General features: G+C 47.8%; 40 protein-coding genes. 38 read left to right on the top strand and 2 right to left on the bottom strand.

All coding sequences use genetic code 11. From position 1 onward, the window contains the following. Nucleotides 1-510: 510 nt before the first annotated feature. The 19 genes from uvrB (at nt 511) to ACTRDR_RS09450 (ending at nt 22213) form a co-directional block, all read left to right on the top strand. On the top strand, nt 511-2505 hold the full coding sequence (gene uvrB, locus ACTRDR_RS09540) for an excinuclease ABC subunit UvrB (protein WP_440527180.1): 1995 nt from the start codon (nt 511-513) through the stop codon (nt 2503-2505). Beyond that, nucleotides 2502-4022: a hypothetical protein gene (locus tag ACTRDR_RS09535; protein WP_440527179.1), complete on the top strand. Its 1521-nt coding sequence runs from the start codon at nt 2502-2504 to the stop codon at nt 4020-4022. Before uvrB ends, ACTRDR_RS09535 begins: the two co-directional genes overlap by 4 nt. Nucleotides 4023-4034: 12 nt before the next feature. Then, nucleotides 4035-6893: an excinuclease ABC subunit UvrA gene (gene uvrA, locus ACTRDR_RS09530; RefSeq protein ID WP_440527177.1), complete on the top strand. Its 2859-nt coding sequence runs from the start codon at nt 4035-4037 to the stop codon at nt 6891-6893. A 191-nt stretch (nt 6894-7084) separates the two neighbouring features. Then, nucleotides 7085-8077 carry a rod shape-determining protein MreB gene (locus ACTRDR_RS09525; RefSeq protein ID WP_176865993.1) on the top strand — a complete coding sequence of 331 codons (993 nt, stop codon included), beginning with the start codon at nt 7085-7087 and terminating at the stop codon, nt 8075-8077. A gap of 63 nt (nt 8078-8140) precedes the next feature. Beyond that, complete coding sequence (locus ACTRDR_RS09520; protein ID WP_176865995.1) at nt 8141-8920, top strand: flagellar hook-basal body complex protein; 780 nt, start codon at nt 8141-8143, stop codon at nt 8918-8920. A gap of 99 nt (nt 8921-9019) precedes the next feature. Next, nucleotides 9020-9838: a flagellar hook-basal body complex protein gene (locus tag ACTRDR_RS09515; RefSeq protein WP_176865997.1), complete on the top strand. Its 819-nt coding sequence runs from the start codon at nt 9020-9022 to the stop codon at nt 9836-9838. A 122-nt stretch (nt 9839-9960) separates the two neighbouring features. Then, complete coding sequence (locus ACTRDR_RS09510; RefSeq protein ID WP_176866000.1) at nt 9961-10323, top strand: rod-binding protein; 363 nt, start codon at nt 9961-9963, stop codon at nt 10321-10323. Between the two features lie 125 nt (nt 10324-10448). Next, entirely contained in the window at nt 10449-12689 is a 2241-nt protein-coding gene (gene recD2 / locus ACTRDR_RS09505; RefSeq protein WP_440527175.1) for an SF1B family DNA helicase RecD2, read from the top strand. A gap of 2 nt (nt 12690-12691) precedes the next feature. Further along, complete coding sequence (locus ACTRDR_RS09500; protein WP_176866004.1) at nt 12692-13387, top strand: double zinc ribbon domain-containing protein; 696 nt, start codon at nt 12692-12694, stop codon at nt 13385-13387. A 21-nt stretch (nt 13388-13408) separates the two neighbouring features. Continuing rightward, the gene (locus tag ACTRDR_RS09495; RefSeq protein WP_176866006.1) at nt 13409-13813 is read left to right on the top strand and encodes a flagellar protein; all 405 of its coding nucleotides are present in this window, start codon (nt 13409-13411) and stop codon (nt 13811-13813) included. Between the two features lie 21 nt (nt 13814-13834). After that, nucleotides 13835-14221, top strand: coding sequence for a hypothetical protein (locus ACTRDR_RS09490; protein ID WP_176866008.1), 387 nt, complete (start codon nt 13835-13837; stop codon nt 14219-14221). A gap of 26 nt (nt 14222-14247) precedes the next feature. Further along, nucleotides 14248-15435 carry a hypothetical protein gene (locus tag ACTRDR_RS09485; RefSeq protein WP_176866010.1) on the top strand — a complete coding sequence of 396 codons (1188 nt, stop codon included), beginning with the start codon at nt 14248-14250 and terminating at the stop codon, nt 15433-15435. Between the two features lie 15 nt (nt 15436-15450). Further along, nucleotides 15451-16326 carry a diadenylate cyclase CdaA gene (gene cdaA, locus ACTRDR_RS09480; protein ID WP_440527173.1) on the top strand — a complete coding sequence of 292 codons (876 nt, stop codon included), beginning with the start codon at nt 15451-15453 and terminating at the stop codon, nt 16324-16326. Beyond that, nucleotides 16323-17609: a CdaR family protein gene (locus ACTRDR_RS09475; protein ID WP_440527171.1), complete on the top strand. Its 1287-nt coding sequence runs from the start codon at nt 16323-16325 to the stop codon at nt 17607-17609. Before cdaA ends, ACTRDR_RS09475 begins: the two co-directional genes overlap by 4 nt. Nucleotides 17610-17679: 70 nt before the next feature. Then, nucleotides 17680-19029, top strand: a complete 1350-nt coding sequence (gene glmM, locus ACTRDR_RS09470; protein ID WP_176866016.1) for a phosphoglucosamine mutase — start codon at nt 17680-17682, stop codon at nt 19027-19029. 144 nt (nt 19030-19173) lie between these two features. Further along, nucleotides 19174-19437 carry an HPr family phosphocarrier protein gene (locus ACTRDR_RS09465; protein ID WP_022311851.1) on the top strand — a complete coding sequence of 88 codons (264 nt, stop codon included), beginning with the start codon at nt 19174-19176 and terminating at the stop codon, nt 19435-19437. A 75-nt stretch (nt 19438-19512) separates the two neighbouring features. Beyond that, nucleotides 19513-20538 carry a lysostaphin resistance A-like protein gene (locus ACTRDR_RS09460; protein ID WP_440527169.1) on the top strand — a complete coding sequence of 342 codons (1026 nt, stop codon included), beginning with the start codon at nt 19513-19515 and terminating at the stop codon, nt 20536-20538. 51 nt (nt 20539-20589) lie between these two features. Then, a complete protein-coding gene (locus ACTRDR_RS09455) occupies nt 20590-21297 on the top strand; it encodes an acyl-[acyl-carrier-protein] thioesterase (RefSeq protein ID WP_440527168.1) in 708 nt (235 codons plus the stop codon). Nucleotides 21298-21367: 70 nt separating this feature from the next. Then, complete coding sequence (locus ACTRDR_RS09450) at nt 21368-22213, top strand: CvfB family protein (protein ID WP_440527166.1); 846 nt, start codon at nt 21368-21370, stop codon at nt 22211-22213. Nucleotides 22214-22313: 100 nt separating this feature from the next. Here ACTRDR_RS09450 and ACTRDR_RS09445 read toward each other — a convergent pair whose 3' ends face one another. Beyond that, on the bottom strand, nt 22314-23543 hold the full coding sequence (locus ACTRDR_RS09445; protein WP_440527164.1) for an ROK family protein: 1230 nt from the start codon (nt 23541-23543) through the stop codon (nt 22314-22316). A gap of 243 nt (nt 23544-23786) precedes the next feature. On the opposite strand from ACTRDR_RS09445, the gene ACTRDR_RS09440 reads away from it, so the two are divergent. The 18 genes from ACTRDR_RS09440 (at nt 23787) to ACTRDR_RS09355 (ending at nt 42710) form a co-directional block, all read left to right on the top strand. Continuing rightward, nucleotides 23787-25484, top strand: coding sequence for a glycoside hydrolase family 3 protein (locus ACTRDR_RS09440; protein WP_440527162.1), 1698 nt, complete (start codon nt 23787-23789; stop codon nt 25482-25484). Nucleotides 25485-25526: 42 nt separating this feature from the next. Beyond that, entirely contained in the window at nt 25527-27038 is a 1512-nt protein-coding gene (locus tag ACTRDR_RS09435) for a sugar ABC transporter ATP-binding protein (protein ID WP_440527160.1), read from the top strand. 10 nt (nt 27039-27048) lie between these two features. Beyond that, on the top strand, nt 27049-28011 hold the full coding sequence (locus ACTRDR_RS09430; RefSeq protein ID WP_440527158.1) for an ABC transporter permease: 963 nt from the start codon (nt 27049-27051) through the stop codon (nt 28009-28011). Between the two features lie 43 nt (nt 28012-28054). Continuing rightward, complete coding sequence (locus tag ACTRDR_RS09425; RefSeq protein ID WP_440527156.1) at nt 28055-29272, top strand: sugar ABC transporter substrate-binding protein; 1218 nt, start codon at nt 28055-28057, stop codon at nt 29270-29272. Nucleotides 29273-29361: 89 nt separating this feature from the next. Further along, nucleotides 29362-30369: an ABC transporter permease gene (locus ACTRDR_RS09420; protein ID WP_440527154.1), complete on the top strand. Its 1008-nt coding sequence runs from the start codon at nt 29362-29364 to the stop codon at nt 30367-30369. Between the two features lie 69 nt (nt 30370-30438). Next, entirely contained in the window at nt 30439-31227 is a 789-nt protein-coding gene (locus ACTRDR_RS09415; protein WP_440527153.1) for an alpha/beta hydrolase, read from the top strand. 42 nt (nt 31228-31269) lie between these two features. Next, the gene (pgmB, locus tag ACTRDR_RS09410; RefSeq protein WP_440527151.1) at nt 31270-31905 is read left to right on the top strand and encodes a beta-phosphoglucomutase; all 636 of its coding nucleotides are present in this window, start codon (nt 31270-31272) and stop codon (nt 31903-31905) included. A gap of 62 nt (nt 31906-31967) precedes the next feature. Beyond that, a complete protein-coding gene (locus tag ACTRDR_RS09405; protein WP_440527150.1) occupies nt 31968-32159 on the top strand; it encodes a YjfB family protein in 192 nt (63 codons plus the stop codon). Nucleotides 32160-32405: 246 nt separating this feature from the next. Next, the gene (locus tag ACTRDR_RS09400) at nt 32406-33491 is read left to right on the top strand and encodes a PucR family transcriptional regulator (RefSeq protein WP_440527149.1); all 1086 of its coding nucleotides are present in this window, start codon (nt 32406-32408) and stop codon (nt 33489-33491) included. Between the two features lie 147 nt (nt 33492-33638). Beyond that, nucleotides 33639-34325, top strand: a complete 687-nt coding sequence (gene ftsE / locus ACTRDR_RS09395) for a cell division ATP-binding protein FtsE (protein ID WP_176866040.1) — start codon at nt 33639-33641, stop codon at nt 34323-34325. Continuing rightward, the gene (ftsX, locus tag ACTRDR_RS09390) at nt 34315-35250 is read left to right on the top strand and encodes a permease-like cell division protein FtsX (RefSeq protein WP_440527148.1); all 936 of its coding nucleotides are present in this window, start codon (nt 34315-34317) and stop codon (nt 35248-35250) included. The genes ftsE and ftsX overlap by 11 nt, the downstream gene beginning before the upstream one ends. 98 nt (nt 35251-35348) lie before the next feature. After that, the gene (locus tag ACTRDR_RS09385; protein ID WP_440527147.1) at nt 35349-36584 is read left to right on the top strand and encodes a murein hydrolase activator EnvC family protein; all 1236 of its coding nucleotides are present in this window, start codon (nt 35349-35351) and stop codon (nt 36582-36584) included. A 201-nt stretch (nt 36585-36785) separates the two neighbouring features. Then, the gene (locus ACTRDR_RS09380) at nt 36786-38030 is read left to right on the top strand and encodes a S41 family peptidase (protein WP_440527146.1); all 1245 of its coding nucleotides are present in this window, start codon (nt 36786-36788) and stop codon (nt 38028-38030) included. Between the two features lie 129 nt (nt 38031-38159). Further along, the gene (locus ACTRDR_RS09375; protein ID WP_176866029.1) at nt 38160-38882 is read left to right on the top strand and encodes an ATP-binding cassette domain-containing protein; all 723 of its coding nucleotides are present in this window, start codon (nt 38160-38162) and stop codon (nt 38880-38882) included. Nucleotides 38883-39026: 144 nt separating this feature from the next. Next, on the top strand, nt 39027-39956 hold the full coding sequence (locus tag ACTRDR_RS09370) for a transporter substrate-binding domain-containing protein (protein ID WP_440527145.1): 930 nt from the start codon (nt 39027-39029) through the stop codon (nt 39954-39956). Nucleotides 39957-40043: 87 nt separating this feature from the next. Then, nucleotides 40044-40772: an amino acid ABC transporter permease gene (locus ACTRDR_RS09365; protein ID WP_440527143.1), complete on the top strand. Its 729-nt coding sequence runs from the start codon at nt 40044-40046 to the stop codon at nt 40770-40772. Then, nucleotides 40765-41529: an ABC transporter permease subunit gene (locus tag ACTRDR_RS09360; protein WP_176866033.1), complete on the top strand. Its 765-nt coding sequence runs from the start codon at nt 40765-40767 to the stop codon at nt 41527-41529. Before ACTRDR_RS09365 ends, ACTRDR_RS09360 begins: the two co-directional genes overlap by 8 nt. Before the next feature lie 587 nt (nt 41530-42116). Further along, nucleotides 42117-42710, top strand: a complete 594-nt coding sequence (locus ACTRDR_RS09355) for an AAA family ATPase (RefSeq protein WP_118547396.1) — start codon at nt 42117-42119, stop codon at nt 42708-42710. On the opposite strand, the gene ACTRDR_RS09350 is transcribed toward ACTRDR_RS09355, so the two are convergent. Beyond that, nucleotides 42691-43638, bottom strand: a complete 948-nt coding sequence (locus ACTRDR_RS09350) for a C39 family peptidase (protein WP_440527141.1) — start codon at nt 43636-43638, stop codon at nt 42691-42693. The genes ACTRDR_RS09355 and ACTRDR_RS09350 overlap by 20 nt on opposite strands. A 187-nt stretch (nt 43639-43825) precedes the next feature. Here ACTRDR_RS09350 and ACTRDR_RS09345 point away from each other — a divergent pair, with 187 nt between their 5' ends. Beyond that, nucleotides 43826-44935, top strand: a complete 1110-nt coding sequence (locus tag ACTRDR_RS09345) for an HD-GYP domain-containing protein (protein ID WP_440527139.1) — start codon at nt 43826-43828, stop codon at nt 44933-44935. Nucleotides 44936-45436: the final 501 nt, after the last annotated feature.

Genomic DNA, 45436 nt, shown 5'->3' with positions numbered 1-45436 from the left:
CAAGAAAATTCCCACCGGGAGACCTCACATCGAGGAAGGACATTCCGTTCGCCGTAGGCGTTCGTGGGGTTTGCGGCAACCCTACGTTACGAGACATGCATCAATTCATAAATGTGTCGCAAAAGGCGCTCCACATTTATTGGCAGTTCTCCGCAATGAGCCACGCTATTCATAAGATTGTCAGCAAAAGGCGCTGCCAATCTTATTTCATATCGCGGCATTCGCCGCATCACGGCATAAGTAAAGACAGCGATTTGTGCGCAAGCGCCCATCGCTGTCTTTACTTATGCCTATGCGCGGCTCATTGCTCGCGTAACTTTCAAGTTACTGAAATAAATATGAGAACATCTGGAAAGCGGCAGTTGACGAGCACAGAACAAACATTCGATTTGCTCTGTACTTTTTTTAATGGGAATGATATACTGAACGGGTAACAATACTAAAAAACTGGGAAGGCGTAGCAATTACACAGTTGACTGGTATATTTATAGATAAAAGCAGGAGTTAGAGATGGATCATTTTAAATTACATTCCGAATATCAACCCACCGGAGACCAGCCGCAGGCAATCGCGGAACTGGTAGAAGGTTTCCGGCAGGGCAATCAGTTCGAGACCCTGCTGGGTGTCACCGGTTCGGGTAAGACCTTTACCATGGCGAATGTGATCCAGGCCCTGAACAAGCCGACGTTGATCATAGCGCACAACAAAACACTGGCGGGGCAGCTTTACGGGGAGATGAAGGAATTTTTCCCGGAGAATGCGGTGGAATATTTCGTTTCCTATTACGACTATTACCAGCCGGAGGCTTATGTGCCGTCTTCGGATACTTATATTGCCAAGGATTCTTCCATCAATGATGAGATCGATAAGCTACGTCTGTCGGCGACCGCATCCCTGGCGGAACGCAGAGATGTCGTGGTGGTGGCCAGCGTGTCCTGTATCTATGGCCTGGGAAGCCCGGACGAATATCAGGATCTGATCGTATCTCTGCGCCCCGGAATGGTGAAGGACCGGGATGAAGTGCTCCGGGAGCTGATCGACATTCAATACAACCGCAATGATATGGATATCCAGCGTGCAACTTTCCGTGTCAGGGGAGATGTAGTGGAAGTGTACCCGGCACAGGGCGGAGACTATCTGATCCGTATCGAATTCTTCGGAGATGAGATTGATCGTATTGCAGAGGTGGAGCCTCTCACAGGGAAAATCCACGCAGAGTTGAACCATGTGGCAATCTTCCCGGCATCTCATTATGTGGTATCACAGGAGAAGATCAAGGCAGCCTGCGACAATATTGAAGAAGAGATGAAGGAGCGGGTGCAGTTTTTCAAGGGAGAAGACAAGCTGATCGAGGCACAGCGTATTGCTGAACGTACCAATTTCGACATCGAGATGCTCCGGGAGACCGGATTCTGTTCCGGCATCGAGAACTATTCCCGACACCTGAACGGACTGCCTGCAGGAGCACCGCCCATGACGTTATTGGATTTCTTCCCGGATGATTTTTTGATCATCGTGGACGAGTCCCATATGACGATCCCACAGATCCGCGGCATGTATGCCGGAGACCGCTCGAGAAAACAGACCCTGGTGGATTACGGTTTCCGTCTGCCCTCCGCACTGGACAACAGACCCCTGAATTTTGAGGAATTTGAATCCCATATTGACCAGATGATGTTCGTATCCGCGACACCTTCCGATTATGAGAAGGAGCACGAACTGCTTAGGACAGAGCAGATCATCCGGCCTACGGGACTGCTGGATCCCGAGGTACAGGTACGCCCTGTGGAAGGACAGATCGATGACCTCATCGGCGAAGTAAATAAAGAGGTCGAAAATCACCACAAGGTATTGATTACCACGCTGACCAAGCGCATGGCGGAAGACCTTACGGATTACATGAAGGAAGTCGGCATCCGGGTAAAATATCTGCATTCCGATATCGATACGCTGGAGCGTGCACAGATCATCCGTGACATGCGGCTGGATGTATTTGATGTGCTGGTAGGTATCAACCTGCTCAGAGAAGGACTGGACATTCCGGAGATCACACTGGTAGCAATCCTGGATGCAGATAAGGAAGGATTTTTACGTAGTGCTACCTCCCTGATCCAGACCATCGGACGTGCTGCACGTAATGCGGAGGGACATGTCATCATGTACGCGGATACCATTACGGATTCCATGCGGGAAGCGCTGGATGAGACCAACAGACGTCGTGAAATCCAAATGAAGTATAATGAAGATCACGGCATCACACCACAGACGATCAAGAAGGCAGTCCGTGATCTGATCAGCATTTCCAAGGTGATTGCCAAGGAAGAAGTCCGTTTCGAGAAGGATCCGGAATCCATGACAAAGAAGGAACTGGAGAAGCTGATCGGCGAGATCCAGAAGAAGATGCAGAAGGCAGCCGCAGATCTGAACTTTGAGGCGGCCGCAGAGCTGCGGGATAAGATGATAGAACTGAAGAAACAGCTGAATGATATGGGGGGGAATCGATGAGAGAACAGAAGAAAACGGTGGCTGGTGCAGTAGAGCGGATTTTCCTAATATTATTCGGGAGCCTGTTGATCATTGTTACGGGAATATGCGTGCAAAAACCACAGCATAATTTAATACCGACAAGAATGATAGCATTTACGCTGGTCTGGCTGATCATTTTATACTTGGGCAGATGTATTCTTGGATTTGTTGCAGGCTGGATAAAACATCGGAAAAAAGAAAAATTGCTGGATGTATTGCTGGTTGTTTTCTTTTTGATGTGGGCGCTGCTTTTATTTTTGACAGGATGTACGGCAAGATGTTATCCGCATACGGATTTTGAAAATGTTTATAGAGCGGCGGATGCTTTGGCGAGAAAACAGGAAGTTGATAACTGGGTGTATTTTTCCAGATGGACCAACAACCGTTTTCCGATGTTATTTCTTTCGGGTCTGTTATGTGCAGGATATCACATGGGATTTGAAGATGCATATTATTTTGTATTGGCTTATCAGGTGATTCACATTGTAATAACCGCAGCATGTTTATATCACCTTGCCGGAAGCAATAAGACCGAAATGAGTCTGACGAATTCTTTAACGGTGCTTATGCTACTGTTTTTGTTCACTCCAGTATGGGGAAATGTTGCCTTCTTTTATACGGATCAGCTGAGCTTCGGCTATAGTATTATAGCTTATACGTTTGTATCCGAAGCAATAAAAGGTAGATATACACCCTATGCAAAATATGCACTCCTGATAGCCGGCGGCGTCCTCTGGGCAATTGCTTTTCAAATAAAAGTAACAACAGCGATTCCGCTGATGGCAATAGCTGTTGCTGTGATAATCAGAAAAAAATATGTTAAGCAGCTGAAAGCTTTATTAGTTTTTGTATTAGCTTTTTTGTTGACGTTTGCCATAGGCACCATGAGAGTGAAGGTGTTACCCTGTGAAGCGAATGTAGAACGGGATTCTGATCCGATTTTATATTGGGTTGCGTTAGGGTTACATGGTGATGGCAGTCATGCGGCAAATGAGGATTTTGCGATACTGTGTGAAGCGGCAGGAAGTAAAACAGAGAGAGAGTATATTGTAAAGGAAAAGCTAAGACGGGAATGGAGACAGTTCTTTGACAGTGATCATATTATTGCAAAGATAAGATGTAATTTTGCCTGCGGTGATGTCGGGGCAAGCGGTTATATGAGGTTCCCATATAAAGAAGGAAATATTGTGTATGAATTGATATCATGGGACGGTAAATTTTTTTGGAAATATGCCTGCTTGTCTACAAGTTATTTATTCGCCTTATTCCTGTTAACAGCTATCGGCGCGTTTAGAGGAGCATTCGGCAACAAAATGAATTTTACAACAATGACAGCCTATGTGACAGTAATTGGAATTATGCTGTTTTTGATGTTGTGGGAGGCACAGAACAAGCAATTGTTTAATCAAACCGGATGGATCCTGCTGGCTGCCTGCCACGGGCTCCTGACGATGGGAACTCCAAAGAAATGTTTCGTGGGACGAAACAAAAAATAGAAGGAGAATGTAATGGAAGAAGCAAAGAAGATGCGCCCGAGAGAGTACATTAAGATCCGCGGCGCCAATGAACATAATCTGAAAAATATTAACGTAGATATCCCCAGAAACGAACTGGTGGTATTGACCGGTATGTCCGGTTCCGGTAAGTCGTCCCTGGCATTCGATACAATCTATGCGGAAGGACAGAGACGCTATATGGAATCCCTGTCCTCCTATGCGAGACAGTTCTTGGGACAGATGGAGAAGCCTAACGTGGAGAGCATCGAGGGGCTGTCTCCTGCCATCTCCATCGACCAGAAATCCACCAACCGTAACCCTCGTTCCACGGTGGGTACCGTAACAGAGATCTACGATTATTTCCGTCTGCTGTATGCGAGGATCGGTATTCCCCACTGCCCGAAGTGCGGAAGAGAGATCTCCAAGCAGACTGTGGACCAGATGGTGGATCAGATCATGAACATGGGAGAAGGTACGAAGATCCAGCTGCTGGCACCGGTGGTCAGAGGCCGTAAGGGTGAACATGCCAAGGTGCTGGAGCGTGCCAAGAGAAGCGGCTATGTCCGGGTCCGGATCGACGGCAGTATGTATGAACTGACGGAAGAGATCAAGCTGGACAAAAATATCAAGCATAACATCGACATCGTAGTAGACAGACTGGTAGTAAAGGACGGTATCCAGCGCCGACTGACCGACTCTATTGAGAACGTGCTGGAGCTGGCGGAAGGACTGCTGGTAGTGGATGTGATCGGAGGAGAACCGGTGACTTTCAGCCAAAGTTTTTCCTGCCCTGACTGCGGTATCAGTGTCAGCGAAGTGGAGCCCAGAAGCTTTTCCTTTAACAATCCTTTTGGTGCCTGCCCTGCCTGCTTCGGACTGGGATATAAGATGGAATTCGACGAGAATCTGATGATTCCGGATAAGAGGCTCAGCATCAATGAGGGGGCCATCACCGTCATGGGCTGGCAGTCCTGCGCGGACAAGTCCAGCTTTACCAACGCTATTTTACAGGCACTGGCAAAGGAATATCATTTTGACCTGGATACGCCTTTTGAAGATTATCCGCAGAAAGTTCATGACATTTTGATCCACGGAACGAACGGCAAAGAGGTGCTGGTGCATTATACCGGTCAGCGTGGCAGTGGTATATATCCCGTCGCCTTTGAAGGTCTGATCAAAAATGTGGAGCGCCGTTACCGTGAGACCGCTTCTGAGAGCTCCAAGCAGGAATACGAGACATTTATGCGTATTACTCCCTGTAAGGAATGTAAGGGCATGCGTCTGAAAAAGGAATCCCTGGCAGTTACAGTATGCGATAAAAATATTTTCGAGATCACTTCCATGTCCATCCGGGATCTGCAGAAGTTCCTGGACACCATGACCCTGACGAAACAGCAGCAGTTCATCGGCGAGCGTGTGTTGAAAGAGATCCGCGCCAGAGTAGGCTTCCTGGTGGATGTGGGGCTGGAGTATCTGTCTCTGGCGAGGGCTACCGCTACTTTGTCCGGTGGTGAGGCACAGCGCATCCGTCTGGCAACCCAGATCGGTTCCGGCCTGGTAGGTGTATGCTATATCCTGGATGAGCCCAGCATCGGTCTGCACCAGAGAGACAATGACAAATTGCTGAATACCCTGAAGAACCTGCGGGATCTGGGCAATACTCTGGTAGTGGTAGAACATGATGAAGATACCATGCTGGCAGCGGATTATATCGTAGATATCGGTCCCGGTGCCGGCTCCCACGGAGGTGAAGTCATCGCTTGTGGTACCGCAGAGGAGATCATGCAGATCCCGGAATCCATTACGGGACAGTACCTCAGCGGCAAAAAGCGGATTCCTGTACCGGAGACCAGACGTACACCTGCCGGCTGGATCAAAGTATTGGGAGCACAGGAAAATAATCTGAAAAATGTAGATGTGGAGATCCCTCTGGGCGTGATGACCTGCGTTACCGGTGTGTCCGGATCCGGCAAAAGCTCGCTGGTGAATGAGATCCTCTACAAGCACCTGGCAAGAGAACTGAACCGTGCCCGCTGCATCCCCGGTAAACATAAGGGAATCGAAGGCGTGGAGCAACTGGACAAGGTCATTAATATCGACCAGTCTCCCATCGGACGTACCCCCAGATCCAACCCGGCTACCTACACCGGAGTGTTTGATCTGATCCGTGACCTGTTCGCTTCCACCGCAGATGCCAAGGCGAAAGGCTACAGCAAGGGGCGTTTCAGCTTTAATGTCAGGGGCGGACGATGTGAAGCCTGCGGTGGTGACGGTATCATTAAGATCGAGATGCATTTCCTGCCGGATGTCTATGTCCCCTGCGAGGTCTGTGGCGGCAAACGCTACAACCGTGAGACACTGGATGTGAAATACAAGGGCAAGAGCATTTTTGATGTGCTGGACATGACGGTGGAAGAAGCACTGCCTTTCTTCGAAAATGTGCCTTTTATCCGCAGGAAGATTGAGACCCTGTATGACGTGGGACTTTCCTATGTAAAGCTGGGACAGCCCTCCACCACCCTGTCCGGCGGTGAGGCACAGCGTATCAAACTGGCAACCGAACTCTCCAGGAGAAGTACCGGTAAGACGATATATATTCTGGATGAGCCTACCACAGGACTGCATTTTGAGGATGTGCACAAGCTGGTGGAGATCCTGCACAGACTGGCAGACGGCGGCAATACGGTAGTTGTCATCGAGCATAATCTGGATGTGATCAAGACCGCGGATTATATCATTGATATGGGACCGGAAGGCGGAGACCGTGGCGGCACAGTGATCGCCCAGGGTACCCCGGAAGAGATCGTAAAGGTGAAAAAATCCTACACCGGATACTATGTGAAAAAGATGCTGGAGAAGGAGCTACGATAACTATTCAGCCTCCATTTGCAAAAATTCGACAAATAGTCGATGATATTTGCATGGTTCTGAATAGTTATAAAAATTAATATTTACCCTCTATGAAAATGGGAAAAATTCAGTTATAATATGATATATATGACTAAAAGAGCGTGTAGAGTCAAGACTTATAGATAGATACCATCGGAAAGGGGTAATAAAAAATGCAGTGCACAGATATCGGAATTGATTTAGGTACCGCCAGCATTCTGGTATACATCAGAGGAAAGGGTGTCGTATTGAAGGAGCCCTCTGTTGTAGCTTTTGATAGAGATACGAATAAGATTAAAGCCATCGGTGAGGACGCGAGACTGATGCTGGGAAGAACTCCCGGCAATATCGTAGCGGTTAGACCGTTACGTCAGGGCGTTATCTCCGACTATACCGTAACAGAGAAAATGATGAAGTATTTTATCCAGAAGGCGCTGGGTAAGAGAACCTTCCGTAAGCCCCGTATTGCTGTCTGCGTACCCAGCGGTGTTACGGAAGTAGAGAAAAAGGCAGTAGAAGACGCTACTTATCAGGCAGGTGCCAGAGAGGTATCCATCATTGAGGAGCCCATTGCAGCCGCTATCGGTGCCGGAATCGATATTTCCAAGCCCTGCGGTAATATGATCGTAGATATCGGTGGTGGTACTTCCGATATCGCGGTAATCTCCCTGGGAGGTACCGTAGTCAGCGCTTCCATCAAGATCGCAGGTGATGATTTTGATGAAGCCATCGTTCGTTACATGCGTAAAAAACATAATCTGCTCATCGGTGAGAGAACCGCAGAAGATCTGAAGATCAAGATCGGTTCCTGCTATAAGAGAGCAGAAGTAGACTATATGGATGTCAGAGGACGTAACCTCGTTACCGGTCTGCCGAAGACCGTCAAGGTATCTTCCGAGGAGACCGAGGAAGCATTGCGGGAGACTACTGCACAGATCGTGGAGACGATTCACAGCGTACTGGAGAAGACTCCCCCTGAGCTGGCAGCCGATATTGCGGACAGAGGAATCGTTCTGACTGGCGGTGGAAGCTTACTTCGTGGTCTGGAGGATCTGATCTCTGCCAAGACAGGTATCAACACCATGACAGCAGAGGATCCTATGACAGCCGTAGCTATCGGAACCGGTAAATACGTAGAGTTTCTTGCAGGATACAGAGAGAATTAATAAAGCAAATGGCAGGATGCCGAACATTTGTCGAAGGATCGATATCGCAAATGGAGGATACGAATGGTTAAAGGTCTATATACCGCATATACCGGTATGTTAAACGAACAGAACAGAATGGATATCATGACCAATAATCTGGCGAATGCGTCTACTGTCGGCTATAAAAAGGAAGGCTCTACCAGCCAGTCTTTTGATGATGTATTGACAGTTAAGATCAAGGACCAGTCAGTGGGCATGAGAAATGCCCAGAAAATCGGTATCAAGAATCCCGGTGTGAAGATCGGTGAGAACTATACCGACTATTCACAGGGATCCTTCCGTATTACCGGCAATACCTATGACCTGGCATTGTCCGGAGAAGGATTTTTTGCCATCGAATTTACCAATAAGGCAGGGGAGACCGATACCAAGTATACCCGTGCCGGACAGTTTACGCTGAATAAGGACGGCTACCTGGTAACCGAAGAGGGTGATTATGTCTTAGATACCCAGAACAGGCGGATCCGGTTAAATACTCTGATCGATTCTTCTATTACCGATGACGGTACCATTTATCAGAATGGTCAGGCAATGGCGAAGATCCAGGTGACGGATTTCGCAGACTATGACTATCTGGAAAAATATGGTGAGACATACTATCAGCCAATTCAGGGAGCACAGACCATTGCTTCCAATGCCCAGGTGAAATCCGGTTATCTGGAGATGGCGAATGTACAGATCGTATCCGAAATGGTAAATCTGATCTCCATTACCCGTGCCTATGAGTCAAATCAGAAGGTAGTGCAGACCATTGACGACACTCTGGATGTGGCAGTGAACCAGATTGGCAGAGTCCAGTAATCTAAAATAAAAAATAGCCGATATATAGATATAGTATGATTTCAGGATGAAAAACCGGGTCATGGAGGACATAAGGGACAGCTTGAGAGGAGACTACATATGGTCAGAAGCTTATGGACAGCAGCGACCGGCATGATCGCACAACAGACAAATGTGGATACCATTGCCAACAATCTGGCAAATGTCAATACCACAGGTTACAAGACACAGGCCAATGAATTCAAGAGCCTGTTATATCAGAACATTCAGACGAAGACCACCTCAGCGAATGGAGATACCAAGCCCAGCAGCGCACAGGTGGGACTCGGTGTAAGAAACGCATCCATCAGTTCCGTATTTAAGGAGGGAAACCTGACTGCATCCGACAGTGATACAGCATTTGCTATTGACGGAAAGGGATTTTTCGCAGTGCGCGGTGCAGACGGCAACACTTACTATACGAGGAACGGTAATCTGAAGTTTACACTGGCGTCCAACGGCGGTAATATGCTGGCAACCTCCGAAGGACTTCCGGTACTGGATACCCAGGGAAGACCTATTGTGCTTGGCAACAATTATGTAATGAGTAAGATCACGGTCAGCAAGGACGGAAGCCTGTGTTATCCCGATGCACAGAACAATCCTCAGCCCATTGGTATCACTATCGGTGTATTCCAGTTCAACAATCCCAACGGACTGGAGAGACTGGCAGACAGCCTGTATCAGCAGACCGCAGCCAGCGGACAGGCGATTAACGAAGCTACCAACAATAACGTGGAACGAAGCAGCATCATTCAGGGATATCTGGAAAGCTCCAACGTACAGGTCGTGGATGAAATGGTCAACATGATCGTGGCACAGAGAGCTTACGAACTGAATTCCAAAGCAATCACAGCGTCCGATGAGATGTTACAGCAGGCGAATAACCTGCGTAGGTAATGAGCAATGCCAAACCGGAAGATGACGATCTGGCTGCTTGCAGACAAGAGCGTCAGATTGCGGTTTGATAGGGCGAATGCCCGACATCGAAGGAAACGCGAAGCGTATAGAAAGGCTAAATTATGGATATTAGCAGTTTATACGGGAGCTCTGCTTTAGACAGCACCGCTTATACCAACGCGGCGAACCAGACGGCTTCCAAATTACAGGATAAATTAAACAGTGCAGATTATTCCAAAGCGACCGATGATGAACTCATGGATGCCTGCAAACAGTTCGAGGCCTATTTCGTAGAGCAGATGTTCAAAGAGATGATGAAGACGATCCCGGAGAGTGACAGCACCTCTTCTTCCAACTCTCAGCTGATGGATTATTACAAGGATGAGATGGTACAGCAGATCGCTTCGGATTCCACAGAGCAGAACAGCCTGGGACTGGCACAGATGCTGTATGAACAGATGAAGCGCAATTATAATCTTGAGTAACTATTTCGGGCTGCCGTTCCCGGCAGCCCCTTTCTTAAATCTATCACCGCAGCAGCGGTTTTCTCTTACGTTTTCGTAGAGATCAGCCACATGTAACAGAACATACACCGGAATGAGGAATGGAAATGGATAACATTACAGGATATGTAGATCATATTGTCTATCAAAACAGTGATAATGGATATACAGTCATGGCACTGGTGGCAGAGGGAGAAGAAGTGACCTGTGTCGGTATGTGTAAAGGCTTAGGACAGGGAGAAAATATTTCTGCGGAGGGTGAATACATAGAGCATCCGGTCTACGGCAGACAGTTCAAGATACAGACCTATGAGACTGTGGCACCCACCGATCGCGCCGGCATGGAACGCTATCTCGGATCCGGAGCGATCCGGGGTGTGGGCGAAGCACTGGCTGCCAGAATCGTGAAAAAATTCGGAGATGATACTTTCCGGATTATAGAGGAGGAACCGGAACGGCTGGTGGAAGTAAAAGGAATCAGCGAACGGAAAGCCCAGGAGATTGCTGTTCAGATGGAAGAAAAAAAAGACCTCAGAGAGGCCCTGGTCTATCTGCAGCAGTATGGTATCAGCAATACCCTGGCTGTGAAAATATATAACACCTATGGAATGGAAATGTACAGCGTGATGCGTGAGAATCCTTACAGACTGGCGGAGGATGTCAGTGGAGTGGGATTCCGCATTGCTGATGAGATCGCCGGGAGGATCGGTATCCACACCGATTCCGATTACCGCATCCGGAGTGGAATCTTGTATACACTACTGCAGGCGGTGGGAGAAGGACATTGCTTTCTGCCGTTGGAACTTCTGCTTCGCAGAGCATCGGAACTGTTGGGAGTATCAGAGGAAAATATCCGCCCGCAGGTGGATAATCTGATCATGGACAGGAAGCTGGTGGCAAAAGGAGATGCGGTTTTCGCGGCGGCATATTATTATGCGGAACTGAATTGTGCCAATATGCTTCGGAACCTGAATATTCCCATGCTGGAGGCAGAAAATCTTCCCGCACAGGATATGGCAATCCGTAAGAGACTGGAGCGTATGGCGGAAAACCTATCCATGGAACTGGATGAACTGCAGCTGAAAGCAGTGGAGGAAAGCATAAAGAATGGTCTCTTTATTTTATCCGGAGGACCCGGCACCGGAAAAACGACAACCATCAATATGATCATCCGTTATTTTGAGTCGGAGGGAATGGACATATTCCTGGCGGCGCCCACGGGGCGTGCAGCCAAGAGAATGACAGAAGCGACCGGTTTTGAAGCGAAGACGATCCATCGTCTATTGGAACTAAACAGTGCCTTGTCAGATGATGATACCAGAAGAGCCAACTTTGAACGGAATCAGGAGAATCCCTTAGAGGCAGATGTAGTGATCATTGATGAGATGTCCATGGTGGATATTCAACTGTTCCAGGCACTCTTAAAAGCCATTTTGCCGGGAACGAGACTCATTCTTGTTGGGGATGTGGACCAGCTGCCCAGCGTGGGACCTGGTCAGGTGCTGCGGGATCTGATGAACAGCGAAGCCTTCCCCATGGTAACTTTAGAGAAAATCTTCCGTCAGGCGGGCGAAAGTGACATTGTAGTCAATGCACACCGTATCAACAAGGGAGAACAGATCGCTCTGGACAATAAATCTCGGGACTTTTTTCTGTTGGAGCGAAACGATGTGAATGTTATTTATAAACATATGATCCAACTGATCCGGGAGATGCTGCCCAAATATGTAAATGCCACACCCTTCGATATTCAGGTACTGACGCCCATGCGGAAAGGAAGCCTGGGTTGTGAGACATTGAACGGTATCTTACAGAGGTACCTGAATCCGGCGGATCCTCATAAAAAAGAACATTCTTATGGGAATACCGTCTTCCGCGAAGGTGATAAGGTCATGCAGATCAAAAATAACTACCAACTGGAGTGGGAGATCGTGGGCAGATATAACATTCCCATTGATAAGGGCATGGGTGTCTTTAACGGAGACATGGGAAGAGTCCTGGAGATCAATGAGACAATGTCTACACTTCTCGTGGAGTTTGATGATGGCAGGAGGGTCAATTATCCATTTTCCGGGCTGGAGGAACTGGAGCTGTCCTATGCCATTACGATCCACAAGTCTCAGGGTAGTGAATATCCCGCAGTGATCCTGCCGCTACTCGGAGGTCCCAGAATGCTGTTTAACCGTAATCTTCTGTATACGGGAATCACAAGAGCCAGGAACTGTGTTACGATCTTAGGCAGCAGCGAGACGGTGAGGAATATGATCGACAATGTCAGTGAGAACCGCAGATACACGGCATTGGAAAGTCGAATCAGGGAGATCTGCGGCCTGCCGGAGGGGATATAATTATGATATGGAAGCTATTGTTTCCCACCAGATGCCCGGTGTGTGACAGAATCGTGAAACCTTTCGGGGAGAAAATCTGCCTGGAATGTCTTCCGAAGCTCCGCACAGTGACTCCTCCCTGGTGCATGAAATGCGGAAAAAAGATACAGGGAGATGAAGAACTCTGCATGGACTGCAGAGGCAGAAAGCATATGTTTGACCGTGCCAGAACACTGTATGAATACGGCACGGCGGCTCCGTCTCTCTATCGCTTTAAATACAAAGGGAGACAGGAATACGCGGATTTCTACGGAGAGGAAATGGGAAAATACTTAGGAGAGTTTATTCGCAGAGTTTCGCCGGACGTGCTGGTACCGGTGCCACTGCACCGGAAGAAATTAAAGTCGCGCGGGTATAATCAGGCAGCGTGCCTTGCCAGAGCATTGGGGAAGAGTCTAAATCTTCCAGTGGATGAAAAGCTGGTAAAAAGAATACGGAATACGGCACCGATGAAACGACTGAATCCCACGGAAAGGCAAAATAATTTGAAAAAGGCTTTTAATATAGGCAGAAATGATGTAAAATTATATGACCGGATTATTCTGGTGGATGATATTTATACAACCGGTACCACGCTGGATGAGATCTCAGCACTATTAAAATCCTACGGCGTATCTGAAGTGTATTGTGTTACGTTGGCATGCGGCGCCGGATTATGATGAGGAAGGTGTGAGGATACTATGAATATAAGAAACTGCAGAATGTGTGGACATATATTTAATTATGTGGCAGGACCTATCCTGTGCCCCCACTGCCGGGAGAAAATGGAAGCTAAATTCCAGGAAGTTAAGGAATATATCCGTTCCAACCCCGGAGTAGGCATTCAGGATGTAGCGGAGAACTGCGATGTGGAACCTTCCCAGATCCAGCAGTGGCTTCGGGAGGAGAGACTGGAGCTGACGGAAGGATCGGCAATTTATCTGCAGTGTGAGAAATGTGGTGCTCCTATCCGGAGCGGAAGATTCTGCGAGAAATGTAAGTATGAAATGTCAATGGACCTGCAGAGTGTGCTGCCCAAAAAACAGCAGATGCTGAAGCAGCATCCTACTTCATCCAGAGACGGAGACCGGATGCGCTATCTGTAAGCATCTGCGGGCGGAGGAATTATGCTGAACGAAGAAAAGATCATATTGATGACCCAAATGGCATCCTATGAAGAGAATGAAGGCAAAAAGAATATGGCGATCGGCCGTTATTTTCGCAGCGATTATATAGCAATACAGGTTTTGAAGTCTATTCTGTGTGCTACGATTGCTTATGCGGTATGCCTTGCCTTATTTGTTTTCTATGATTTTGAGACCTTTATGCAGGATATTTACAAAATGGACTTGATCAGTTTTGCAAAAAATGTTCTGCTGTATTACGGAATTACGGTAGTGGTATACGGAGCAGCTTCTTACCTGATCTGTTCTCTGCGCTATGCCAGGGCGAAGAAGAGCCTGAAATGCTATTATAACAATCTGAAAAAGCTGAATTCCATTTATAATGAATAACAGATGCAGATTGATATGGAGGAAATATGACTGCTTTACTGGAATTAAGAGAAAATCTGAAAAAGATCTACAGCAGAAACGAAGCTTTTATTCTGCCGGTGATCAAATTCCTGCTTAGTTTTATCGTGCTGAGCATCATAAACGGCAAAATGGGATATATGACAAAGATAGACAATATGGCGATCGTACTGATCGTATCTCTGTTATGTTCGTTCCTGCCTACCGGATTTATGGTGGTATTTGCCATGCTGTTTACACTGCTTCATATGTATGCTTTATCCATTGAGACGGCGGCAGTGGGATTGGTGGTATTTTTACTGCTGTATCTGCTTTTCCTTAGGTTCACGGCCAAAGAAGCCTTGGTAGTGGTACTGACCCCCGTTCTGTGCATGCTGAAGCTTCCTTATGTTGTGCCGGTTGCCATGGGACTGATCGGAACCCCTGCTTCCTGTGTATCCGTAGGATGCGGTGTTGTAGTGTATTATCTGATCCAGACGGTGATCAGCAATGCGCCTACCATCAATTCCATGGGCGCGGAGGAGGCTACGGCGAAGCTGCGCCTTCTGATCGACGGCATGCTGGGGAATAAGGCAATGTTAGTCATGATCGTGGCATTTACCGTGACCGTGATTGTAGTATACCTGATCCGCAGAATGAGCGTGGATCACTCCTGGACCATTGCAATGGCGGCCGGAATCATAATCGAGGTGCTTATCCTGCTGGTGGGAGATCTTATGTATGATACGAATCTCTCCATCCTCAGTGCACTGTTGGGTGCGATTGTTACCGTGATCGTATGTAAGATAATAGAGTTCTTCCGCTTCTGTCTGGACTACAGCAGGACAGAAAAGGTCCAGTTTGAAGACGATGAATATTATTACTATGTAAAAGCGGTACCGAAGATGACTGTGTCGGCACCTACCAATACTGTGAAGAAGATCAACACCCAGCGCAGACCGGCGTCACAGAGCGCGAGACCTGCGGGACAGGGCAGATCTTCCGGCCAGAGCCGGAGTGGCGGACAGAATGTCAGAAGTGCGGAAGGATCCGCAAGAAGTGTAGTAACAGAGCGTACAGCGCCTGCCGGAAGCAGAGCTCCTTATGGACAGCAAAATCCCTACCGCGGACGGGAAATGACCGGCGGCAGAAGCGTTACCATAAGCAGTGATCATATGGCGCAGGGCGACTCGGACGATTACGAAGAATTGTTCTGAAGGGATTAATGAAAAATGCAGTTATGGGATAAGCTGGCAGAATATGCGAAAAACTTCAGCAGTTACCGTACGACTATGGATTTCGGCGATGTGGCAGAGATTCTGATCATTGCGGTATTACTGTATTATACATTGGTATGGATGAAGACGACCCGGGCGTGGATATTGCTTAAGGGTCTGGTTGTCATCCTTGTTTTTTTGCTGTTGGCTTACTTTTTCCGAATGACAACGATACTGTGGATGGCACAGAATGTGTTGGGATTTGCGGTGACGGCATTGATCGTGGTGCTGCAGCCGGAGTTGCGAAAAGCTTTGGAAGAACTGGGCAAGAAAAATATTATCAGTTCTGTACTCCCGTTTGATAATAATCATCGGGTGAATGAAGGATTTTCCGAGAAGACCATCAATGAGATTACCAAGGCCTGTGTAGAGATGGGAAAGGTGAAGACCGGTGCACTGATCGTGATCGAACAGAAAGTATCCCTGAGGGATTATGAGAGAACCGGTATCGATGTGGACGCTATTGTTACCAGCCAGCTGCTGATCAATATATTTGAACATAATACACCGCTGCATGACGGAGCGGTAATTGTCAGAGGAAACAGAGTAGCATCCGCTACCTGTTATCTGCCTCTGTCCGACAATCTGGGACTGAGCAAGGAACTGGGAACCAGACACCGGGCCGGCGTGGGTATCTCAGAGATCACGGATTCCCTGACGATCATTGTGTCCGAGGAGACCGGCAAGATCAGCGTTGCTTATGAAGGTGAGCTGGAGCGCAATCTCGATGCGGATTCCCTGCGAGACAGAATGTATAAGATCCTGAACAACCCCGTAGAGGAACATAAGAATCTGCGAATCTGGAAGGGAAGGAGCCGAGACAAGAAATGAAAAAAGCATTGACACGTAATCTGGGCCTGAAGCTTGCTTCTCTGGTACTTGCTTTTGTACTGTGGTTCCTGGTGGCACAGATCTATGACCCGAAGGATACCGTGACTTTTAATAATATCCAGGTCCGGCTGATCAATACGGAACTTCTGGATGAAGAAGGAAAAGTCTACGAGGTGTTGGATAACAGTAACCTGGTAAGGGTCACCGTTACGGGACCGCAGAGTATTGTAAAATCCGAACTGCGCCGGAGCGATATCGTGGCGGAAGCAGATATGAGCAAGCTGACCGATATCAATACGATAGCAATCACTTATTATTGTGAGAATGTCAGCAATGATTCTGTAGAGATCAAGGGCAACCACGACTCGGTGCGGTTGAACGTGGAAGACAAGACAAGCAAGTGGATCAAGCTGGAGAGCAATACCATTGGTGAAGTGGCTTCCGGCTACCTGATCGGAAACGTAACACTGGACCAGACCAATATCGAGGTTACCGGACCGAAATCCGCAATCTCGCAGGTGGATCATGCCGGAGTGGATATCAATGTGACAGACTCCACCAGCAGCCTGTCTGCAAACGTAGACATCAAGCTGTATGATGCGGACGACAATGAACTGACCCTGGAAAGTGTCAAGAAAAATGTAAATTCCGCACATATGACGGTGGAAGTACTGGCAACCAAGGAAGTGCCGGTTGAAATTGAATATATGGGTGTACCCGAGGACGGCTATATGGCTACCGGTGAGGTGGAGAGCAGTGTGCCTACGGTAAGAATCGCCGGAACAGCATCTGCACTGGTGGGAATCTCTGCGATCACTGTACCGGAAGACCGGATGAACATTACCGGACAGTCCGGTGACCTGGTAGATATCATCAACCTGAAGGAATATCTGCCGTCCAATGTACGACTGGCGAACAAGAACTTTGATGGCAAGATTACCGCCACAGTCTACATTGAACCGATTGATACCAAGGATCTTACGATTCCGGCAGATAATATTTCCATTACCGGAGTACCGGATGGCATGGAAGCAGAGGTTACTTCCACGGCAGAGGAATACAATATTACCGTATCCGGTCTGACCAGAGATGTCAGCATACTGCGCGACAGCAGTGTGACAGGAGTCCTGGATCTGAATCAGTGGATGGAAGACAACGGTCTGGAAGAGTTGACACCCGGGAACTATACGATTCCCGTAACATTTAATCTGTCAGAGAACATCACGGTAGATACAGATGTGAATATTCATATCCGACTGAAAAATGCGGACAGTAGTACCTGATCAACGGGTAGACCCGCAGGTTCAAAAGGCATGAAATAGAGAATAGAGATAGAATGAGAGGGTTTTTACAATGGCTAGAATGTTTGGAACAGATGGCGTACGCGGTATTGCCAATGAGGAACTGACCCCGCTGCTTGCAATGCAGCTTGGGCAGGCGGGAGCGTATGTTCTCACCAAGGAAAATGAACACAAGCCGACGATCATGGTAGGATGCGATACCCGAATCTCCGGGGATATGCTTGCGAATGCGTTGATGGCCGGTGCCTGCTCCGTAGGCGCTAACTGTGTATATGTGGGAGTAATCCCGACTCCGGCAGTGGCTTACCTGACCAAGAAATACAAAGTAGATGCGGGAGTTGTGATCTCCGCCTCTCACAATCCGGTAGAGTTCAACGGGATCAAGTTCTTTGACGGCAACGGTTATAAGCTTCCGGATGCTATGGAAGACGAGATCGAAGCGCTGATCCGGAACAATATGCCCGGCATCAAGTTCCCTATCGGTCCCGGCGTAGGTAAGATCAAATACCGTACCGATGCCAGAGAAGAGTATATTAACCACGCTATGAGAGCCGTAAATGTAGATCTGTCCGGCCTGAAGATCGTAGTAGACTGTGCGGAGGGAGCTTCCTTCTACACATCTGTGGAATGCCTGAAGGAACTGGGGGGCAGCGTGGTAGCCATCCATAACAACCCGGACGGAACTAACATCAATGCCAACTGTGGATCCACCCATATGGAAGAACTGCAGGCGAGAGTCGTTTATGAGAAAGCAAACGTAGGTCTTGCATTTGACGGAGATGCTGACAGACTTTTAGCAGTAGACGAAAATGGTAAGATTGTAGACGGTGACCAGATCATGGCAATCGTCGGCAACTTTATGAAGAGCAAGGGAACCCTGAAAAAGGACACTATCGTAGCAACCGTAATGAGTAATCTGGGATTCTTCCTGATGGCTGAGAAGAACGGCATTACCATGGAGAAAACCAAGGTAGGCGACCGTTATGTATTGGAACGCATGAAGGAAATCGGTGCAAGTCTCGGCGGAGAACAGTCCGGACACATCATTTTCCTGGATGAGAATACCACCGGTGACGGTTTGCTCAGCGCGTTGCATCTGTTACAGGTAATGGTAGAGACCGGTAAACCTCTGTCCGAACTGGCCCAGATCATGGAAGTACTGCCTCAGGCGCTGGTAAATGCCAAAGTCGCTAACCATAAAAAAGAAAAATACATGGAATATCCCGAGATTGCAGATGCTATTCAGAATCTGGAGGAGAAGTTCGCGGGAGAAGGCCGTGTCCTGATCCGTCCCTCCGGAACAGAGCCTCTGGTAAGAGTTATGATCGAAGGAAAAGATCAGCAGGTGATCCAGGAGGAAGCACAGAGACTTGCCAACCTGATCCAGGATATCATGTTCTAAACAGACAGATTGCGAAAGTTGTCTTGGAAAAGTTCTTGTGAATGAATTACATTCATGCTATGATAGGAATGTGATGGGTGTATAAATTCATAAGAATGATTGAAAATTATGCAGAATAAATATCGATAGTGGAGGGTTTGTCATATGGTAAGTCAGAAAGTTGTAATCAAGAATCCTACGGGCTTGCACCTGCGTCCCGCCGGAATCCTGTGCAAGGAGGCAATGCAGTTCAAGTCTCTGATCACTTTCAAATTCCGTGAGAACACAGCTAACGCCAAGAGCGTGTTGAGCGTATTGGGAGCGTGTGTAAAGTGCGGAGATGAGATCGAATTCGTATGCGAAGGCGAGGATGAGGCAGAGGCACTGAAGACTCTGGTAGAAGCTGTAGAGAATGGTCTTGGGGAATAGACCACAGCAGAAAAATAAGGGGCTGTGTATCCTTGCGGTGCACAGCTTTTTCTATGACATGAGGGGAGAGATAACATGGAAGAAAAAAGTATGAAGAAGAGTTTTTCCAGTCTGGGCTGGAGGTTCCTGATCGGAACATTGATCATCTATGCAGTGCAGATAGCAGTCGTGGCTGTTGTGGGACAGGTAAAGCCGGAGTGGCTGGAGAATACGACTATCAACCTGATCCTTGCTGTCCTGCCGTTGTATCTGATCGGTATGCCGATATTGATTGCACTGGTGAAGCGGATACCCGGGGAAGCACCTGCAAAAAAAAGTATGAAACCCGGACAGTTCATTGTGGCACTGATCATGTGTTATGCATTGATGTATTGCGGTAATCTGGTGGGAACGCTGATCACTACGGTAGTCGGTGCACTGAAGGGCTCGGAAGTAGATAATGCCCTTATGGCCTATGCAACAGAGTCCAACATGATGGTTACCTTTCTCTATATGGTGATCTGTGCACCAATCCTGGAAGAATATATTTTCCGCAAGCTGATCGTGGATCGCACCGTAAAATACGGTCAGGGAGTGGCTATTATCCTGTCCGGCCTGATGTTCGGACTGTTCCATGGCAACCTGAACCAGTTTGCGTATGCAATGCTGCTTGGAATGTTCCTGGCATTTCTGTATGTGAAAACGGGCAATCTGAAGATTACGATCGGCTTACATATGTGTATCAACTTTATGGGAGCTGTGATAAGCGTTCTGCTGTTGAAGGCAATTCATCTGGACGAATACCAGGAGATCGTCATGAACGGCGGGGATGCGCAGGCTATCATGGACTTCATGATGCAATATCTGCCGGGCTGGATTGGTTATATGATCTATGTATTATTTATTCTGGCAGCAGTGGTCACCGGAATTGTTCTGTTTATTGTCTTCCGTAAAAGATTTGCCGTGGAGCCGGGACAGATCCCTAAGGGACAGAGATTCAAAACAGTCATCTGCAATCCCGGAATGCTCTGCTACTGCATTTTCTGGATCGTGATGATCCTTCTGCAGATGTTCCCGGAGATCGTACAGATGCTGTTGGGAATCTCTCCGCTGTCCCTGTAAATACGTTTCACAGGGGCTGACAGCTGGGAGCAGACAAAGGAGATATGATACATGTACGCATTTGACAGCAGAATACGTTACAGTGAGACGGACAGCGAAGGGGAACTTACGCTGAATGCACTGCTGAATTATTTTCAGGACTGCTCCACCTTCCATTCGGAAGATGTGGGGCTCGGAATCGGCTATATGAAGGAGATCGGACAGGCATGGGTATTATCCTCCTGGCAGATCGTGGTAGACCGGTATCCGAGGCTGGGTGAGAGAGTAAAAATTGTGACATTGCCCTATGAATTAAAGGGCTTTCTGGGATACCGTAATTTCGCAATGCTGGATGAAGAGGGAAATTACCTGGCGAAGGCTAACTCTCTCTGGAGTCTGTTAGATATGACCACGGGCAAACCGGTGGCGGTGAACGAAGCCATGCATAAGGGCTACGGAATCGATGAAAAGCTGGACATGGATTATGCCCCCCGCAAGATCACCGTACCGGAAGGTGGACAGCTGCTGGAACCCATCGTGGTGAAAAAGCATCATCTGGACACCAACCATCACGTGAACAACGGCCAATATGTGAACATTGCCATGGAGTATCTGCCGGATGATTTCCTGATTCACCAGATGCGTGCGGAATATAAAAAGCAGGCATTTCTGGATGATGTGTTGTATCCTTACATAGTCTCTGTGGAGAGTGGCTATGTTGTCAGCCTGCGGGATGAGGAAGGCAGACCCTATGTATCCGTAGAATTTCTACGACAGTAGTGATAATAGCAAAATTAATTGAACCGATAACTGAAACAAAAGCTGTGAAACAGACAGAACAGGAGAAAACGTGGAACTGAAATTAGGCGAAAAACAGACGCTTGTAATTGTGAAAAAAGTAGAATTCGGAGTCTATCTGGCAACGAAGGAAGCACCGGATGACAAAGTGCTCCTGCCGGCTAAACAGGTTCCTGCCGGAGCAAAGGTGGGGGATGAGGTGGAGGTATTCCTGTATCGGGATTCCAGCGATCGCCTGATCGCCACGACCAGAACTCCCAAATTAATAATGGGACAGGTGGCGCTTTTGACGGTGGTACAGATCGGAAAAGTGGGTGCATTCCTGGACTGGGGACTGGAGAAGGATCTCTTCCTGCCCTTCAAGCAGCAGACCCGCAAAGTAAAAGCGGGAGATCAGGTGTTATCTTCCCTCTATATCGACAAAAGCGGCAGACTCTGCGCTACCATGAATGTCTACGAACATCTGCGCACGGACAGCCCTTATAAAAAAGATGACAAGGTCACCGGCAGGATCTATGAGATCAGCAAAAATTTCGGAGCATTTGTAGCCGTGGATGACTGTTTCTCCGCACTGATCCCGAAAAAAGAACTCTTTGGCGCCACAGAGCAGCCAGGGGTCGGAGAACAGGTGACCGCCCGCGTCGTAAAAGTGCTGGAGGACGGCAAACTTACACTGAGCATCCGCGAAAAAGCATACCTGCAGATCCAGAAGGATGCAGAGAAAATTGAGAAGCTGTTAGACAGCTATGAGGGAGCTCTGCCTTTTAATGATAAGGCAGCCCCCGAGGTCATTACCCACGAGACCGGCATGAGCAAAAATGAATTCAAGCGTGCAGTGGGACATCTGTTAAAAGAAGGCAAGATCCAGATCACGGAGAAAAGCATCCGCAGGATCTGAGAACAGTAAAAATGAAAAATACCGATATTCGGAAAGACAACATATTTCCGGAATCGGTATTTTTGTTGTATGTTAAGATGATATTTTGGTTCCATCGACATTATATCGCAATGTACTTATCGAAATCACTACGTATCGCAACCGCTGCAGCACTTTTTGCACCCGGCAGTTCATCCCGGTTCAGAAAAATGATATGAAAGCGGAAGGAACTGGGACGGAAGGAGTATTTATAAAGGGTATCCATAAAGAGCTCCCGGTATTTCTGATGGACAAAATAGGGAGCGTCCACAAGGATACTCTCAGGACGAACCAAGTTGTCCTCGTTGGCAATAGCCACACCGAGATACAGGATTACATCACAGATCAGCTCATCGATCACTTCATCATGGGTAGCACTATCCATCAGCTGGGCCTCTGTAGGCAGAGCATCACCGCATAGGGAATACAGATAAGGAGCGCGTCCGGAGGTTGCGGCTGCCTGCGCCTGTTCTTTCAGGGCACGGATGCCGGCGAGATTGTTCAGACTGCCGGTGCTGCCCCAGGTGCCGAAGGGCATCTTCGGATCCATGATCATATAACCTAACTCACCGGCACCTACCGGGGAACTGGACAGTGAGAAATCATTTTTTACAAACGGTGAAGCAATACCGATAGATACATATAAATAGAAAAACGACGGAACCTCTTTTAACTGTTCCCTGAGGAACAGCTGCGCAGCAAGCGCTCTGGAAGAGGCATCATTTTCAACCGTAATGGGTCCGGTATAACCGGTAAACTCCCGCAGATCCTTCACCACATCCTTGTCATACCAGCCAAACTGGCGGTGTGCCAAAAGTTTTCCTGCCTCGGAATCGATCAGACCGGGGAGACAGACACCTATGCCGCAGATCCGATTCGTGGGAACCACGGTGGACTGGAGTGCAGCCTGTACCAGACGGGCTGCGGATTGCAGTACTTCGCTATATTCTTTATATATGGTATTATCAATACTGGTAAAGACGATTGCCCCACGGTAGTTACAGATGCAGACACTTCTGGAGATCTGTGTGATCTCTACACCGATAAAATACCGGGAATCCGGAACGATATCCACCGGCAGTGCAGAACGCCCGGGCGTCATGACTACATTGTTCCGATCTTCAAATAAAATACCGCTCTGAAGCATAGCATTCACATTTGTTGTAATAGTAGGAAGTGTCAGATGCAGGTCTTCTGCAATAGAAGAGCGCAGTACCGGTCCCCGCAGATAAATGATCTTGCGGATAGAGGACTGGTTCTCCTGCTTCAGACGCATCATATTATTTCCTTTGGATGAGATCGAAGATGTCATTTCTAAAAATCCCCCCTGACACAAAATGCATATTTAAAAGAATTAACTATATTATAGATATGAAAAATCTGCCCGTCAATAATATCCAATAAAATTTGTGATTTTCTACCAAAAATGGCTTAATTAAATTGTCTAAATAAGCAATTGCAAATGCCATAGGCAGGTACTATAATGATGGCATAATTAAAAGAATTAATTAAGCAGCAAAAATCAACTGCGTGAAATGGAGCATAAGAATAAAAAATGATCGATTTAAAAGCAAAACCATTTTACTTAAGCGATGACGACATTACATGGGTGCATGAGACACTGGCGGGCATGAGCACGGAAGAAAAAGCAGGACAGCTTTTCTGCGTATTATTGAAAAATAACAGCAAAGAGACAATGGATTATGTATTCAATCTGATGAATCCCGGCGGATTTATGTACCGGATCATGCCGACGAAGAATGCTGTGGATGCCACCAGAGAAGTGATCCGCCGTAGCAAAGTATATCCCCTGATCGCAGCCAACCTGGAAAAGGGCGGTAATGGTATTGTGGAAGAAGGAACGCTGGTAGGATCTCCCATGGAGATCGCGGCTACCGATGATGAGATAATGGCGGCGAAGATGGCGGAGGCATGCGGCAGAGAAGCCGGAGCTGTGGGAGCCAACTGGTCCTTTGCTCCCATTATTGATATCGATTCGAATTTCCGTAATCCCATTACGAATACCCGTACCTTTGGCTCTGATCCGGAGAGAGTTGCCCGTATGGGTCTGTCCTATGTAAATACGATCCAAAAGCTGGGAATGGCAGCATGCATCAAGCACTTCCCCGGTGATGGACAGGATGAGAGAGACCAGCATCTGGTGACATCCATCAACGATCTCGACTGTGAGACCTGGATGAATACTTACGGCATGGTATATAAAAAGTGCATTGATGCCGGAGCGTTGACTGTTATGACCGGTCATATCATGCAGCCGGCATGGGAGAGAGCTATCAATCCCGATATCAAAGATGAAGAACTGATGCCGGGAAGCCTGTCCCGTGAACTTCTGCAGGGACTCTTAAGAGAACGGCTCGGATTCAACGGTGTCATCAGTACCGATGCCACCACCATGGCAGGATTCATGCTGGCGATGGGCAGAGAGAGAGCGGTTCCGGAGACGATCGCAAGAGGATGCGACATGTTCCTGTTTGCAAGAAATCTCGAAGAAGATTATCATTTCATGCTGAAGGGCATTGAAGAGGGTATTATCACTCCCGAGAGACTGGATGAAGCCGTGATCAGAGTACTGGCACTGAAAGCAGCCCTGGGACTGCATCATAAAAATACACTGCCGGAGACAGAAAAGGCCGAAGCGATCGTTGGATGTGCCGAGCACAAAAAATGGGCGGCCGAAGTAGCGGATAAGGGGATTACCCTGGTAAAAGAGGAAAAAGACGTATTGCCTATTACACCGGAGAAATATCACCGGATCCTTCTGTACCGTATCGAACCCACCGGTGAAGGCTATTCCATCTATAAAGTAAGCCCCGTAATCGAGAGTATCAAACAAAAACTGATCGATGAAGGCTTCGAAGTGGACGAATTTGTCCCCCAGCCTTACGGAGAAGGCTTCACCACCAAATACGAAGACATGGTGTCCAAATATGATCTGATGCTGTATGTGGCAAACCTGGCAACCAAGAGTAATCAGACAGTAGTCCGGATTGAATGGAAACAGCCCATGGGGGCGGACTGTGGACTGTATATCAACGATGTCCCCACCGTATTTGTATCATTGGAAAATCCGTATCACCTGTTGGATTTCCCGAGAGTACGGACTTACATCAATTGTTATTCCGGAAATGCACAGACCGTGGATGCTTTGATGGAGAAATTGCTAGGGCGCAGCGAGTTCAAGGGAAAAAGCCCGGTAGATCCATTCTGCGGAAAATGGGATGCACATTTATAAACGTTACAAGTCTGGTAAGAACATAGGAGGCGAAACTTCCGTATGGAAAAGCAACAGAATGAAATATTTTTTGAAACAAAAGATCTGACCAAGAAATTCGGAGATGTCACAGCAGTCAATCACGTAAGCATGACGATCCGGACCGGAGAAATCCGTGGACTGATCGGAGAGAACGGTTCCGGTAAATCCACCATATCCTCCATGATCAGTGCAATTCACACTGTGACGGGCGGCGAAATGTTCCTGTATGGGAAGCCATACAGTCCGAAGAATCCCGGGGATGCCAGAAAATGTGGAATCACCATGATCGTGCAGGAAGCCGGCACCATTGATGGACTGAGCATCGCGGAGAACATCTTCGTAGGCGATGAGAAGCGTTTTGCCCATCATGGAATCATTGACAGAGCAGAAATGAACAGAGAAGCAGTCAAGGCGCTGGAAAATATCGGTGTGACAGATGTGGATGTTACCAGACCGGCAGCTGCTTACAGCTTAGAGACCAGAAAGCTGGTTGAGGTTGCAAAAGCACTGTATTACGACCCTATCCTGTTTATCGTGGATGAGACAACCACAGCATTGTCCCAGAGCGGAAGAAAAACCATCTACCGCATCATTCATGAACTGCGGGACAAGGGAAAAGCGGTGTTGTTCATATCCCATGACCTGGAAGAACTGATGGAGAACTGCGATGTGCTGACGGTGCTTAGGGATGGCAAACTGGTAGACACCATAGAGAGAGCGGAGTTTGATGAGAACCGTATCAAACATTCGATGGTAGGCCGCGAGATCAAGGGTGATTATTACCGCAGCGATTACGACAGCTCTCATGGAGAAAAGGTAACCCTGCAGGCAGAACATATTTCCAACAGAGATCTGAAGGATGTCAGCGTGACACTGCACGAGGGAGAGATCCTGGGTGTGGCCGGACTGTCCGGATGCGGAATGCATCAACTGGGCAGAGTACTGTTCGGTCTGGATAAGCTGACAGAGGGTAAGGTACAGGCATTCCGACCGGATGGCACTGAAGTTACGGTGCGTAGTGTGCAGGATGCATTAGACAGTAGTATCGGTTACATCTCCAAGGACCGTGATAAGGAAGCGCTGGTGCTCCCGGCATCCATTAAGGACAACCTGGTACTGGCGAACCTGAACCGTATGGGAACCTTCATTCTGCCGAAGAAGGAACGGGAACATGCGAAGGAACAGATCGAATCCCTGGCAATCAAGTGCTCCTCCATGAATCAGGCAGTTGGAGAACTATCCGGTGGTAATAAACAGAAGGTATCCTTCGGTAAATGGATCGGCAATAAGTCCCGGATCATTATCATGGACAGCCCTACCCGAGGCGTAGACATCGGTGTCAAAACCACCATGTACCAGCTGATCGCCCGGATGAAAAAGGAAGGCTATTCAATCCTGATCATTTCTGAAGAGATGCCGGAGCTGATCGGTATGTGTGATGAAGTCATGGTGATGAAAGATGGAAAAGTAACGCAGATTTTCAAACGTTCAGAGAACCTTTCAGAACAGCAGATTATTGAATATATGATTTGAGGTGTGAAGAATGAATGCAATAAAATTTATAAAACAACATCGAAACAATATCGTCTGCTATGGCAGCCTGACACTGGTATTTATTCTATTTGCCATCCTGACCAAGGGTAAGATCTATTCTGCATACAATCTGAAGAGTCTGGTGGGACAGATGGTAGTACTCATGATCATTTCCGTTGGCATGATCTTCATGTTCGCTCACGGAACCGTGGATATTGCTTCCGGAGCGGTGGCAGGTCTGTGTACCATGGTAATTACTCTGGTATTGAATGCCACCGGCAACGTACCGGTGTCGGTGCTGGCTTCCATAGCCACGGCGGTGGCGTTGTATCTGTTCATGTGGTTCGTCACAGCCTACCTGGGACTGATGAGTATTATTGCTTCCCTGGCGGTCATGTTCATCGCCAGGGGTATGGTGACCTACATTCTGTCTCTGCATGACGGACGTATGAACATCACCCGTTATGATCTGATTCAGCCGTTAAAAAGCAATGTGGCATATGCCCTGGCGGCAATGATCATCATCGCGCTGATCGGTATCGTGCTGTTCAACTACACAAAGCTTGGAAAATACTGCAAGGCAATCGGTGACAATCCGGTGAGTGCAGAGCAGAGCGGTGCAAAATTAAAAATCGTAAAGTTATGGTGTTACATTATCGCAGGCACGTGCGTGGGACTGGCAAGCTTATTCCTGCTGGCGCGCAGCGGCAATGTAGGTAAAAATATCGGATCCGGTACCGAAATGGATGTCATGGTGGCAGTCATTCTCGGAGGCATGAACTTAAACGGAGGCTGCAAGAGCCGGATCGGAGCAGCGATTGCCGGTGTGATCACCTACACTTTACTGGCTAACGGACTTACCATCTCCGGTGTGAACCAGACCTATATCACACTGGTCAAAGGTATCATTTTCATTGTTATCATTGGCATGACATTGCGACAGAATAAATCCATCGCAGAGATGCCCAGATAAATAGAGTAATCATAAAGGACCAAAAAGAGGAAGGAGTTTTACTATGAAAAAGAAAATAATCAGCCTGATGATGGCAGCAGTACTGCCGGTTATGATGATGGCAGGATGTGGTTCCGCTGACAATACACAGAGCGGCAGCTCTGAGGCAGCAGGTACCACCGCAGCACAGGAGAGCGTAGCGGGAACCGCGGAAGCAGCAAACACCGAGAAAACCGGGGACCCTTACAAGATCGGTGTGGTAATGTACCAGTGGACCGATGCCCAGGGTACCAACATTCAGAATTTCTGTAAGTATCTGCAGGAGAATATGAACGTAGAGTTCGAATACGAATCTACTTTTTATGATGATGATGCCCAGGTATCCTGTGTGGAGAATCTGATCAGTTCCGGCTGTCAGGCAATTATCAGCGGATATGATACCAACATTGTGGCAGCTATGAGCACTTGCGCGGATGCCGGTGTATACTATGTGGTAGCACTGGACCATATCACAGAGGATGATTTCGCAGGCACAGATCCCGGACAGTATTTCCTGGGTGGTACCAAGCAGTTCGGCGGAGATCTGGCAGCTTTGGGTAAAGAGTATGCAGACGCTGTTGCAGATTCCGGTATTACCAACGTAGGCGGTATTTCTTTCCCCGCATGGGCATTTTCCGATGCGCCTGAAATCTACGCAAGCTTCCAAAGTGAACTGCAGTCCAAGAACATTGCAGTACAGGATCTTACCTTTACCTCCGGTATGACTTCTGACGATGTACAGCAGAATACCAAGGATCTGATCAACCAGAATTCCGATATGGACGCTGTCTTCGGTATGGCTTCCGGTCTGGACTATGTATATCCCGCACTGCAGGGCAGCAATGTTAAGCTGATCGCCATGGGCTATGATACTTCCGTAGAATCTCTGATGAACAGCGGTGCCCTGCTGGCAGCCGGCAACAATAACCATACCCAGGCAATCGCAAGCTGTGTAGCCAGAATCATTAATGCTCTGGAAGGCAACAGCTATCCCGATGCAGCAGACGGTCAGTATAACGAAGGCAGCATTGTCAACGGTGTAGCCGGTTATCCTGTCATCGGAACTACCGAAGATCTGCAGAACTATCAGAACTATGTAGTACCTGAGAACGGTGCAGATGGCTGTGTTACCGCAGAGGAACTGGAGAACTGCATCATTTCCTACAATGCAGATGCAACTCTTGCTGATCTGAACACCCTGACCAACAGAAGTCTGTCCGATATTGTGGCAGCACGTCAGTAATTTAAGCAATATACTTCGCGGCACCCTCAAAAGTGCCGCGGGGATTCAGATGGGCAGACTTACTGCTCTAAGATGGAGGAACGTAAACTATGAGCAAGAAAACAGGATACTTCAAAAGGTATGCAATGACTTTACTGTTTCCGTTAGGAATGTATGCGGTCTTTGCGCTGATTACACTGATTATCGGAAATACATCCTTTTTCACAGGATACACAACAGAAGGCATTATTCATGATACTGTGGAAAATACGATCATAGCCCTGGCAATTGCAATCCCGTTGTCCGGTGGCAGATGGGATTTCGGTCCCGGAGCCATTATCATGCTGGGAGCTATCATCGGCGGTAACCTGGGAATGCAGCTGCATATGGGAACCTTCGGAGTATTGCTGTGCTGCGTGGCAGCCTGCATGCTGCTGGCACTGATCGAAGCTGTTTTCTATGTGACATTACGTGTCCCCAACATGATCATCTCCATGGGTATTGTTATGGTATATGAGGCGGTCAGCGGACTGTTGAACAACGGTCTCGGCGTCAACTTTTTCGCCAATGATACCGAATACACGCAGGAACTGCTTCGAATGAACCAGTTCCCTCTGATCTATATTCTCCTCATTGTGGTGATGGCGGTGACCTGGTTCCTGCTATACAAGACCAAATTCGGCTATGACACCAGAAGTCTCGGAGCCAATGCCAAACTGGCAGTGAACGCCGGTGTCAATGAGAAGAAAAATATTATTCTGACCTACGCACTGGTAGGTGCACTGCTGGGCTGTGCAGCCATGCTGAGTGCCTGCAGCAGTAAAGTGGAGCCTGCCAATAACTTAAGCTCTACTGCTCTGATGTTCGGTTCCATGGCGCCTGTGCTGATCGGACTGTTCCTGGGCGGCTTTACCAATATGCCCTGGGGTATCTTCGTGGGAGCCCTGGGAATGGAAGTGTTCACTTACGGATTAAATGCCTTTGGCATCGACAGTTCCATTCAGACGATCGTTACCGGTGTTGTACTGGCACTGATCATGGCTTATATTAACGATGGCGCGAGAGTCGTGCAGATGGTAAAACAGTTATTCGGGCATAAGAGCAAGGTGGTTTCATAGAAAACAGGCAGTGTACAGATTACCCAGTGGAAAATGCCACTGTGGGTGAAGAATAGGAGCAAGACAGCTATGGCAAGATTTGAGACAAAATTTATATCACAGATATTATTGCGTTCCGTGGAAATGACGGTGATTATTCCAAGCCCCACCATTCCGGAATCTTTGGGTGTGGCAGACAGACCGGCTTCCTACGAAGTGAAGGATCCTTATCCGGTATTGTATCTGCTCCACGGACTGGGCAATGACCACAGCGACTGGACCAGCTACACCAATGTAGAGCTTTTTGCAGAAGAACAGTCCATGGCGGTGGTCATGATCTCTGCGGAGAATAAATTCTACCGTAAAAACGGTGACGGTGACGATTTCTTCCGTTTTCTGTCCGAGGAAGTACCGGCATTCATCAAAGGTATGTTCCCGGTATCGAATAGACCTGAAGATACCTACATTGCAGGATTGTCTATGGGCGGCTACGGTGCAATGATCCATGGCCTGAACCATCCGGAGCGCTTCGCAGCCATTGGAGCCTTTTCCTCAGCCATCGGTACCGAGGATGAGCAGGAGAAAAATAAGCTTCAGGACGGACCCTTTGACCCGTACGGACTCATTCGTAAGAATGTGGCAGAAGGAAAGAAGATTCCGCCTGTATATTTTGCATGTGGTATGCAGGATATGCTTTGGGAAAAGGTGTGTCATTATGAGAAATTCATGGAAGAGAATGGTGTGGATGTGACCTGGGTTCCCGTAGACGGCTTCCGCCATGAGTGGAGATTCTGGAATATCCAGATCGAGAAATTTTTAGAGTGGATCCCCCGGACGGACGCATATGCTGCGGACCAGAAGAAGCACAGAAGCGTGTAAGAAATACGAAAATATGGGCAATATGGGAAAGGAAGAGACAACGTGGTAAAGACGATTATTTTTGACCTGGACGGCGTCCTGGTATACACGGATAAGTTCCATTACCTGGCATGGAAAAAGATGGCGGATCGCATCGGAGTTCCTTTTGACGAGACGATCAACAACCGTCTGCGGGGAGTCAGCCGTATGGATTCTCTGGAGATCATTTTGGAGAAGAGTACCAGAAAATATACACAGGAAGAAAAAGAAGATCTGGCAGAAGAAAAAAATGGCTATTATAAAGAGTTTTTGAAAAAAATGTCTCCTGCGGATGTGAGACCAGAGATCCGCGGAATGCTGAAAGAACTTCACGAAAGAGGCTATCAGCTGGCTATTGGCTCTTCCAGCAAAAATACGAAATTTATTCTGGCACAGACACAACTTACGGATGATTTTGACGCTATCTCCGATGGCACAAATATTACAAAATCCAAGCCGGATCCGGAAGTATTTTTAAAGGCTGCTGAATATACGCAGACCTCACCCGAAAATTGCCTTGTGGTGGAGGATGCCATAGCGGGAATCGATGCGGCGAAAGCCGGAGGGATGCTTGCTGCCGGAGTCGGTGAAGCGAAAACATACGAGAAAACAGACTATCCCATGGAAAAAGTGGAAGATTTGTTGACACTGCCGTTGTAATTGCCAGAGCATCGTGGTAAAATATCAGTATCTGAGAGATACCGATAGAAGGAGGTGTTCCTATGGATATCGCAGGATTATCAATGGCAATGGCTTCGAACAATCTGCAGACGCAAGTCGGAACAGCTGTACTTAGTAAGGCGATGGATACGAACGAAGCACTGGGACAGGGAATCGTACAGATGATGGATTCCGCAGCTATGGAACGCAGCGTAACACCGGAGCTTGGTACTAATATCGATCTGCGGATTTAGCGCAGAAATAATACATAATAAACGCTAAGACAAAAAGAGTTCGGAATATTAGTTCCCGAACTCTTTTTTTACGCGTATTTCAAAATAAAATGGCATTTTTACTAAAAAGTGCATAAAAAACTATTGCAATTTTACCAGTTTTTTTGTAAATTTGTATTATGTATGATATGAGGGATTCACTCTCGTATTATTTTTTCCGGGGTAACAGCGAAAGAGAATTATGGTTGGGGACTGAAGGAGCAGAAGATGATATCGAATCAGATTTTACAGAACACCATTGAAGGATTGAAAGGAATCGCCAGAGTAGAGCTGTGCGTTATGGATGTGGACGGCAAGGAAGTGGCAGCGACCATGGATATGGGTAATTGCTCCAAGCCTGCGGTAGAGTTCGCATCATCTCCGGCAGATTCACAGGAGATCCAGGGATATCAGTATTTCAAGATCTATGACGAGCAGCAGCTGGAGTATATTCTCGTAGCCGGTGGTACCGGTGAAGATGTCTATATGATCGGGAAAATGGTTGCTTTTCAGATCCAGAATCTGTTAGTGGCCTATAAGGAGAGATTCGATAAGGATAACTTTATCAAGAATCTGCTGTTAGACAATTTGCTGCTGGTGGATATTTACAGTCGTTCCAAGAAGCTTCATATCCAGACAGATGTTCCCAGGGTGGTTATGATCGTGGAATCCGCAGGCGGTAAGGACAACAATGTCCTGGAACTGGCGCGGAACCATTTCGGAACCAACAGCAAGGACTTCATTACCGCAGTGGATGAGAGCAATGTGATCGTGGTGAAGGAATTCGCCGAGACCGATACCGGCAAAGAGATCGAGAAGGCTGCCAGAACCCTGGAAGCTGCACTGCTCAAGGAAGGCATCCGTGAGGTCCGCATCGCATACGGTACCATTGTGCACGAGATCAAGGAAGTCAGCCGTTCTTATAAGGAAGCTAAGATGGCACTGGATGTAGGCAAGATCTTCTTCGATGAGAGAGACATTATTGCGTACAGTGAGCTGGGAATCGGTCGTCTGATCTATCAGCTGCCCATTCCGCTGTGCAAGATGTTCATCCGTGAGATCTTCGGCGGCAAGAGCCCGGACGACTTCGACGAAGAGACACTGACCACAATCTACAAATTCTTCGAGAACAGCCTGAATGTGTCCGAGACCTCCAGACAGCTGTTCATCCACAGAAATACACTGGTATATCGTCTGGATAAGCTGCAGAAGAGCACCGGACTGGATCTGCGCGTATTCGAAGATGCCATCACCTTCAAGATCGCACTGATGGTCGTAAAATATATGAAATACATGGAAACATATGAGTATTGATTTCTTGCAGAGCGATTTTGCGAATGAGGCTATGCAAGAAATCAATATGGTGAAATATGATGACAAGGCAGTAGAAAGGCAAGATATAAAATGGCAAATAAAGAAGCACAAAGGCTGAAGAGAGAACGGATCATAGAGGAAAATGGCATCATTTTCCTGGACAATGTAAGCAAGTCCTATTCCTCCGGCTCTCCGGCACTCAATGGCGTAACGTTGAGCATCGGAAGAGGGGAATTTGTATTTATCGTAGGTGACAGCGGATCCGGTAAATCGACATTGATCAAATTACTGCTGCGGGAGCTTACGGCGACCAGCGGCAGTGTTTATGTTATGGGAAATGATCTGGCGAAATTAAAGCACAGACAGATTCCCAGATTCCGTCGTAACCTGGGCGTGGTGTTCCAGGATTTCCGACTGCTGAATGACCGTAATGTTTATGAAAATGTAGCATTTGCACAGCGTATTGTGGAGACTCCCGTCAGCGAGATCCGCAGAAATGTTCCTGCAATTCTGGCAACCGTAGGGCTTGCCGGAAAATACAAGGCGAAGACCAAACAGCTCTCCGGCGGTGAGCAGCAGCGTGTGGCACTGGCAAGAGCACTGGTGAACAATCCTTCCATACTTTTGGCGGATGAGCCCACCGGTAATCTGGATCCCAATAATTCCTGGGAGATCATGAAGCTGTTAGAGGAGATCAATGAAAGCGGCACCACGGTAGTCGTGGTAACCCATAACCGTGAAATCGTCAATGCAATGCAGAAACGAGTGATCACCATGAAAAAAGGAGTGATCATCAGCGACGAAGAGAAGGGTGGGTATATTGATGAAGATTAGTACACTTTTATATACGATTAAGCAGGGATTTGCCAATATTTTCCGTAATAAATGGTATTCCCTGGCTTCCATTGCGACGATTTCGGCATGTCTGTTTTTATTCGGACTGTTCTATTCCATCGTTGCGAACTTCCAGAACATTCTGAAGACGGCAGAGGAAGGCGTGTCCGTTACCGTATTTTTCCATAGCGAATGGGATGGCTGTGAGAGTCATATAGATGGACAGATTCCTTCAGAGCAGAGGATAGAGGAGATCGGTCAGGAGATTGCCAAACGTGCAGAAGTATCCGACGTACAGTTTAAATCCGCGGATGAGGCATGGGCTACTTTCGGACCGGACTATTTCGGGGAGGATTATGCGGAGGGATTTCCTGAGAATCCGTTGGCCGGTGAGGATAGTTATGAGATTTTTTTGAGTGACGTATCCATGCAGGACGCACTGGTGACCTGGCTGCAGTCCATACCGGAGGTGCGCAAGGTCAATTACTCTGAGATGACCGCCAATACTTTAAGTGGTTTGAATCTGCTGATCGCTTACGTATCTATGGGTATTATCGTGATCCTGCTGGCTGTCAGCATTTTCCTGATCAGCAATACAGTAGCCATCGGCATCTCTGTGAGATCGGAAGAGATCAATATTATGAAATATATCGGTGCAACGGACTTTTTCGTGCGTGCGCCTTTTGTGCTGGAAGGTATGCTGATCGGACTGATCGGAGCAGCACTACCTTTGGGATTGATCTATTCCCTTTATAATTATGCACTGAATTACATGGTGAACCGTTTTATGGTACTCAGCGGTTTCCTGAATTTCCTGTCGGTAGATGAGGTGTTCCATTTCCTGGTTCCGGTATCTCTGGGCGTAGGCGTGGGTATCGGTTTCCTGGGAAGTATTTCCACAGTCCGGAAGCACCTGCACGTATAGTAATGTAAGAACATGTAACCCGGAGCTTTTTGTCATGATGTATGCGAATATTACGATTCACATACATCATGATTATTTTATAGTGAATGGAGATAGAATTGAATAAGAAGAAAAAAGGTTTCCTGTGCCTGGCACTGTGTCTGATATTGACCGCTTCGTCTGCAACGTACGGTCTGCGGGTAAATGCCACAAGCATGTCTTCCATTACATCGGACAGCATCCGGGAGAAACAGGATCAGATCAGCCAGGCGCAAAAAGAACGGGAAACGATGAAGAGCAATCTGAGTAACCTGGAGAAGATCAAAAAGGATCTGGAGACACAGAAGAGCAATCTGAAGAACTATGTGGCACAGCTGGATCGGAACCTGAGCGAAATCGAACAGAATATTGCGGAATTGAAGAGCAAGATCACCGCCAAAGAGGAGGAGATCACTCAGACACAGGCGGAACTGGATGTGGCACTGGAACGGGAAGAAAATCAGAAAAATGCCATGATCCGGCGCATAAGAATTATGTATGAGAGAGGGGACTCCTATTTCGTGGATATGATGCTGAAGGCAGAAAGCTTCAGCGACTTCCTGAACCGGGCGGATTTCATGGACCTGGTGATGGCATATGACCGCCAGCAGTGGAAAGACTTCATGGAGAACCGTAAGTATATTGAACTCTGCAAGCAGGAGCTGGAGGAGCAGAAAGCAATCCTGGACGAGGCAAAAGCCGGTGTGGAGCAGGAGCAGGCGAACATGGAGGCTCTGATCGATCAGAAGAACCGGGACATTGTCGCTTATGAATCCGATATCAGCAATAAGGAACAGGCAATTAAGGAATATAAGCAGTCCATCGCGGATCAGGATGCGGAGATCGCAGCCCTGGAGGCAGCAATCGCTGCGGAGAAAAAGAGAATTCTGGAAGCCAGCGGTACGGTGCTGACCTATGATGGCGGTGTATTCAAATTCCCTCTGGCATCCTATACCAGAATATCCGACGATTACGGCAACCGTATCCACCCGACCTTAGGAATCGAGCAGTTCCATAACGGTGTGGATTTCGCGGCACCGAAGGGAACGGCAATCTATGCAGCCTATGACGGGCAGGTGGTGGCAGCCACATACAGTAACACCATGGGAAATTACGTAATGATCGATCATGGCGGCGGACTGTATACCATATACATGCATGCATCGGCATTGTATGTCTCTAAGGATGATATTGTGGTCCGCGGGGAGACCATAGCAGCGGTAGGCTCCACAGGACGATCCACCGGCAACCATCTGCATTTCAGCGTCAGAAAAGACGGTGCATATACATCGCCCTGGAACTACATTTCGCAATAGATTGTCAATAGACAGAATCACGTGACTGCTTGCAGGCTAAGTGATCTGTCTATTAGACAATCAAACATACATGAGCAAGTAGGGCGATAGTCCGGAATGCGAATGTATGCAGCATTTCGGGAGTGCGAAGCACGGAGAAATGCGTGTTGCGATAAAGACACGTGGTGTTGCAACAACATTTTAGAAGTAAAGGAGAGCTTTATGGAGGAAAATAAGGAAAGAAAAGGGCTATTTCTCAGCGGCATTATCGTAGGCTTTGCAGCTACCCTGCTGATCGTGGGCGGCATCTTTATTGCCTTTCAGATTCACAATATCGTGTCCCTGAAGGACGATGTGTCGGCACAGGTATCCTATGACGAGGAGTCTGCCGTCAATGCCCAGACGATCAAAAAACTGCAGCTGCTGGAGGACACGGTAAAAGAGAACTTTTACTTAAGCGAGGTCACCAACGAGCAGCTGGAGGACGGTATGTTCCGTGGCTTGATGGATTCCTTGGACGATCCGTATTCCGAGTATTATACAGCAGAGGAACTGAATGCACTGACCGAACAGACCCAGGGAATCTACTATGGTATCGGTGCGTATGTCAGCATGGATTCCGAGACGAACCTGCCGAAGATCAGCGGTGTTATCGAGGGTGCTCCGGCAGCGGATGTGGATCTTAGAGCCAATGATATCATCTACGAAGTGGACGGCGAATCCACCGCAGGTAAGACACTGACGGAAGCTGTGAGCCTGATCCGCGGCGAAGAGGGTACCACAGTGGACCTGACCATTGTCAGACAGGGCGCGGGTGACTATCTGCATGTCACCGTAGAGAGAGCCAAAGTAGAGAGCCCTACCGTAAAATACGAGATGCTGGATGACGACATGGCATATATTCAGATCGCAGAATTTGACGATGTGACCATCGACCAGTTTACCGATGCCTTAGCTACCGTGAAAGGTTCGGGTATGAAGGGACTGATCCTGGATCTGCGGGGCAACCCCGGCGGAAGCCTGGATGCGGTGGTACGTATCGCGAGAAAGCTCCTCCCGGAAGGCCTGATCGTATATACCGAGGATAAGGCCGGTAAACGTACCGAGTATACCTGTGATGGCAAGAACCCGTTAGAAGTGCCGCTGGTAGTATTGGTAGACATGAACAGTGCCAGCGCTTCCGAGATCCTGGCAGGTGCGATCCAGGATTACGGCATCGGAACACTGGTAGGTACCACGACTTTCGGCAAGGGTATCGTACAGCAGATCATGCCGTTTACCGATGGCTCTGCGATCAAGATCACCATCAGTGCTTACTATACGCCGAACGGACGCAACATTCACGGAACCGGTATTGAACCGGACGTAGAGTGTGAGTTTGACGGGGAAGCTTACTACAATAGTGAGGACCCGGTAGACAATCAGCTGGAGAAGGCAAAAGAAGTATTAAAAAATTTAATGAAATAAAAAGCTTGACAAAGCGCACAAAACTGTATAAGATGTAACCCATAAAACAAAGGCGTTTTTACCGAACCGGTAAAAGCGCCTTTTTCTGTTACATAAGTTCCTGCCCGGAACACAGAATGGAGGAGCAAAATGATCAGACTGGAAAATGTATGTAAGAATTTCGGAGATCTCCAGGTACTGAAAAATGTCAATCTGGAAGTAAAAGAAGGCGAGAAGCTGGTTATCATCGGACCCTCCGGTTCCGGTAAATCCACCACCGTGCGATGTATGAATTTCCTGGAGGAGCCTACCAGCGGTCATGTATATATTGACGGACAGAAGCTGACCCATGCGAATAAGACGAAGATCATACGTGAGTCCATCTCCATGGTGTTCCAGCAATTTAATCTGTATCCGCACATGACAGTACTTAAGAACCTGACCATAGCACCCATGAAGCTGCATCATAAGAGCAAAAAGGAAGCAGAAGACCTTGCTTATCACTATCTGGACGTAGTAGGGTTACGGGATAAGGCACATGTATATCCCACAACGCTTTCCGGTGGGCAGCAGCAGAGAATCGCCATAGCGAGAGCCTTGTGTGCGCAGACGAAGATCATCCTCTTCGATGAGCCGACTTCTGCACTGGATCCCGAGACGATTCAGGAAGTACTGGATGTCATGATCAGGCTGGCAAAGGAAAATATCACCATGGTGGTCGTTACCCACGAGATGGGATTTGCCAGACAGGTAGCGGACCGCGTGGTATTTATGGCGGACGGACAGATCATTGAGGAAGGCACACCGGATCATTTCTTTGAGAATCCTTCCAACGAACGTGTAAAACAGTTCCTTGGCAAGATCATCCGCTGATATCCTGTGAACCATACTCTGGTCAGCACAGCGGCAGATGTATTATTCTGTTGGTCTATCCATGAAGCCGCATTTTGCAGCGTGTCAGTCAGAAAGGCTTCATGTTTAGATATATTTTGAGGAAATAAAAGGAGGAAGAGTATTATGAAAAATCTGAAAAAATGGACTGCGCTGGTAGCAGTCATGGCAATGACGGCAACCCTGTTCACCGGATGCGGAAGCACCGACACACCCGCTACCGAGGCAGCAACAACTGCTGCGGAAAGTACTGCGGCAGCCACTACCGAGGCAGCGACAGAAGCATCAGCCACTGACGGAGAACTGGCAGCAGATGTACAGGCGATCGTAGACAGAGGCGTATTAAGAGTCGGTGTTAAGAATGCAGTAGTCGGATTTGGCTTCCAGGATACACTGACCGGTGAATATTCCGGACTGGAGATCAGCCTGGCGGAGAAGATCGCAGAAAGCCTGGGTGTGGATGTAGAATTCACCGCAGTAACCGCAGCTACCAGAACCGAGCTTCTGGACTCCGGCGATATCGACTGTGTACTGGCTACCTTCACCATCACCGATGAGAGAAAACAGAGCTGGGATTTCTCTACTCCTTATTTTACCGATTATGTAACTGTACTGGTAGAGGATAAGAGCGGCATTACTTCTCTGGCAGACCTGGTAGATAAAAAGGTCGGCGTATCTTCCGGTTCTACCTCTGCAAAAGCACTGGTAAATGCTATGATCGAGGCTGGACTGATCGATGGTAGCGGCTTTGATGCAGATACCTTCGATCCTGCACTGTGGACCACCGGGATCTCCTTCCAGCAGTATGACGACTATCCTGCCATCTCCACTGCACTGAGTGCCGGTGAGGTAGATGCCTTCTGTGTAGATAAGTCCATCCTGGCAATTTATAAGACCGACGGACGTTCCTACATTGATGACAAATTCTCTCCTCAGGAGTATGGCGTAGCTACCACCAAGGGCTCCGGACTCTCCGCATATGTGGATGAGCTGGTGCAGGGATGGCTGGCAGACGGTACAATTGACAGCCTGATCACGGAGAACGGATTAGAGTAAAGACGAAATAAGAAGCAGTCTACGGCGCCCGAAGCCTACGGAGTATCCGGACGCTGTAGAGATTAAGAGTAACCGGGAGGAAACACTATGTCTGGTATCATTTCAGCAAGAGCCTGGGGCAAGGTCTGGGCGTACAGGAGCACATTCCTGTTAGGACTTCTGAATACTGTGGAGACCGCAACTTTCGCCATTCTGTTGGCGTTGGTACTGGGTGTGATCTTCGGCCTGATGGCGACCAGTGGGAAAAAGATACTGCAGGTCATCAGCAGAGTCTATGTGGAGATCATGCAGAATACGCCGATCCTGCTCCAACTGTGTTTCTTCTACTATGCACTGGCATTTTCCGGTCACAGCATCGGAATCCTGCCGACAGGTATCGTTGCACTGGGCGTATACACCGGAGCTTATATGGCTGAGGTGGTACGTGCAGGCATCGAAGCCGTTCCTAAGGGACAGTTTGAGGCAGCAATGTCCCAGGGATTTACCTATGTAGAGCGGATGTATTACATCATTCTGCCGCAGAGTATCAAAATTATCCTGCCTCCCATGGTGAACCAGATCGTTAATCTGATCAAAAATACTTCTTGCCTGTATATTATCGGCGGAGCGGATCTGATCTCACTGACATATAGCTTTGTCACCGGTGAAAATACCGGAGGCGCCTATGCTCCGGCATATCTGGTCAGCGGACTGTTATTTTTCATTATATGTTATCCTCTCTCTAAGACCGCCAGTGTCTGGGAGATTCATCTGAAGAAGAGAGATCAGCGGGTGCTGTTTCAAAGAACAGAAGGGACGGTGACGGATAATGAGTAATCTGGAAGCGAGTTTCTCCATTTTAGGGCAGAAAGGTGTCGTGGCATACATCTTAAAAGGCACGGTGTTCACCCTGATCATTGCCCTGATCGCCGTAGTGCTGGGAATCGTCATCGGTTCCATACTGGCATTGTGCAGAAATTACTGTACAAGTAAAAAGACGAAAATATTTGGCATTCTTGCCACGGTATACATAGAAGTATTTCGAAATACCCCATTATTGTTATGGATCTTTATCTGCCTGGTGTTCTGTCCCTGTCCGGAATTGTTCAACCGGAAGCTGTTCGGACTGACCACGGTAGAGACGAAGCTGCTGTTCAAGGCAGCAGTAGCCTTGATCCTGTTTACTTCTTCCGTTATTGCGGAGATCATCCGTGGAGGACTGAATTCCATCGCTCACGGACAGTTTGAAGCCGGTCATGCGCAGGGCTTCAATGTAGTGCAGGTCATGATCTATATTATATTGCCTCAGGCATACCGGAATGTGATTCCCACCCTGTTAAGCCAGGTAATCACTACCATTAAGGATTCATCGTATCTGGCAAACGTGGCGACCATCGAGCTGATGGCGCGCACGAAGCAGCTGTTGTCCGCAGCCAGCCGTTACAATGGTACCGGTAATGTGAATGTATCGGATGTATTTGTACTGTTTGGTACGGCGGCGTTGATTTATTTTATTATTAACTATACATTGTCCTGCGTGGTGCGTTCCATGCAGAAGCGCCGGAAGAGACCGGTACGCGTCATGGCAGATTAGGAGCGAAGCATTTTATTCCGCATCCGCCCTTGACGGCTAGATGCCGGGAAACAGTTACCTATACCCAGAAAAACAGGAAAAAGTAGGCGAATCTGGGTATGTAAGAGGAAAACCGTCGCCCATACCCGGGAAAATAGAAAAAAGTAAGCGAATCAGGGTATGTAAGAGGGAAACCGTCACCTATACCCGGAAAAACAGGAAAAAGTAAGCGAATCAGGGTATGTAAGAGGGAAACCGTCGCTTATACCCGGAAACACAGGAAAAAGTAGGCAAATCAGGGTATGTAAGAGGGAAACCGTCGCCCATACCCGGGAAAATAGAAAAAAGTAAGCAAATCAGGGTATGTAAGAGGAAAACCGTCACCTATACCCGGGAAAATAGAAAAAAGTAGGCGAATCTGGGTATGTAAGAAGAAAACTGTCGCCTATACCCGGAAAAATAGAAAAAAGTAAGCGAATCTGGGTATGTAAGAGGGAAACCGTCGCTTATACCCGGAAACACAGGAAAAAGTAAGCAAATCAGGGTATGTAAAAGGCAGAACAGTCATTTATACCCGTCAAAGAGAGATGTAGGAAAAGAGGATTTCTATGGAACAGTATGTGATCACAATCTCAAGACAATTTGGAAGTATGGGACGATCCATCGCCAAAGAATTATCAGAAAATCTGGGAATCGAATTCCTGGACAGAGATATCGTGGAAGCCACAGCGAAGCGCATGGGACTTCCGGTATCCGTCATCAGCGACGAGGAAGAGAGTATGAAGTCCACATTTTTCCGCAGGCAGTATCCGCTCGGGATGGGAATGTCCAGCCTGAAAGATGAGATCTTCTATACTCAGAAAAATATCATCCGTGATTTTGCGGCAAAAGGCTCCTGCATTATTGTAGGCCGCTGTGCAGATTATATTTTGGAAGACATTCCGAATCATTTGAATGTGTTCGTCTATGCACCGGAGGAAGCGCGACTGAAAAACTGCGTGGAGAATTTGCAAATGGATCCCCAGACAGCGAAAAAGATGATGCGTGATGTTGACGCAGCACGTAACCGCTACCACAAGGCATACATTCCCGGCTGGCAGAGTGTCTTCGACCACAAAGATCTCATGATCGACAGCAGCCGGTTCGGCATCGACGGCACGGCAAAGATCTTAGCGGATATTGTCAGAAACCAGTGGGGCTGATGGCCCACAGATTCTTGATCTGCGGGGAGAGCGTGACATAGTCCCAGGTGTGGGAACTGTTGCTTACCCGGTTGGGATCCTTGACACAAAAGCCCGTGTCATCATAATCAAAGAGCAGGATATAGTGGCCGGAGGTGGTGAAATCCCCCGGTCGCATGCTGCACACGATAAGCTTGCCCTGATCCAGGGCTTTTTTCATACTGTTTTCACTTAAGGATAATTCTTCGCCGGACAGACCCAAAGCCGACAGACCATCGGTCCACAGGGACCAGCTGGTACCGGATTCTGTATAATATCCGTTTTTTTCGCAATAGGAAGCCATTTCTCTTGGGGTGCCGTTCAAATCCCGGGTGAAGTATACATAGGCCATGGACAGGCAGGTAGGCCCACAGCCGGAGAGACCGATGATGCTGTCGCCGAAGGACACATAGCCCCAACGCTTGTCCCATTGCAGGAACAGAGGAACCTGTCCGATGATGACATCGTGAGTGAGGTCGATAGACTGACCCAGATAATTTTGCCGATTAGGGTAGTCAGCTACGAAATCTGCAGCTTCTGCATTGTTTTTCACAAGCTCTGACAGGGCTTCTGTGATGTTTTCAGCATCTGCATCGACGGACGAGAGACTTTCGGCGAAGGTGGTTTCATTTTCTTCTTGCAGCGCGGCAAAATCATATTTGGATACCGGCAGGTCGTATCTTGCAGTCAGCTGGTAGTACAGATGATTGACGGTGGGCAGAATCTCGCCACCGTAATCCTGCCAAAAAGATACTGCGGTGAGAAGCAGCAAAACAGCAACGGAAATGCGGAAGAAGCGTGCAATGCGTTTTCTTCTGCGGATGGCTCGCTTCCGGCGGAGCATCTCCTGTCTGGAAATTCTGCGGCGCTGTTGGTGCACCGGTATCTGATGTGCTGCATTTGTATTCATAAAAATCCCTCCCAAGAGTCCCTTTTTTGACAAAATAACCGTCTTTTTCTATAGAAGAGTATAAAGGAATGTCTGATAAAAAGTCTTTTAAGCAGTTTTAAACTTTTGGACAGATATCTTTAAGATTTCATGAAGATATGCTACAATAATGCATGAACTAAAATCATTCGGAAAGGGGAAGGGACTGATGATCAGGAGAAAATATGTGCCGCTGCGTATTGTGCAGCCGGGAATGATGATCGATCAGGCAATCATAGACCGCGCAGGTCGTGTGCTGATCGTCAGACGTACCCCACTGGAAGACTTTCATATTGATGCGCTGAAGAAAATGGGAGTCACAGGCATCTATACCTGTGAAGGTACGGAAGATATCAAACCGGCAGAGGCAGATAAGACACAGTCATTGCCCGAACCCTTACAGAAAAAATATGATCAGGTGAAGGTCAAGGATCCTGCCAAAGTACAGATCTCTGAGAGCGTAAGAAACCGTGTGGCACAGGGTGTGCAGTATTTGTACCAGGACACGCAATCGCCGGACTTCACCAATGCGTCCAGGAGCATAACAGATGATCTGCTGCGTGCCATTGAGGATAATGATGCAGTGGCAGTCGATATCGGTGCCCTGAAAGTCAGCGACGAGTATACGTTCAAGCACAGTGTGGATGTGGCTACCATGTCTATGATCGTGGCACGAAAATACGGATTGGATGATAAACAGGTCTATGAGATCGGCATTGCGGGACTTCTGCATGATATCGGCAAATCAAAGGTGCCGAATGAGATCCTGAATAAGGCGGCAAAACTTACGGACGAAGAATTCGCCATTATGAAACAGCATTCGGTATACGGGTACCGTATTCTTCAGCCGAAGGAAGACCTGTCCATGGAGATCAAGCTGGGTGTATTGCAACACCATGAGAAAATGAACGGGAAGGGATATCCCATGGGAGTCACGGGAGATAAGATCGACCTGTTTGCCCGTCTGATCTCCATCTCCGATATTTATGATGCGCTGGTGACGGAACGCCCCTATAAGAAGCCATTTTCCCCCAGAGATGCCGTGGAAATGATCATGTCCATGACCGAAGAACTGGACATTACCGTGATGCGGTGCTTCTTGGAGAGCGTCATTCTCTACCCGGTAGGCACCGATGTGGCACTGAGCAACGGCGAGACCGCAAGGATCGTGGAGAACATTCCCAATGCCGTCCTGCGTCCCAAAGTCCTCGGACTCACCACCGGACGCGTGTACGACCTCGCCAATGATGTGAAGTGTGCAAATATTATTATCTTGTAACGTAGGGTTGCCATAGACCACTCTGGGAGTTCTGTTTGTATTAAAAACGCCATTTTTTGCTAAAAAAATACAAAAACAGGAGATTTTGACATGTAAAAAGCAGTTATTTTCGCTGAGCGTGCAAAATGAAGAAATTCCGTACAAAAATTCTTGATTTGGGAACTTTTTTGTACGGAATTCATTGTTTTTAGGGTTTTTACACCAAACTAGAGAGCTACGAAAGCATAGCCACTCTAGAGAACAAGAAAGACCTGGTGTGGGCACTTGCGCACAAATCCCAGCCATATTCGATACACGGGGCGTAACCATCAATAATAGTTAATTAAGCCCCGGTGGTTTACGATATGCGGGGCGTAACCATCAATAATAGTCAATTAAGCCCCGGTGGTTTACGATATGCGGGGCGTAATCAACAATAATAGTCAATTAAGCCCCGGTGGTTTACGATATGCGGGGCGTAACCATCAATAATAGTCAATTAAGCCCCGGTGGTTTACGATA

Origin of the sequence: Simiaoa sp. (assembly GCF_051972595.1) — a bacterium.
GTDB classification, from domain to species: Bacteria; Bacillota; Clostridia; order Lachnospirales; family Lachnospiraceae; genus Acetatifactor; species Acetatifactor hominis.
The sequence above is the reverse complement of the archived record's forward strand: the minus strand, read 5'-3'. Positions and strand labels throughout refer to the sequence as shown.

What these genes read in the sequence shown, in the direction of transcription:
- uvrB (WP_440527180.1), top strand. Translation starts at nt 511, where the DNA reads ATGGATCATTTTAAATTACATTCCGAATATCAACCCACCGGAGACCAG.
- ACTRDR_RS09535 (WP_440527179.1), top strand. Translation starts at nt 2,502, where the DNA reads ATGAGAGAACAGAAGAAAACGGTGGCTGGTGCAGTAGAGCGGATTTTC.
- uvrA (WP_440527177.1), top strand. Translation starts at nt 4,035, where the DNA reads ATGGAAGAAGCAAAGAAGATGCGCCCGAGAGAGTACATTAAGATCCGC.
- ACTRDR_RS09525 (WP_176865993.1), top strand. Translation starts at nt 7,085, where the DNA reads ATGCAGTGCACAGATATCGGAATTGATTTAGGTACCGCCAGCATTCTG.
- ACTRDR_RS09520 (WP_176865995.1), top strand. Translation starts at nt 8,141, where the DNA reads ATGGTTAAAGGTCTATATACCGCATATACCGGTATGTTAAACGAACAG.
- ACTRDR_RS09515 (WP_176865997.1), top strand. Translation starts at nt 9,020, where the DNA reads ATGGTCAGAAGCTTATGGACAGCAGCGACCGGCATGATCGCACAACAG.
- ACTRDR_RS09510 (WP_176866000.1), top strand. Translation starts at nt 9,961, where the DNA reads ATGGATATTAGCAGTTTATACGGGAGCTCTGCTTTAGACAGCACCGCT.
- recD2 (WP_440527175.1), top strand. Translation starts at nt 10,449, where the DNA reads ATGGATAACATTACAGGATATGTAGATCATATTGTCTATCAAAACAGT.
- ACTRDR_RS09500 (WP_176866004.1), top strand. Translation starts at nt 12,692, where the DNA reads ATGATATGGAAGCTATTGTTTCCCACCAGATGCCCGGTGTGTGACAGA.
- ACTRDR_RS09495 (WP_176866006.1), top strand. Translation starts at nt 13,409, where the DNA reads ATGAATATAAGAAACTGCAGAATGTGTGGACATATATTTAATTATGTG.
- ACTRDR_RS09490 (WP_176866008.1), top strand. Translation starts at nt 13,835, where the DNA reads ATGCTGAACGAAGAAAAGATCATATTGATGACCCAAATGGCATCCTAT.
- ACTRDR_RS09485 (WP_176866010.1), top strand. Translation starts at nt 14,248, where the DNA reads ATGACTGCTTTACTGGAATTAAGAGAAAATCTGAAAAAGATCTACAGC.
- cdaA (WP_440527173.1), top strand. Translation starts at nt 15,451, where the DNA reads ATGCAGTTATGGGATAAGCTGGCAGAATATGCGAAAAACTTCAGCAGT.
- ACTRDR_RS09475 (WP_440527171.1), top strand. Translation starts at nt 16,323, where the DNA reads ATGAAAAAAGCATTGACACGTAATCTGGGCCTGAAGCTTGCTTCTCTG.
- glmM (WP_176866016.1), top strand. Translation starts at nt 17,680, where the DNA reads ATGGCTAGAATGTTTGGAACAGATGGCGTACGCGGTATTGCCAATGAG.
- ACTRDR_RS09465 (WP_022311851.1), top strand. Translation starts at nt 19,174, where the DNA reads ATGGTAAGTCAGAAAGTTGTAATCAAGAATCCTACGGGCTTGCACCTG.
- ACTRDR_RS09460 (WP_440527169.1), top strand. Translation starts at nt 19,513, where the DNA reads ATGGAAGAAAAAAGTATGAAGAAGAGTTTTTCCAGTCTGGGCTGGAGG.
- ACTRDR_RS09455 (WP_440527168.1), top strand. Translation starts at nt 20,590, where the DNA reads ATGTACGCATTTGACAGCAGAATACGTTACAGTGAGACGGACAGCGAA.
- ACTRDR_RS09445 (WP_440527164.1), bottom strand. Translation starts at nt 23,543, where the DNA reads ATGACATCTTCGATCTCATCCAAAGGAAATAATATGATGCGTCTGAAG.
- ACTRDR_RS09440 (WP_440527162.1), top strand. Translation starts at nt 23,787, where the DNA reads ATGATCGATTTAAAAGCAAAACCATTTTACTTAAGCGATGACGACATT.
- ACTRDR_RS09435 (WP_440527160.1), top strand. Translation starts at nt 25,527, where the DNA reads ATGGAAAAGCAACAGAATGAAATATTTTTTGAAACAAAAGATCTGACC.
- ACTRDR_RS09430 (WP_440527158.1), top strand. Translation starts at nt 27,049, where the DNA reads ATGAATGCAATAAAATTTATAAAACAACATCGAAACAATATCGTCTGC.
- ACTRDR_RS09425 (WP_440527156.1), top strand. Translation starts at nt 28,055, where the DNA reads ATGAAAAAGAAAATAATCAGCCTGATGATGGCAGCAGTACTGCCGGTT.
- ACTRDR_RS09420 (WP_440527154.1), top strand. Translation starts at nt 29,362, where the DNA reads ATGAGCAAGAAAACAGGATACTTCAAAAGGTATGCAATGACTTTACTG.
- ACTRDR_RS09415 (WP_440527153.1), top strand. Translation starts at nt 30,439, where the DNA reads ATGGCAAGATTTGAGACAAAATTTATATCACAGATATTATTGCGTTCC.
- ACTRDR_RS09405 (WP_440527150.1), top strand. Translation starts at nt 31,968, where the DNA reads ATGGATATCGCAGGATTATCAATGGCAATGGCTTCGAACAATCTGCAG.
- ACTRDR_RS09400 (WP_440527149.1), top strand. Translation starts at nt 32,406, where the DNA reads ATGATATCGAATCAGATTTTACAGAACACCATTGAAGGATTGAAAGGA.
- ftsX (WP_440527148.1), top strand. Translation starts at nt 34,315, where the DNA reads ATGAAGATTAGTACACTTTTATATACGATTAAGCAGGGATTTGCCAAT.
- ACTRDR_RS09380 (WP_440527146.1), top strand. Translation starts at nt 36,786, where the DNA reads ATGGAGGAAAATAAGGAAAGAAAAGGGCTATTTCTCAGCGGCATTATC.
- ACTRDR_RS09375 (WP_176866029.1), top strand. Translation starts at nt 38,160, where the DNA reads ATGATCAGACTGGAAAATGTATGTAAGAATTTCGGAGATCTCCAGGTA.
- ACTRDR_RS09370 (WP_440527145.1), top strand. Translation starts at nt 39,027, where the DNA reads ATGAAAAATCTGAAAAAATGGACTGCGCTGGTAGCAGTCATGGCAATG.
- ACTRDR_RS09365 (WP_440527143.1), top strand. Translation starts at nt 40,044, where the DNA reads ATGTCTGGTATCATTTCAGCAAGAGCCTGGGGCAAGGTCTGGGCGTAC.
- ACTRDR_RS09360 (WP_176866033.1), top strand. Translation starts at nt 40,765, where the DNA reads ATGAGTAATCTGGAAGCGAGTTTCTCCATTTTAGGGCAGAAAGGTGTC.
- ACTRDR_RS09355 (WP_118547396.1), top strand. Translation starts at nt 42,117, where the DNA reads ATGGAACAGTATGTGATCACAATCTCAAGACAATTTGGAAGTATGGGA.
- ACTRDR_RS09350 (WP_440527141.1), bottom strand. Translation starts at nt 43,638, where the DNA reads ATGAATACAAATGCAGCACATCAGATACCGGTGCACCAACAGCGCCGC.
- ACTRDR_RS09345 (WP_440527139.1), top strand. Translation starts at nt 43,826, where the DNA reads ATGATCAGGAGAAAATATGTGCCGCTGCGTATTGTGCAGCCGGGAATG.